The following is a 57671-nucleotide window of genomic DNA, read 5'->3' as shown; positions in this document are numbered from 1 at the left end:
ATGGCTACCTTAGCCTTAAAGCTTGCACTGAATTTCCTGCGTTCTTTTTTCATTCTCAACTGCTAATTTAAACATTTATGCAGTTGTCCAGTAGTTGGGTAGTATGATAAAAAGTTCCTGTTCCAATGTCCTAATCAATAAAACAGCAAAACTAATATTTTATCTCAAGCCCCCAACTTTTTTGCTTGATCCATTAAAATCACCAGAATTAACTGAAAGAATAAACAATCAACTTTTTAAAATTAAAAAGCCTACAAGAAAATAAGCGTAACGCCCGGTCTAAACCTTAAATCAAAAAAAATTATATAACTATTAAAAAACTAAATTATGATTAAAAAGTGAATACCAGGATAGGGTGTCCTGGTATCACATAAAAACAATATTACCAATTGTTGATTGTAGAGAATTCTTATTAACTTAAAAATCTGTCAATGCGTATTAGTTTTTTAAGTATCCTTAACAGAAATATAATCTGTTAATTTATAAGATGGATCATCAACTAAACATAAAATATGTCCAAATGGAATTTTAACACGAGCGATCATTACTTGCCCACCTAATATAAAAGGTTTTTGAATTATATTTGCGCCCATCGATATCAAACGATTAAAAATTGATGCGATATCATTTACACCAACATAAACCATATTTTTTCGCCTCTTTTCTAAAGAATTATTATGCTCTTTATATAACGCTATTTCATATCCACCCAATGAAAAATACGTATAAATTCTATCTTCATTAACTGGTTTAACATCAAAAGCATTTTCAAACCATGCAATAGCTTGCTTAAATTCTTTATCGCTATTAGTATTTATTGGCAGCTTAATCATATTTCAAAAGATTTATTATTCACTTTTCAATCGCAAACTCATTACCTCGTAATAAAATGGATTGAAGGATAAAATATAAATAATTACACACCTAACACTCGCCGCTGACTTTTCTATTAATAACTAAAAATATATTATTTAGTTACACCAATTCTTAACTACACATTATCATTACATGGGTTTATTTTATGGTTTCACGCACCATCAAAACCATAAAATAACTTTTTTTTATTCCCATTTATTTAAAAATTTCCTTTATTTTAGAGCTTAATCTTAGATCAACCAATCTACCAAATAATCATTCTTAAATATGGTGCTAAATTAAAATACATTTTTTAAAAAAGTGGTGACATATTATTTCTAATTATGGATTTTCACAACAAAACTTTCAAAGACTTTGAAAATATTACGGAGCTAGACATCAATGGTAGATCAGAAATTTTTTCTGATTACCTCTCACATGTTAGATATGATGATCAGCAAACCTATAGGGTAGTTGCCACAAGTGGATGCAATTCAAAAATTAAACTAAAAAGTGATTTTGGAGATGAGTTTATTAGCTATGTGTCCAATGACTATTTAGGCTTTACACAACATCCAGAAGTAAAACAAGCGGCCATCGAAGGAATATCTAAATATGGAACAGGCGCTGGAGCATCTCCATTAATAGGTGGATTCTTCGATTACCATCAGCTCCTTGAAGAAAAGATTGCTGCTTTTTTTGGGTACCCTAGCGATTCTTCAATTATATTCACTACAGGTTATACAGCAAATAGTGCTACACTCTTAGCATTGTTACAAAAAGAAGATGTAGCCATTTTAGATAGTGGAGTACATACCTCTGTGCATGAAGGATGTATACTCACAAACAAAAAAACGTTTCCCCATAATAATATCGATGCTTTAGAAAGAATTCTCAAACAATATCAGGATAAATTTAGATCTAAATTGGTTGTTGTTGATGGCATATATTCTCAAGATGGAGACACGGCTCCACTTAAAGAAATATTAACATTATGCCGAAAATATGGAGCATATCTTATGGTCGATGATGCCCATGGAATTGGTGTAACTGGAAAAACAGGAAGAGGTGTATTAGAGCGAGATAACATAATAAAAGATGTAGATTTTATAACAGGAACCTTTAGTAAGTCTTTTGGAAATATCGGCGGATTTGTAATCTGTAATGCAAAAAATGCGAAATTTATCAAGTTTCAATCCAAACAACAGATTTTTTCTGCTACTGCCGGGGCCTCCACTCTAGGTATTATTAAAGCTATTGACTTAATTGATGATGAGCCACAATGGCTTAGACAACTTCAAGACAACATCATATATTTTAATAATGGTCTTAAAAAAATCAATGTTGATTTGGGCGTTAGAGAATCAGCTATTTTTCCTATTAAAATTGGAGATGATGTTAAAACACTATATGTAAGTAAAGAGCTAATGAAAAGAGGAATTTATACAAATCCTATCTTATATCCAGCTGTATCCAGAGGAGATTCACGTATACGCATGAGTTTATCCGCAGTCCACACCAAAGATCAAATGGATTATACATTAGCGGCGTTAGCACAATTAGTTTAAAAAAAACATTATGCGAAAAATTGTCGACGGAGAGATTCGTAATAAAGAACGAACAATGGAAAAGCTAATTGAGGCTGTGGGAGAGATTATTATTACAGATGGATATTCGAAGTTAAGAATCAACAATATCGCTAGAAAAGCTATGGTAGATAAAAAACTTATCTACCGCTATTTCGGAGGTTTGGATGAACTCTTGGCGCAATACTTCCGTAAAAGAGATTTTTGGGCGCAACTAAGTGAAGGAACTTTTGATAACATTGATTTATCATTCAAAGACCATGGAAAACATTTAGCATCAGAATTTTTGATACACCTTTTTGACAATCTTTATAATCTAGAGGAAGCGAGAAAAATTTTAACATGGGAAATATCGGAACAAAGTGAACATTTAAAAAGGTTGAGTTTTGAAAGAGAGCTTTTAGGCAAAGAAATGTTTGCACAAACCGATGAATATTTTAAAGATAGCCCTATTAATCTTCGGGCATGTTACGCTATTCTTCTATCTGGTGTATACTATTTAACATTGCATGCAAAAACAACTGGTGGAGAATTTTGTGAAATTGATATTAATAGTAAAAAAGGACAAGAGGAAATTAAGAAAGCCCTTTTCGACATGATTGAATTAATATTTAGAAAACCTAATATTAAATCATAACTAATGATATTTTGCTGAACTTTCCAAGTAGTTTTGGCAAAATATCCTTATTGAAAATCTAAAGCACAACACAAAATGTTAGGCTTCGCAACTAATGTGAACTACCCATTTGCTAAAGACAAATGGGCTTCGGGCTTCACAGACTTGTGCTTTGTTGCCAAAGTCTTATTTGAGTTGTTGTTTGGTTTCTATTAAAACTGTCAAAATAACATAACTCTAAATCAGTGGATTAGTATAAAGTTGCCGTCCAAATCGTTCTTAGAATATGTTAATATGCCTCTTATAAGTATGATTTTAGGACTGAATTTTTGTCTTGATTAATAAATTCATATCTTTACCAAAGATCAAATGCCTTTTCAGTTAGGATTTGATGACAGAACCAATATACAAACGACATTAATTAATTTTATCACTAAAAAATTGACGGAGTAAGAAATTTAAACATGTAGAATTACGTAATAAGTAATTCCTATAAATGCTACTTTCTTAATTAATCATTTTCAAAAATGATGTTTTGTTAATATACAATGAACTTTTAATTAACCATGACTAGCTAATTTCGCCTTGAAATGAATCTAATTGCGTCTATACAAGAAGATAACGACCAAGCTTTTTCGCAGGTCTATGAGAATTTTCATCGAGAAATTTACGGCTTTATAGTTCAACGTACTAAATCCGAATTTATAGCAGAAGAAGTAACTCAGCTAACATTTATTAAGGTCTGGAAAAATAGAGCCAAATTAAATCCATCATTACCAATAAATGTGCAGCTATTTGGTATGGCCAGACAAGTTATGATTGATGAACTTCGCAAAGAAGCAAATCGATTTAAATACGAAGGTGAAGCAGCAGTGACACCGTTTACAGATAACTTAATAAAGGCGCTAGAAAGTAAAGATCTTATTTGCATTATAGAAAAAGATATAGCAAAAATGCCACCGGTGAGACGTCTAGTCTTCGAATTGAGTAGAAAACAAGGCTTAACGCACAAAGAAATTGCACAGTCATTGAATATATCCACCAAATCCGTTGAACAACATATTACCAAAGCTTTAGTACAACTCAAGCAGCATCTATATTCTATAATGTTATAGCTAAAATTTAATTATTCAGGCCTAATTATTATTGTCCACTATATGAAATGTGAATATAATAATATCAACATCTACAGCCAATCCATAACAAGCGCAAAACCAACCCCTTAGGCTTTACTTGTATAGAATCCGATAATTCTAATGTTAAAAAATTAATATCAAGCTAGGGTCAAGTCCTTGACAAACGTAATATGTTTATGAAGGACAAGAAAAAGATAACTAATAACGAATTAAAAAAATCGGTATGGCGTAATCGGGAAAAAATAGTTGACCATTTGCTTGGTAATGAGTCATGGGAGAACTATAAATCTGAAAATAATGCGCATATCCCATCGGATAAAATATACAAAGCTGTCAAGTCACAAATCGTAAAAGATACCATTGAAGAATTTGACAGACGAGATAAAAAATATAAAATATATAGCATTATCAAATACAGTGCAGCCGCGTGCCTTATTATTTGTTTTTCTTGGATATTCTATCAACATCAGTTAGACAAGCAAGCGGAAATAAATATTGAAACCCTTTCAAATACCAACCTACCAGTACCACAGCAAGATATTTGGTTAACTGAAGTCAATACAGACAAAAAAATAAAATGGATAACATTACCAGACTCATCAAAAGTCAAATTATATCCTTCATCTCAGGTTAGCTATCCACAAAATTTCACAGCGACTAATAGAGACATACACTTAATTGGCAAGGCTTATTTTAAAGTAACTGAAGATTCGAATAAACCATTTAGCGTATGGAGTGATCATACTAAGACTACCGCACTAGGTACGTCCTTCACAATTGATGCTTATAAAAAGAAACGTAATACTACAGTGACTTTACATAGCGGAAAAATCGTTATTAAGTCTGCTAATGTAGAATCAAAATTTGATGAAATATACCTAAGCAATAGAGGTGAAAAACTTATACTTAACAATGCAACTCAGCAGTTAAACCATATAATTCCTTCTCAATTAAACAAAAGTAAACCTATCGAAAAGGTACCGAATGAAGTCCAGGCTCCAATTGTAAAAATGGAGAAAATGCCTCTTCCTGAAGTTGTCAACTTATTAAGTAGTCTTTATAAAACAGAAATTATTATTGAAGATAAATCACTTGAACATATAACTTTTACCGGAACTGTAAATTCAAGTACAGAAAATCTAGAAGATGCATTGCAAATAATTTGTCTGATTAACAGCCTGGAATGGCGTAAAAGTGAAGATGGCATCTATTACATCGACAAAAATGAAAAATCACAAAAAGAAACCAAAAATTAAGGATCTAAACATGCTTAAAAACCAATTAAACACATTGCCAAAGATGGCACTGCTCATTATCACATTATTGGGCACCAAACCTCTTTATGCGCAACAGGAACAAGTTAAAGGAGCTACACAGGATGAAAATGGACAACTTCTCTCTGGGGTAAGTATTAAGGCACTACATACTATCACCGGTAATTCATTTAACACCAGTTCGTCAAATAGCGGATTATTTACATTCAAAAATTTACCTGAAGGCGGGCCTTATCAATTTATATTCAGTAGTGTAGGCTATCAAAACGATACGTTGTCTGGATATACTATTAGAAATGGGCAACAAATTGCGTTGAGTGTCAGGATGAAAACAAGCAATCAAAACATTGATGAAGTCTACATCGGATATGGGATGACTAGCAAAAAAGATCTTACAGGATCCATCACATCAATAAAATCCGAAGATCTAAACACTGGAGTATTTAGTAATGTGGGTCAACTCCTGCAAGGAAAAGTCCCTGGATTAGTAATCTCCAATAATAATAGCAATCCAAACGCGACCCCATCTGTGACCTTACGTGGCTCATCCAGCCTAAGATCTGGTGAGGCAACAGAGCCTTATTATGTAATTGACGGTGTACCTGGCGCGTCTTTGGCTCTGGTTTCTCCACAAGATATTGAGAGCATAGATGTTCTGCGTGATGCTTCCGCAACAGCAATATACGGTTCCAAAGCAGCAAATGGTGTTATAATTGTAACAACTAAAAAAGGTAAAACAGGCCAATCTGCTATAAATTATGATAGCTATTTTGCTGTTGATAAGATCGCTAAACGTTTAGAAATGATGAATGCGCAGCAATATAGATCTTATATAAACGACAACGGCTTCTCCATGGAACCTGTAGATGATACAGGAGCCGATACAGATTGGCAAAAAGAAGTTAGTCGAACAGGAATCTCGCATAATCATAATGTTTCGATTTTGGGAGGTAACGAGAAAACCAAATATAGCGCTAGCATCAACACATTCAATAATCAAGGAGTAATAAAAGGCACAGACCTTGGTCGCCAGATAGGACGTGGATACCTTCAATCAAAGGCCATGAACGATAAATTAGATCTTTCATTCAATGTAAATGTCAGCCTAACAAAGCAGAATAACGTACCGGCGCTGGGACAAGGATTAAGCGTATTTGACGCGATGTATTATTATCTTCCGTATTCGCCTCTTAAAAATGATGATGGAACTTGGTTTGAAAATACACCCAGATCACAATATGCCAACCCAGTCTCATTAATTGAAGAAAATATTATTTTATCAAAGACAAAGTTAATTCAAGGTCATGCCAAGTTAGGTTATCAAATTTTTGATGGTATGAAATACAATTTAGACCTGTCTTTGCAAAACAAACAATATAACTTCAATGAATACAACAGCTCGCTATCAATGATAGCTCGTAATATGAATGGTAGGGCTACTAGAGCAGCTGTTGAAGATCAGCGTAAAGTTCTTGAAACAAACTTAGCCTATGACAAAACATTTAGCATGCATAAAATTAGCGCATTATTAGGCTACTCGTGGGAAGAAGCAGATAACAATGATGGAATACAACTTTCTGTATCTGATTTCTATGGTGATGATCTTACCTATTATAATCCCGGAATGGCTAATGTAATTAATCGTAATGGATTTGGAGGCTATTACCTATCGACATTACGTATGATTTCTTTATACTCTAGACTGAATTACATATTTGACAACAAGTATATCTTGCAAGGGACTTTACGCCGAGATGGCTCATCAGCCTTTGGTCTAAACAATCGTTGGGGCACATTTCCTTCAATATCCGCAGCATGGAAAATTTCGGAAGAAGACTTTTTGAAAGACAGCAATGTTATTAATGAACTAAAACTAAGAACTGGCTATGGATCCAGTGGTAACTCCTTAGGCTTTGATGTGTTTACCGCAAGATCAGTATATGGCGCATCTGTAACAGATTTTGAAAACAGTTTGGGTCAAATAGTACGGACCCTCAAAGCATTAAGAGATTCCAATCCAAATCTAAAATGGGAACGAACAGATATGTTAAATATTGGGGTAGACTTCTCACTATTTAATAATCGCTTAAGCGGATCTCTCGAGTGGTATGATAAGAATACAAGTGATTTAATATATAGCTTTGCAGTATCTCCGGTAATATACCCTTCAGGATACCTCACAGCCAATATTGGAAAAATAAATAATACAGGTTTTGAATTTAGTCTTAATACGGTTCCTGCTAAAACAGAATTTTTCACGTGGAATTCCGGAATTAATCTATCCCAAAACAAAAATATAGTCAAATCAATTTCTAATGAAAGATTCTCTTCCCAATTTATTGAATTAGCCTATTTGGACGGCGCTGGACATTCGAATGCAAATCAACAACGTTTAATGGAAGGACATGCAATTGGTCAGTTTTATACTTGGGAGTGGGCAGGTTATAATGAGGATGGTGTATCTACATTTTATGTGAGAGATGAAGATATGGGCGAGCGAACAGGAGAAACAACCATTACTCCGGAACTTAAAGATAGGGCCTTTACAGGCACAGCACTCCCGAAATTCACGTTGGGCTGGAACAACTCTCTAGCATACAAGCAATGGAGTGCAACTATGCTATTCCAAGGTGTATTTGGAGGAAAGATTATGAATGGTACACGAGCTAGACACTCTAACGTCGTTGGAAACGCAGGAAATAAAAACGTCTTAGCTGAGGTAGTGGATACCCAAAAGCCTACAGATATTAACGCACATTATTTGTCAGACCGCTATCTAGAATCGGGTGATTATTTGCGCATCGCAACCCTTTCTGTTGGCTACACAATCAAAAATATTGGAAACCAAATTAAGAATATTCGTCTGGCAGCGACAGTAAATAATCCTTATGTATTTACGAAGTACAAAGGGTTAGATCCAGAAGTAAATTTAGGTGGCCTTGAACCAGGTATTGATAATAGACAAACCTACCCACGTACACGCACCTTTATGTTTGGAGCAAATTTTAATTTTTAATTTAATTGGACACTAAAAAATGAGACATATAATCAAACCATTCTTTTTCACAGCTTTATCTTTTTCATTATGGGGCTGTACAGACTTAGATGTTGATATCAAATCACAATTTACAGAATTTCCGGACAATGAACGCGCCGCAGAAGCAATATCCGCAGACGTGTATACAGCGTATCGCGGAGCAATGGGAAGAGATCATTGGATGGTACAAACCTTGTCAGCTGACGAAGCAGTAAGTGTTTCTATGGGTTCAGATTGGTATGACGGAGGGCAATATAGACAATTTCATGTCCACAACTGGAATGCAGATAATGGCATGTTAACCAATATGTGGAATTCAGCCATCGTTGGGATAGTAAATAGCAATAATGTATTAACCATTATTAATAATGATGAAGCGGATATTGCAGCCCCAATTCGTGCTATGCGTGCATTCTACCATTTTATTTTAATGGATAATTTTGGAGCTGCTCCTATACTAAAAGGTAGAGTCGAGGTTCAACCAGATAGATCTCCAAGACCTGAAGTATGCCGATTCATTGAGTCGGAATTACTGGAAATAAAAGATAAATTACCAACTACTGTAAACTCTAGTACATACGGAAAAGTAACCAAATACATGGCTGAGGCATTACTCGCTAAGCTGTATTTAAATTGGTCGGTGTATACTGCACAAAATGTAGAAGATTATACACCAAACGCATCGAACGAAAAGCTGCAAGAAGTAGTAAAAATGTGCGACAATATCATTGCCTCCAATCAATTTAACCTCACTAGTCATAAATTCTTAGAAAAATTTCGTCCCGATAATGGCCCTCAAATCAAAGATTTTATTTTTGTAATGCCCTACGATAAAGAAAGTCAACAAGGGATGACATTCTCACGCTTTTGGATACACCGTAGTGCCCAAAATCAATTTGCAAATCTACCACAAAGTGTGGGAGGAACTTTTCGTGTATTACCCACTTATTTAGATAAATTTAATTTAGCTGGAGACGAACGTAACGCGTCATATATTGGCGGAAAGCAATACTATTGGAGCAACTATCAAGAAGACAGAACTAGACCATTTTTAATTCGAACTTCCAAAAAGGGTATAGACCAAGATTACGTGGGCGCAGATGCCGACACACAGTTTGAATGGCAATTGGACATAACTAGAGACATTATTCTTCGTCCGGATGGAGCGGCTACGCTTAATGTTGGGAATGATCAAAAAGGTCGATCTATGGGATATAGATCTATTAAATTTTACATGGATGTAAATGTAACTTCTGCTCATCAACGTAATCAAAGTAATGACGTGCCAATTTTTAGATATGCAGACATTTTACTAATGAAAGCTGAAGCCATTTTACGTGGGGCATCTGCGACAAATGGCGAAACACCAATGAGCTTAGTCAATCAAATACGCGCATATGTTAAAGCCCCCCTGTTAACAGCCTCCCCTACATTACAAGATGTATTGGATGAACGCGCCAGAGAATTTGCAGATGAATCCTGGAGACGCAATGATCTTATTCGCTATGGAAAATTTGAGGATAAATGGGGCTTCAGGGATTTATATGCCGCAAGCTATACAGAAAAATTCAGACGAATATTTCCTGTTCCCACTACAGTTCTCAACCTAAACAATATTTGGAAACAAAATCCGGGATACGTCAATTAGAATATGAGGAGACGACAATTTTTAAAGAACACATTTGCTAGCGCAATAGGAACCAGTATTGCAAGTTCTTCGCTTGGAAAGATAGCATCACCAAATACCATCACAAATATTGATAGTGAGGATATCGATGGACGATCGAATTTAACGAACGAAGGCTTATTGAATTTTGTAGCAATAGGCGATTGGGGGCGCAATGGTGCTGACCATCAACTCCAGGTTGCAAAGCAAATGGGTAACTGGGTAACTAATAATCCAAATGATTTCATAATATCTACGGGAGATAATTTTTATCCCAGTGGAGTCATTAGTGAACATGATCCCTTATGGCATTATTCTTTCGAAAATATTTATACTGATTTTGCTTTGCAGTGGGACTGGTATCCTATCTTAGGAAATCATGATTACAAATCTGATCCGGATGCGCAGGTACGCTACACTAAAATTAGTAGGCGCTGGAAAATGCCAGCCCGCTACTATAGCAAAGTATTCAATCTCAAGGAAAAAGGGAAAGTTTTAATAGCATTTATTGACACTAATCCCTTAATACCTGAGTTTTATAAAAACAGTGAATACGGACCGCATGTTGCCGGTCAACAAGCAGAGAAGCAACTAGAATGGCTAGATAAGCTTCTGGCATCGCAAGACCAAGAAGTTAAGTGGAAAATTGTTGTTGGTCATCATCCGATTTATACGGTTGGTCCTCGAACTAATAATTATGACACACTAGCTGTAAGGAAAGTTTTAGAAGCTATCCTGCATAAGAATAAAGTAGATGCGTATTTATCTGGGCATGATCATTCCCTACAACATATTAAAGTTGAACAGATGCATTTTCATCAGTTTATTTCAGGATCAGGATCAGAGGTTACACCTGTTAAGTCAGACCTTAAAATAAGCAGATTTGCAGCAGCGGATTATGGATTCATGTATTTTTCTGTAGATGATAAATGTTTATCAGCTAAAATCATCAATCATGAAGGTAAAAAGCTATATGAAACCACTATTCACAAATAAAAGAAAGACTATCTTTATGTGAATTTTTGAATATTATAAATGGGTAGCATTGATTTGCTACCCATTTATAATTTATTAGTACCCCACTCCTGTCCTGCGCGGCTGTCTGATTGCAGGCCAAGATTGTGGCTTGCCATCTCTACCCAGGGGTAATACGCGTTGTTCCCTGTTTACCAATTCCGGCTCCTCAGATGCTTTATAAGTCATAATTGCTGTAAGTATTACATTCCATTTCAAATCATCAAATACAAGTTTATCATAGGTATCCAGATTGGTATGCCAAGTATTATTGAAATACCCCCAAGACAAAGAGCTTAACATAAATGCTGGTATACCGGCAGCTACGAAAGAAGCGTGATCGGAACCACCGCCACCTGGTGAACCAGGAAATTCTGTTTTAATATCTTTTGTAATTTCTTCTGGAACGGCACTCAACCATCTTCCAACATAATCGTAAGCATGTACAAAGCCCGAGCCGTTAATGCGCTCCACGCGCCCTGTACCATTATCCAAATTAAATACAGCCTGTGTTTTTTCTACAATTTCTGGATTATCCAACACAAAGGAGCGAGATCCATTCAATCCTTGCTCCTCAGATCCCCAGAGACCTATTAATATGGTACGTTTTGGATGAGGTAATATTTTCTTTAACACACGCGCTGCCTCCATCATCGCAATTGTACCTGTACCATTATCCGTAGCGCCTGATCCACCTTCCCAAGAGTCCAAATGCGCAGACAGAATAATATATTCATTTGGTTTTTCCGAACCCTTAATTTCTGCTAATGTATTAAAAGAAGGAACTGGACCTAACGACTTAGAAGCTGTATTGACTGCAATCTTTGGTTTAATACCATTGTTCGCCAAGCGGTTTAAAATGCCATAATCCTCCAGCGAAATATCTAGGGTTGGAACTTTTTTAGAGCGCGCTCCAAAAATTTTATTAGCACCATACTCTCTTGACCAGTTGCTTGTAAGTATGCCTATAGCACCCGCATTTTCTAAAATTCCGGGAATAGAATTTACATTATAACCAGTTGCTCTAATCTTATTTGCCCATGCGATACTTAAAGAATCACGATGTTTATTCATTTTGGCAATAGATTCCACCGTACCATACTTTTCCCAATCGTGATCCGGTCGACCTGTTGGCTGCGGCATAGAAATCATAACATATTTACCCTTAACATTGGGCAACCAATTCTGAAAACTGATTGAATCTTTGATCTCAGGCAGTGCGATCACCTCTCCTTCTATAGTTTTGCCTTTGGTACTCGGGCTCCATGCCAATTGCGTTCCAGCTAAGGTTTTAACTCGTGGATAAACCATATCAACGTGTGAAATACCACGCTCCCACCCTTCCCATTCACCGAATTGTTGATTTTTAGCAGAAATACCCCAGCTTTCAAACTTCTTCACTGCCCAATTATTCGCATTAGTCATACCAGAAGTACCTACCAAGCGCGGCCCTACCACATCGAGCAGTTCAAAAGCTAATCCCTCCAATTGGGAATTCTTATTTACCTCTTCTACTATTTTGGCAACAATAGGATCCAAATTTTGAGCAGATCGCTGTCCTCTTCCTTGAGCAAAAGCACTTTCATAGAATAAGACACTTAAAATGATTGCACTTGACCAAACGAAAGATCTGCCCTGACGAATGAATTTTTGTTTCATAGTTAGTTAAATTGTAGTTAGTTCATATGTATATTTCGAATTTAGGTAATTAAATTAAAAACCTAACGTAAAATCATAGGTACATTTTCAACTATTAAACCATAAAAATCACTTAGCAAGCCGTTAAATGCACGTACAAATAAGTTAAAAATAAAATTAGCTAACAAAAACAAAAAAAATATAGCATATAATCAAAAATAATTTAATTTAAAAATATGGTTTTTAAAACTAATTTATATTCCTAATTATCAAAACATTCTATTTGTTAGATAAAAAACATATATTTAACATGTGTTTTTCTAAAAACACACTTTAGCCAAACATTAACCACTTATTAAATGAGCAATTATGACAAAAACTGACCAATACATAAATGATGTTAGCGAATGTTTTAAAAATAATGATAAAATAATCTTCGATATTGCAAACAAAATACCTGCATCTTTAATGATTCATGATATTGAAAATAATGAAATAGTTAGATGTAGTTACATGAATAAATGGGGATGCGAATACCTAAAAACAACACCCCAAGAAATAAATGATTTGGGCACAGAATATTATAATCGATATTTTTTTATTGAAGAAATCCAAGATTATCTTAATGATATTACGAAATTTATCACTAAAGAAGATTTAGATAATCATTATAACTTTTTTCAACGGGTAAAAGCACATGGGGAAGAGGAACCTGCTTGGTTTTATACTGTATGTAAAATAACACAATCAGATCATCTTAATACCAATTCTAAAAAAAGTTAATTGTATTATCATCACCGATTATTGGATTTAACAGTTTAATAAATCGAGTTAATAAAACATTAAATCTCGAGGGGTATATCGGAAGTAACTTTAAAAGATTCTCTTTATTAACTGCTCGTGAAAAACAAATTATGATATTACTCGCAAAGGGATTATCCTCAAATGAAATTGCAGAGAAACTCTTCATTTCTAATTACACAGTTTCCACACATAGAAGGAATTTAATAAAAAAAATAAACTGCAAATCTAGAACTGAACTTATTAGATTTGCTATAGCTTTTGAATTGATTGAATAAAAAAAAGCTGCGAATTAATCTCAATATAGACTAAGAAGTAAACAAATACTCTTTTTACTTCTTAGTCATTTGCTTGCCATTATCTCCAAGCTTTATATTGATTGATTAACCCATTTGTCGAGCTATCGTGTGATTCGACTTCTTCAGTACCACGTAATTCTGGAAGGATCTTTGAAGCTAATTGCTTCCCTAATTCTACCCCCCATTGGTCGAAACTGTAAATATTCCAAATTATACCCTGAACAAAAATCTTGTGTTCGTAAATAGCAATTAAAGAACCTAACGATCTTGGCGAAATTTCTTTCAAAAGAATAGAGTTTGTCGGACGATTACCTTCAAACACTTTATAATTTTTAAGCTTTTCAATTTCGTCTTGCGATTTTCCTGCTTCAACAAATTCCGCGACGACTTCATCCTCTGTCTTACCATTCATTAATGCCTCTGTCTGAGCAAAGAAATTTGAAAGCAACATTTGGTGATGATTTCCAATTGGATTATGTGAGTTTGCAGGCGCTATAAAATCACAAGGAATTAATTTAGTACCTTGGTGAATCAATTGGTAGAATGCATGCTGTCCATTTGTACCAGGTTCGCCCCAAATAATTGGACCTGTCTGATAGTCAACACGATTTCCATTTCGATCAATGTACTTCCCATTACTTTCCATATCGCCTTGTTGGAAATAAGCTGAAAAGCGGTGTAGATACTGATCATAGGGCAAAATTGCATGACTTTCTGCTTCAAAGAAGTTGTTATACCATATACCTAATAAAGCTAAAATAACTGGAATATTTGCTTCAAACTCTGTCGTACGGAAATGTTCATCCGCTTCGTAAGCACCTTTTAATAATTCTTCAAAATTATCGTATCCAATGCCTAAAGCAATAGAAAGACCAATAGCTGACCATAAAGAATAACGACCGCCTACCCAATCCCAAAACTCAAACATATTTTTGGTATCAATTCCAAAAGCAGAAACACCTTTTTCGTTTGTACTCAAAGCCACGAAATGTTTTGCTACGTCCGCTTGCAAAGCCCCAGATTTCAAGAACCAATCTTTAGCAGATTCAGCATTTGCCATTGTTTCTTGCGTAGTAAAGGTCTTTGAAGCAATTAGAAATAATGTCGTTTCAGGATTTACATTTTTCAACGTTTCCGCGATGTGCGTACCGTCCACGTTGGAAACAAAATGAAGATTTAAACGCGTTTTATATGGCTTTAGAGCTTCCGTAACCATTACTGGTCCTAAATCCGAACCGCCAATTCCAATATTGACTACATCCGTGATTTCTTTTCCCGTGAAACCTTTCCACCCACCCGACAAAATCTGATTTACAAATTCTTTCATATGAGCCAATACTGCACGCACTCTAGGCATCACATCTTCCCCGTCAACAAACACAGGCTGATCAGATTGATTACGCAACGCGGTATGAAGCACTTGTCTACCTTCCGTTACATTGATTTTTTCACCATCAAACATCGCTTTAATGGCCGCGTCCAGTTTGCATTCTTTAGCCAATTGAATTAATAATGCTAAAGTTTGTTCGTTGATTCTGTTTTTGGAAAAATCCAATAAAATATCATTGAATAGGATAGAGAATTTTTCAAAACGAGCTGGATCTTCGGCAAATAAATCTTTTAGCGATTTTTCATTTAAGGTGATGTAGTGATCTACGAGGTATTTATAAGATGATGTTTGTGTAAAATCTATACTGGGAAACATGTTTAAGTTTTATATTTATTAATAATTAAACAAATATAATGTAAAATCGTTGAATTTCTAATTTACCAATTTACTTACTACCTTTGATTTATGACCAAAGAACAAATACAAGACTTGAGGGATCGCGTGACATCCCTGAGGAGGCATCTTTGACATCGATGCGAAAAAAGCAGAGATTGAAAAAGACACAGAAATAACGCTTCAATCCAATTTTTGGGATTCTCCCAAAGAAGCCGAAAAAGTACTACACGGCATTAAAAACTTAAAAATCTGGACAGAAAATTTTGATCAAGTATCGGCAGCTGTTGACGATGTCGCTATTATGTATGAATTCTTTCAATCGGGCGATGCAAGTGAAAAAGATGCTGAAGAGCAATATCAATTGGCACTGAATGAAGTTGAAGAATTGGAATTCAAAAATATGCTAAGCGCAGAAGAAGACCAACTAGATGCTATTTTACAAATAACGGCAGGTGCTGGAGGAACAGAATCGTGTGATTGGGCTGCAATGTTAATGCGTATGTATATCATGTGGGGTGAAAGACATGGATGCAAGATCACTGAACAAGATTACCAAGAAGGTGATGTCGCTGGAATTAAAACAGTCACATTACAGTTTTCAGGAAACTTTGCCTATGGCTATCTAAAAGGCGAAAATGGCGTACATCGTTTGGTTCGTATATCACCTTTTGACTCCAATGCAAAACGCCATACCTCATTCGCATCTGTCTATGTCTATCCATTAGTAGATGATAATATTGAGATCGATATTAAAGATTCGGAAATAGAATTTGATACTTTCCGTGCTGGGGGGGCAGGTGGTCAGAATGTGAATAAAGTGGAAACAGCTGTTCGCTTACACCATAAACCCTCAGGTATTATTATCAAAAATCAAGAGTCTCGTTCACAACTGCAGAATAAAGAAAATGCCTTACGCTTATTGAAATCACAATTATATGAAATCGAAATGCGCAAACGCCAAGAAGCTTCAGCAGCAATTGAAGGTTCCAAAAAGAAAATTGAATGGGGATCCCAAATCCGTAATTATGTGTTACATCCATACAAATTGATTAAAGATTTAAGAACAGGCACCGAAACTTCCAATACACAAGCTGTACTAGATGGTGATTTGGATGAATTTCTAAAAACTTACTTGATGGAGTTTGGAGGATAATAATTTTGTTTGCTTAGATGCGCAAATATTTTGTATTTAAGCAAACATTTTAATATTCTACAATTCTAAATAATCGTACCCTCAGCTTCCATCCTTTATTTTAAAATTGTTTTTTAAAATAATATTACCCTTTCAAAGCCGAGACATACAACTCAAAGATTTTCAATTCGGATAAATGTATCTCAAAGAATACCAACAGAAAATAATACCTCAGAAAAGGCAATACAAAATGTAAAGCTTGAGCAAAAAGTATCTAGTATGTGCAAAACGTAGAGATACATGCACTACCCTCCCACTAGCTTTTTTAACCTCTAGCAACTAGATAACCTAAGTAGTTGCAAATAATAAATAGCAATCTTAATTATAAAGCCAGCCTTAACAACTACTATTCCTAAAATTTAAACTCTACTGTATTATATTATCAGAATTGATTTTTAGTAAAAAAGCATTATTAGTGCATATTGTTAAACAAAAAATCAAAAAACGGCACAACAAACACTTGATTATATGCTTTTTAAAATAATCTGAAAATATGAAATTTAACTATAAGGATAATATAAAATACATTAAGTAAGGGTAATTTAGTGTACTAATTTGTTAAAAAACCATACAAAAACAAATTCTTAAAGGCCTAGTTTTGATATATTATGTTTAACATAAGAAAATTAAAACTAACAGATTATAAACTTTAACTTTCCAATATGATAAAATTACTTGTGTTTTGTTGTTTATCACTCGGAATATCATTACCGTTATTCGCTCAAAATTATATTCATATTTCTCCAAATGATTCAGAGCAAGAGATACTAAGAAAGGCTGCATCTGTCAAGCCCACTACGCGTCAATTGAATTGGCAGAAGTTAGAAATTACAGGATTCGTGCACTTCGGGATTAATACTTTCACGGGGAAAGAATGGGGCGATGGTACCGAAAGTCCTCACCTATTTAACCCGAAAAAATTAGATACTGATCAATGGGTTAGAATTGCCAAGGAGTCAGGGATAAAACTTTTAATTCTTACAGCAAAACATCATGATGGCTTTTGTTTATGGCCAACCAATACTACAAACTATTCAATTAAGAACGCACCTTATAAAAATGGACAAGGTGATATTCTAAAGGAATTAGCTGAATCTTGTAAGAAATACGATATGAAAATTGGTGTTTACTTATCCCCATGGGATAGAAATGCTAAATCGTATGGTACAGAGCAATATAATGAAGTGTTTCGTAATCAACTAAAAGAGGTATTAACTAATTACGGTAAGATTGATGAAGTGTGGTTTGACGGGGCAAATGGTGAAGGTCCTAACGGTAAGAAGCAAGAATACGATTGGACCTCATATTACAGTGTAATTCGTGAGCTACAACCTGAGGCTGTGATAGCAGTAATGGGGCCAGATGTACGTTGGGTGGGTACCGAAACAGGTTATGGTAGAGATACTGAATGGTCGGTTGTCCCAACAAATAATTTGGATCAAAATAAAATCGCCGAAGGTTCACAGCAACAAATGAATATTAAACCTGCAGGGGATATGCGAAAGAAGGATGTAGGTAGCCGTGAGATGATTAAAAAGGCCGAAGGATTAGTCTGGTACCCTGCTGAAACTGATGTATCTATTCGACCAGGGTGGTTCTATCATGAGAATCAAAATTCTAAAGTTAAATCACCTGAAAAATTGTTGGATATTTATTTCAACTCGGTAGGTAAAAACGGAGTGTTGCTTTTGAATATTCCACCTACTAAAGAAGGCTTATTTCACTCAATTGATGAGAATAATCTATTAAAATGGAAGACACTAAGGGATTCAATTTTTGAAACAAATTTAATACAAGCAAAAGGTGTAAAGTTGAAAGCGGATAAAAGCCGAATTCAAAAAAAGGATGATGAGGAAAAAATTTGGACTTCAAAACAAGAAAATCAACAGTTAGTATTCGAATACACTTCAGAAAAACCTTTTAAAACGAATATTATTCAATTGGGTGAATATATCAAATGGGGACAGCGTGTGGAAAAATTTGAGCTTCAAACTTTTAAAGACAAGCAATGGACCACAGTGGCATCAGGAACTACTGTCGGTTTTAAACGTATCGTTACTTTCCCTGAAGTCATTACGAATAAAGTTCGAGTTATTATAAAGCAATCACGCGTACAACCCTATATCGATAAAATCGGATTATACCACTATGAAGGGGTTGACCGACTAGAAGGTAACCAAGAAAAAAAATAATAGACATAAACCAAATTGCGTCAACACATCTGCTAATGACCATAAAAGCAGATGTGCTTCGTCTTATTTAATTAAAAATTTAAACCACTTTCTAGAAAGGAGGTATAGGAGTAATATGCGATAAAAAATCTATAAAAAGAAATTAAAATAACCTAAATACAATTTTTAAACTTATTAATTTAACCAATTAATTTATGATAAACCTTTTAAGAATATCTTACAATGCTTTAAAAAGGAGGAATACTTCAGTATTTACATTCCTTATGACTGCAGCAGTAACATCTAGTTTTGCAAATGCTCCAAACTTAGATAAAGGAGTTATTACATCAAATAACTTTAAAAAGACTGGGATGCATAACACGAAACTGCTTTTGAATAATAAACAAACAACTATCCGTGGAAAAATAATAGATAAAGACAATAATGCATTGGCTGGTGTAAATATATCAGTAGTTGGATCTAAAGAATCAACACTCTCAGCTGCTGATGGATCATTTACTATTAAAGGCAATATTGGAGTAGAATTAGTTTTTACATACGTAGGATTTAATAAAGTCCAATATAAAGTGGAATCTTTAGACAACAACATAATTACTCTAACACAGAATAGTGAAGAGTTGGAAGAGGCTGTAGTAGTTGGCTTTGGGACGCAAAAGAAATCAAGTGTTGTGAGTTCCATTACAAGTGTCAAAGGTTCAGATTTAAGATTTCCAACAAGAAATTTAACCAACAATCTAGCAGGGCAGCTACCTGGTTTAATTGCTATTCAACGATCTGGTGAACCAGGTTATGATAATTCTGAATTTTGGATTCGCGGTGTAAGTTCTTTTTCTGGCGGCACAAGTCCACTTGTATTGGTTGACGGTATACCTCGCGCCATGCAAGATATTGAACCAGATGAAATTGAGACTTTTACTCTTTTGAAGGATGCCGCAGCAACTGCTGTATATGGAGCTGAGGGAGCCAATGGGGTAATCATTATTACCTCCAAACGTGGTATGAGCCAAAAGACTCAGGTAAACTACCGAGGAGAATACAGTGTAATGAAACCGACACGACTACCTGAGTTTTTAAATTCAGCAGACTACATGATGCTTTACAATGAAGCTCTGAGAAATGAAGGTTCAGCAATAATGTTCTCTGAGGAATTAATAGAAAATTATCGCAAGGGGGAAGATTTGGATTTGTATCCGAATACTAACTGGCTAGATCTAATGCTAGATGATAAAACAAATAATATGCGACATACTTTAAATTTTAGAGGCGGCGGCGATATTGCTAAGTTTTTTGTATCAGGAGCGTATTTTACTGAAAGTGGGATTTTTAAACAAAATGAACTTGCGGAATACAATAATAATATCGGACTTAAACGTTATAATTTACGTTCTAACGTAGACTTACAAGTCACAAAGTCGACTTCATTGTTTGTTGATCTAAGTGGACAATACCTGACAACCAACTATCCAGGGGTTGGCACTGGTTTAATATTTCAACGAATGACTACGATTCCTTCCTACATTATTCCAGCAAGATACTCTGATGGGACCATTCCTGGCCATCCACGCCCGAGTAATAATCGAATCAACCCATACAATTTATTGATGGAATCAGGCTATGCGAAAGAATGGAGATCAAGTGTACAGTCTAATGTTGGAGTTAAGCAAAATTTAAACTTCATTACAGAAGGATTAACTGCGCAAGGCAATATTAGTTACGATGCCGTAATGAACTATTACATGACTCGTACCAAAACGCCTAAGCAGTTTTATGCAACTGGCAGAAATACAGATGGCTCTTTGATATATCGTGAGGTTGTTGCAGGTAATCCAGACTTTGGAGAACCAGTAGAAAACAACAGCGGAAATAAAAATATCTATTTAGAAATGTCCTTGAGGTATAACCGAAAATTTCTTGAGAAGCATGATGTGGGAGGAATGCTTTTAACGTACCAAAAGGAATCTCAATTGCACAGTGAAGCCTTAGCTTTTCGTAAGCAAGGGTACGTTGGTCGCGTCACTTATGGATACGATAATCGCTATGCAATAGAAGGCAACTTTGGCTTTACAGGATCAGAAACTTTTGCACAAGATTATCGCTTTGGATTTTTCCCAGCAGTAGGTGCATCATGGACTATTAGTAACGAACCATTTCTAGGTGACAATTTTAAATCGGTAGTAAATAATTTGCGTTTACGTGCCTCCTTAGGTCGCACAGGAAATGATAATACAGGTGGTGCTAGATTTTTATATAGGGGAACATTTGCTACTGGAGCAGCTGGTTATCCTTTCGGAATTGGTGGATCAGGAACGTTAAACGGATTGTCAGGACTTATAGAAGGCCGTTTTGAAGCACCTTATCTATCTTGGGAAATCGAGGACAAGAAAAATTTAGGTTTGGAAATTGGTTTATGGAATAATAAAATAGATCTACAAGTTGATTATTTTGATAACCATCGTTCAAATATCTTATTACAAAGACGTACCGTATCATCAGTAGCAGGTTTTCGTCAAAACCCTTGGCAAAATTTCGGAAAAGTTACCAATAAGGGTATAGATGGAAGTTTAAATATTAGACAAAAAATTGGTAATGAATTTATTTTGAGTGTACGCGGAAATGTTACCTATGCCAGAAATAAGATAATCGAATACGATGAGATTCCTCAATTATACCCTTGGATGAACGACACAGGCAATCGCTTAAGAAGTTGGAATTTATATATAGCTGACGGTTTGTATAAGCATGATGATTTTATTATCACAGATAATAACGGAACTAAAACATATGAGCTAAAAGATGATGTAGTAAGCTCTACGTTGAGTTCAAATATTCGTCCTGGAGATATAAAATATAAGGATCTAAATGGTGATGGTATAATTAATCAATACGATCAGACTAAGCGTGCTGCTAATCCGAATGTACCTGAATTAATTTATGGGTTTGGTTTATCTGGTGAGTACAAAAGCTTTTATGCAAATATATTTTTTCAGGGAGCTGGAAAAGTATCTACAGTTCTTGGCGCAGAAGTCCCTGCGGGATTCTTTCCTTTTCAGTGGGGTGTTGATGAATCGAATCTTCGTGTACAAGCTTTAGACCGTTGGACTGAAGAAAATCCTTCTGATGATGTTTTTTATCCACGCTTACACTCCGCAACATTCGCTAACAACTCTGTAGCAAGTACTTGGTGGCTAAGAGATGCATCTTTTATTCGATTAAAAAATGTTGAATTAGGTTATAGATTTAAAGAAACAGGATTATCAAAATATGGCTTAAAATCAGGTAGAATTTATTTGAATGGAAATAATATCCACGTGTGGGATAACATAAAAATGTGGGATCCTGAATTAGGAAATAAAAATGAAGGCCTTAATTATCCAATACCTTCTGCCTATACATTTGGAATTGAATTTAACTTCTAAAAAATAAATCATGAAAAATATACGTAACACATATAAAATGATGCTAGTATTAGCTTCATTGACCTTAACCAACTGTAATAAAGATTTCTTAAATGTTTCAGATGAATTGGCAGGCCAACTAACCATGACCGAAATTTTTGAGAATGCGGGATATACAAGAAATTGGCACCGTAATATTTTTACAGGCATTCCAAATAGTTCCGGATTGATTTTAGATGCTGGCGCCTTGACAAATCCATGGACAGGTTCCTCAGATGAATTAAAAATGGCGCAAGGCACTTTAAGAACACTGAACTCAAATGGGTTTAACTCCGGTAATGCACCATTTCATAGATGGGGCGGATTATATACATTAATAAGGCAAGCTAATCTATTTATAGAGAATGCAAAGGAGATCCCACAATCAGGAGATACTGATTTTATAGATGCTGCTGAATTAAGTAAAATGAAAGCACAAGCAAGATTTTTACGCGCTTATTATCATTACTTATTATTTGAGCAATACGGACCTGTACCAATTATGGAATCATCCATCGATCCCTCATCAAGTGAAATTGATTTCGAACGAAATTCAGTCGATGAAGTTGTAGAATATCTGTACAAAGAATTGACGGAAGTTTCCACAGACTTAGACGAAATAAACACAGATCAGAATTATCTTGCGTTGCCAACTAAAGGTGTTGCTTTAGCAGTAAGAGCAAAACTAATGATTTATGCAGCGAGTCCTTTATACAATGGCGGATATGAAGAGGCATTAGCTATAACAAATCCATCTGGCAAAAAACTATTCAGTCCTGCAGATCCTTCAAAATGGAATAAGGCAGAATTAGCTTTAAAAGAATTTATCACTTTTGCAGAATCAGGAAAATATGAATTATATAAAGCTTATACTAATGGACAATATGATCCAGATAAGTCATTATATGAATTATTTATGCAATATAATTCTGAAATAATATGGGCAAATCCGAATAATTCTTGGGGCGCGGTAAATGGCGAAGGCGTAGACAGAAGAGCCACCCCAAGATCGGAGAATGCAGGTTTTGCAAATATTGCTGTTACGCAAGAATTAGTCGATGATTTCTTTATGAATGACGGACTAGCAATAGAAGAATCTCCAAAATATTCAGAAAGTGGTTTTTCTGTTCAGGGAGATGATCTAACTGGACGTACAGAAATTGGCACGTACAAAATGTGGATAAATAGAGAGCCGCGATTTTATCAAACTGTATTTTATCATGGTCGTAAATGGCATTTGACAAATAGAGTAGTTAAATTTAACCGTGGTAATGGCAACGACAATACAGCAGCCGATCACCCTTGGTCAGGATATTTGTTATACAAGAGAATATCTAGAAATGTACATAACCAAGGCTCATTTCCAAAGAGTCAATATAGACCTTCAATTATTTTTAGGTTAGCAGAGTTTCATTTGTTATATGCTGAGGCAATGAATGAAGTTAATCCGTCCAATCCATTGGTTATTGATTATGTTGATAAAGTAAGAGAAAGAGCTGGTATACCAAAGTTAAGAGATATAAAACCTAACATTATTGGTAATCAAAATCTTCAGCGAGAAGCTATTCGTGCCGAAATGCGAGTAGAATTAGCTACAGAAGGTCAACGATACTTCGATGTAAGAAGATGGATGATCGCGGAGAACGAAGTAGGAAAAGGTGGCCAAGGTGGATTGTTCTATGGTATGAACATGGGAGCAACAAGTGAAACTGAATTCTTCAAAAGAACATCTTATGAAAATAGAGCTTTTGAACGTGAAATGTATCTTTACCCGATACCTTTGGCTGAAATTCAGAAAAGTAAAAAGTTAATTCAGAACCCAGGTTGGTAATATTCTATAATTTCTAAAATATTAAACGTAAGCAACTAATCTGATGCTTACGTTTTTTAGGTTGTTCATTTTTTATGCTCTGGTGTTTGAGGTTTGATAGCTTAACCCCAGATTACGCAATAGAAAAAATAGTCAATTTAGAGCTTTAGAATTCAAGTGCGTAGCAACAGGAAAAAACGAGGCATGAATTCTGAAGTATCGAATACTAATCAGGAGATTACACATCGGGTAGGAATGTTTTTTTTGCAAATGTTAGACAAAATTGGCTTTCGGCAGGAGATAGAATACTCTATTTATTAAGCCGTATCTCAATCCAATAATCCCTATAAAAAGGAAGTTTTTCTGGAGTAGGAATAATTACTAAATCAGACTTAATAAAAAACAGGCAACATCTCATTTATCAAATATGGAGGGGTATCTATCAATAAAGCTTCAAAATTTTTATCGTAGATATTATTACTAAAGGGAATAATGTTTACATCTGGAATTAGACCTTGTAATTGTATAATTGATCCCTGGGGATCTATATCGGTTAGTATAGTGTTCACATTTTTAGTAAATGAATACGCTAAGTTTAAAGCTTATGTACTTTTTCCTACTCCGCCTTATTGATGGGCTATTGTTATTATTTAGGATTGTTAAATTACAAAACAACACTATTGGCAACAAAGTATTTGAAGATTGGTTTAACTATATACCTCATGTACCAGAAGAAAAAGTTCATCCTTTTTACCTGATTAATTTATTAAATTGTACGTATTCAAAATAAAGTGGGTTCATTAAATTAATCCTTATTTTTGTAATCCATAATTCAATTTATCCTTTAAAGGTAAATCATACACACGCACATAATCTACTTCCATTTGAAATGGTAAATCTGCTTCATTCAGTTTACCTGGCCAACCTGCTCCCCCTGCTTGATTTAAGATGATATAAAAAGGTACATCATATGGCCACTGTTTGTTACCCGATTCTTGTTGTTTTGTAAAGGTGTATTTTAGGTCATTATTTAAATAAAATTGAATTTTGCTCGGTGTCCAAATCATGCTATAAACATTATAATCGTTAACATTGTAAACTGAAGATTTAGTTGCTGTACTAACTCCTGATTTGGCTGTATGAGCAGCATTATGCAAAGTTTGATGAATCACGGGTTCATTATTGACATGTTCCATAATGTCGATTTCGCCACAATCAGGCCATGTACCTTTTGCGTATTCTGGCTCAGGCATCATCCATATAGCTGGCCACGATCCTTTTCCTTGGGTAAATTTAGCCTTTACCTCCACTTTGCCATATTTAAGATTGAATTTAGTTGAAGATTGTATGCCTCCAGAATGATATGACATTGTATCTCCGGGAATCTTTCTATTATCCATACGTAAAACTAGATTACCATTCTTTTGATATACATAAGCTTCATCTTGGGTAATGAATTTATTCCACGCAACATGACCACGTTTAGCGTAACTCCATTTACTAGAATCAAAAGAACCACTTTTATCAAATTCATCTGACCATATCAATGTGAAACTTGATGAGTCTTTCACCTGATCCTTTGACTTCGATATTAAATTTATATTCCCACACGATTTTAGGGCGAAACTTGCCAAAACCAACAATGGAGATATTCTTAGTAAATTTTTCATACGTAGTTTTATTTAATCCTTCTAAGGAATTTAGTGTGAGAAAATAACTTAAATTTCCTTATTAAAAATTTGCTCCGCTTCATTGTCGTCAAATTCTCTGATTTGTTTCAATAACGTTTTTTTCATTTTCTTAACAATACCTTTGTATTTAGGATCATCATATAGGTTACTTAATTCATTTGGGTCGTTTTGTAAATCAAAAAGTTCCCAGGATTCTACACGTTTATAAAAACGAATTAATTTGTAGCGTCCTTCTTTGACTCCAAAATGTGGAGAAACTGCATGTTCTCCATTCTCAAAATAATGATAGAATATCTGCTTTCTATGTTTCTTTTTTGATGCCTTTAAAACTGGAACAAAAGATTTACCTTGCATATCGCTCGGCTTTTTAACACCAGCCAATTCTAATAATGTAGGTGCAACATCCGCATTAACAATACTTGCATCAGTATGAACTCCTTTTTTAATTAGTGCTGGATATTTCATAATAAAAGGTGTCCTAAACGATTCTTGATACATGAATCTTTTGTCAAACCATCCGTGTTCACCCATGTAAAAACCTTGGTCCGAAAGATAAATAACGATGGTATTTTGTTCTAAATGATTTGCCTTCAAGTAATCCAACACGCGTCCTATATTACGATCCATGGATTGCGCCGTATTCAAATAATCTATCATATATCTTCTAAACTTCCATTCAGCCAAAGCCTTACCTGATAATTTATCTGATTGCAATCTTTCGTAAATAGGCTGATAATATGCTGCGTATAACTTCCTCTGGTCTTCATTCATACGCTTGAAGTTACCGTCAGCCATCATCTTTTCCCACGTTTCGAACATTTTCAAGTCATAGCCCATACGCATATCTTTCTCAATTGACATTTCTTGAGCTGAAGCAGCTTTTCTAGATGAATAATCGTCATAAAAAGTTTCTGGCAAAGTAAATTCATCGTTATCATATGCGCCGAAATCCTTAGGATCCGGCATCCAGGTACGATGTGTAGCCTTATGACCTATGACAAGACAAAAAGGATTGTTGGTGTCAATAGAATCGAGCCAATTAATAGCTTTATCCGTTACAATATCAGATACATAACCTTCAACACGCTCTGTTCCTTTATTTGAAATGAAATCCGGATTGAAATAATGCCCTTGATCATTTAGAATGTCAAAATAATTGAAACCTTGCAGTTTATGACCTAAATGTATTTTACCAATCCATGCTGTTTTGTAGCCTACGCTCTGTAAATCTTTCACGAATAGATTCTGAGAAAAATCAAAATGAGAAGTTTCATTGTCCTTAAATCCATTTTTGTGACTATATTTTCCCGTAAGCAAGGTTGCTCTACTTGGACCACAAATGGAATTATTCACATAAGCATTATTAAACACAAAACCTTCTTGTGCTATACGATCAATATGCGGTGTACGACCAATTTTGGATCCATAAGCTCCAATGGTTTGGTAGGAATGGTCATCCGAAATGATAATAACAATATTTGGTTTGGAATGCTGTGCATGAGAAACAAAAATATTTCCAATAATAAATACAATGATAGTAAGCTTTCTAAGCATTTTGAATATACCTGATTAAATTTTCGAAAAAATAAATAATTGAAAGATACAAACATTATGTTGTACATATGATATCTTTTAAAAAAAAATCTAACTAATTATGCAGGATTGTGGAAATATTATGATTAAGCATAAAAAAGAGCGATATCTTTACAGAATCGCTCTTTTTTTAATTTTTACAACTTAATTTCTTCATTCTTCTGATTGTAGAAATGAAATTCTGTCAGAAAATATGCTGGAATAGATTTAACTTTAATCCATTTACCATACTTGAAGAACCATTTTAATCTGCGAGAGACAATACCAGACGTGATGTAGGCGCCCATATAAGGATGCACACACAATGTTACTCCCTTTTCGTTTTGTTCCTCGAGGATAAAACTCAAATTATTTTCTATATCGTCAAATAATACGACACTTGATCTTATTTCACCTGTACCATCACAAGCAGGACATTTTTCATTAGTCACCACGCTCATTTCTGGGCGCACACGCTGCCGTGTGATTTGTACCAAGCCAAATTTACTTGGTGGCAAAATAGTATGACGAGCTCTGTCCTCGTTCATACATTCTTTCAGGAATGTATACAGATCTTTACGATTCTGCGGCTTGTGCATATCAATGAAATCGATGACCACAATACCACCCATATCGCGTAAACGCAGTTGACGAGCAATCTCGCGCGCTGCTTCTTTGTTTACTAAGAGTGCATTATCTTCCTGATTTTCTTTACTTGCAATACGGTTACCACTATTTACGTCTATGACGTGCAAAGCCTCGGTATGTTCGATAACAAGGTAAGCACCCCCCTGCAAATTCACCGTCTTGCCGAAAGACGCCTTAATCTGTTTTTCAACGCCAAAATGTTCGAAAATAGGCTCTTTGTGTTTATACAATTTAACTATTTTCTCCAATTCTGGTGAGATCTCCTGTACATATGATTTTACTTCCTCATATATAGAAGAGTCATTGACATGAATGTGTGTAAACTCATCTGTCAAAATATCTCGTAGAATGGTAGAAGCTCTATCCATTTCCCCCAAAATCTTTTGTGGAGGTTCTACGTTTTTAAGGCGTTTGGTAAATAATTCCCATTTCGCGATCAAGTCTAAAAGGTCTTTTTGAAGTTCTTCTACTCCTTTACCTTCCGATACAGTACGAATAATAACACCAAAATTTGCTGGTTTAATACTCTCAACGATCTTTTTCAGACGTGTACGCTCGGCACTAGCTTTGATTTTTTTGGAAATGGAAACCGAACTTGAAAATGGCACTAACACAACAAATCGACCTGCAATAGACAGATCTGAACTCAATCGAGGACCTTTTGTTGAGATAGGCTCTTTAGCTATCTGCACCGGTATCATAATGTTACGACTTAGTACATCTGATATTTTGCCGGCCTTATCGATATCTTTTTCAAGTTTCAGACTATTCAGCAGATTCTCTTGATAACTGCCATTCTTTACTACTCGCGTAAGCTTAAGTAAGGATTGCACCTGAGGCCCCAAATCAAGGTAATGCAAGAAAGCATCTTTGTCGTAACCTACATCTACGAATGCTGCATTCAGTCCTGGCATAATCTTTTTGATACGGCCGAGATAGATATCTCCTACCGAAAAATGACTGCCAGCCTGTTCCTTATTCAGTTCGACAAGCTGCTTTTCCTGTAGTAAAGCAATAGTCACTCCATTCTCAGGAGTCGAATCGATAATTAATTCCTTTACCAACAGCTACTCAAATTTTGGGATATTGACGCCTCGCGCCTCAATATTAACTCCCGTTGTACATAAAAACTTGTTTAATGAAAAAATACAATCTATGATTATAACCGAGGTTTTTCATAGATTGTATATTGTCTCTTTGAGATTGAATAAATCTTATAAGACTACTAACAAGAACTATTTTTTCTTGTGTCTATTTTTTCTTAAACGTTTTTTACGCTTGTGAGTAGCCATTTTGTGTCTTTTTCTTTTTTTTCCGCTTGGCATAGCTTAATGTTTTTAAATAATGTTAAAAAATTCTGTTAATTATTATTTACTCAATGCTTCTATCTGACGATCAATGTATTGAGATAGGGTCGGATCAGCAGCCAGCTCTTTACTTTTGTTGAAAGCGGCTATAGCTTCTGATTTTTGACCAATTTTTTCGTAAGCTGTAGCTAAATAGAAATACGATTCAGCATCAGCTTTTATTTCTATGACAGTCTTAAAACGATCGATCGCACGATCAAACTGTCCTGACTGCATTGAAAACAAACCTAAAGTTTTGTTAGCATCTAAGTTTTTTGGTTCAGCTTGTACCACTTCACGCAATAAAGCAATACCCGCCATTGGATTGTTTGAGCCTGTCACTAAAGAAGCACCTAAGCCCGTTTTTGCAGACAAGCTATTTGGATCGATCTCAATAGCTTTCTCATACGATTCAATAGCCAATTTGTTCAATGCTGACGCTAATGCCGTGTCTTGTTGATTGGTATATCCCGTACGAAAAGCGTCTCCAGACTTCACCCAATACTCTAATGTCGGAGTTGCTTCCGCCATTTCTTTATAAATGAAACCTTGCGGAATTGGCTTAGCCAAATCTTCCCACTTATTAGCTAACGACTGCAACAAAGAAATTTTCTCTTCACCATCTGCTTTTTCAACTTCTTGCTCAATAGCCGAAATTTCTTGAGATAATGAAGCATTAATTCCTTGTTTTGCCAATTCTGAAACACTCTTCAAATTATACATTGAAGAAGATTCATCTGCAGCAGCAGTAGTATTTTGCTCTTGCTTATCTACCAAACCTTTAATAGGCTGCGCCAATAACGCACCTATCATCACTACAACGATCACGACAACAACTATTTGTTTGGTATTAAGCATACAGCGAATTTAAATTATTTTTTTACTTTATTACCATTTTTTACCTTTTCTACAAAAACTTTTGCAGGTTTAAAGCTAGGCACGAAGTGCTCCGGGATAATAATAGCTGTATTTTTTGAGATATTACGCGCAGTTTTTTCCGCTCTTTTTTTCACAACGAAACTTCCAAAACCTCTTACGTACACGTTTTCACCCTCAATCATCGCATTTTTAACAACTTTGAAGAACGCCTCAACCGTTTCTTGTACATCAACCTTCTCTAGACCAGTCTTGGTAGAGATTTCTGCAATAATTTCTGCTTTAGTCATATCTATATTCTGTAATAATTTATTTCTCCACTACCCCCATTTGGGGTTGCAAAATTATCGTTTTTATATGATGATTAAAAATATTTTAGCTTATTTATCTAACATATTTTTTTCATAATCAAACGATTAAGTATATAACTTATCCCTACCTCATTAAAAATAGTCCGCAAATCTACAATTATTTAGTTGATTTTCAAACTATTATTGCACATATGAATGTAAAACCTCCGATAACTTAAGGATGTCAGCTCGACAATGCAAAGCAGATATAACTATACGATTTAACAAGGGACTAGCCGGCAATGGATATGGAAAGCTAGAGATGAGTATATTATTTTTGTACAGATAGCGGTATAAATTAGAGTCAGTTGATGTAAAAACTGGAAAACCTTTCACTCTACTAAGCATCAGCTTTGTATTTTGAAGCGACTCGAAATACCTAATATTCTCATGCAAACGCTCATATGCCTCTTCATAAATAACTTGACTTTTTGTCAATGCGTAAATACTAGCAGGCGAACTTGGTGATGCCCCCATAAATATTGGTGATTTTTTAACACTAGCAATGATTTCTTTAGAACCAAGCACAAGACCTGCGTCAGTACCCAATCCTTTTGCAAGTGAATCAACCACTACAATTTGAATATTACCACAACCTGAAAGAGCACTAACATTTGCTGCAATATCATTTTTATTTACGACAGCTAATCCATGCGAATCATCTAGTATTAAAATAATATTCTTCGAGGAATCAATTAAAGAGAGGTATGCAAAATCATACAATTCGGGTCTAAGATTATCAATAGCATTTGCGATGATTACAAAGTCTGTGTCTGCTGAACTGCTAATCTCGTCCACAACTTTGACTAGCCATTCTTGGAAATATTCGGCTAAAGTTGATGGTTTATCCGCTATCCACAAAGCTGGATGTGAATCTGGAGCATAATAAACTTTACCACGTGAGGCGAGACTTTTGACTGTAGCCTGCGCAGCTAAATAACCGCTAGAAAACAAAGCTGCATCTTCATATCCGAATCTAGAGGCTAAATACTTCTCTGCCTCATCATATATTCCCAGCTGCACATTATTCGATCGAGAAGTGCCGTTGTTTAATCCATACTTCTTAATCCCTTCAAAAACCAAGTTTTGGTAATCTTCATTTACTAATAGCCCAAGATATGCTGTTCCGCCAAAAAATAAATATTCTTGCTTCTCGATATTAATTGTACGATTTGTTGGTTGATGCAGATTTCTAAATGAAGTCATTTATGGTTTGTATTAATTCGCAAATGTAATCATTAAGAAATGTTAAGACTAATACAAATGATAATTGAATGGGATGTTAATTCCAACAGAAAAACTGAATCCTTTTATAGGGGGAAGATTGCTTTTTTGCTTCAGTTCAAATCCATAACCCGCAGCAAATTCCAAAATATTAAAAATACCTAAGCCAATTTTTGGTGTTAATGTGTATGGCGTAACTTCTGCCTTTAGAAATGGCCAAACACCCTTGGCGCTTAAATAATAAGTAATCCCTAGTTCCGGAAGAAAGTGCGCCTTTTTATCTGCAAAAGTCAGATTTGCTCCTGCATCAAATCTTAAATAATTCGCGTAACCTATGTCAGTCAATCCCCATAAAGATGCCTTAAAAAAGCTTTTCTCTTGATGATGATATCCTATCGAAGGACCAATAATCCATTTTGAATTCTTCACTTGTTGTGCTTTAGAGTGCACAGAAAGAATTAAAAATAGTAGAATATATAATAATCTCATACTATGAACCTGGTTTATTCATTTTAAAGATAACAAAAACAGTCCTTTATAAAACATGCAACTAAAAATCAACTGCTTAGTATTTAGATTCTCATTTCAAAAAAATGTTACAAATGACATTTGCTTCTAATTAACTCAATTAAGTTTAAAACCAATTTAATAATTTTCACACTAAAAAATAACTTTTGAGTTGTTTTGTTAAAATTTGTTAAAATAGAACAAACGATTGCGTAGCTGTATTATAAAATAAGTTTGTAATATTAGTATAGTGTAATTAAAGCCAATGTTATTACATATAAATTATAAACTATTTTATGAAAAAACTTAAACCACGCAATTACCCATGGATTTCAATATCTAAAAATGTACCAATATGGGGTAGAGGAACCATTGTAGCTTTTCTTATTTGTCATTCATTTACAAATAGTGCTGGAACATTAGAATCTGCCTTCCACCTGGAAAAAAACTTTATTTTACAACAAAAGAAATTATTTACAGGAACAGTAAAGGATGTTAATGGCAACATTTTACAAGGTGTGAGTATCTCGCTAAAAGATCAAAAAAACGCTCTAACATCAACCGATATTAATGGGCGTTTTGTGGTCGAAATTCCAACAAACTCGACTTTAGTTTTCAGACTCGTGGGCTATGTACCACAAGAACTTCAAGTAGGAGCAGATGAAAATGATCTTTCAGTTACACTTTTTGAAGACACTGAAGGGATAGACGAGGTAGTTGTAGTAGGTTTTGGAACACAAAAAAAGGCGAGTAATGTAGGCTCGCAATCAACCATTAAGAGGGCTGAGTTAAAAGTACCTGTGGCAAACTTATCCACAGCGATTGCAGGCCGTCTCGCGGGCGTAGTAGCCACTCAGCGTAGTGGCGGACCAGGTAGTGGTGGTGCTAATTTATTTGTACGTGGTGTTGCAACATTTGCAAGTTCTCCACAATCACCCTTATTAATTGTAGATGGTGTACCCGATCGCGATATAAATAATATTGACCCCGAAGATATTGAAAGCTTTACAATCCTTAAAGATGCTACCGCAACAGCAGTATATGGTACTAGAGGAGCAAACGGGGTTATAATTATTAACACGCGAAAAGGAAAAGCAGGAAAACCTAGTATATCTGCAGAAGTACAGCAAGGTATTACAGGGTTTACCTATTTACCAGATTTTGTTGATGGCCCAACATTTATGGAACTTTTTAATGAAGGTTTAACAATGCGCGGAAAGAATGCATTTTATGATACCGAAAGAATTGAAAAGCATAGATCAGGCGAGGATCCAGATTTGTATCCAAATGTAGATTGGTACAAAGAACTATTCACAAATAATGCAACTAATAACAGAGCTAATGTGAATATAACTGGAGGTGCAGATGTAGCCAATTATTACCTTTCACTTGGCTATTACAACGAGACGGGACAGTTTAATACAGCTGATATCGAAACCTACAACTCCGAACTTAAAGAAAATCGTTTTAATTTTACGAGTAATTTGACTGTTAATGTAACCTCCAAAACTAAAATCGATTTTGGCTTAAACGGATTCTTGAAAAATTACAATGAACCTGCACGTGGAAGAGATGCCATTTTTAGTTTAGCAACACAAGCTTCACCCCATATAATTCCAGTCCAATATTCAGACGGATCATGGTCATTTGTGAGAGGTGCTACCGAAAACCCCTATAAAGCATTAACTCAATCTGGTATTAATAACAGATACGATAACGTGGTGAGATCAAATCTTAGAATTACTCAAAATTTAGATATGATTACAGAAGGTCTAAGTACTAGTGGTCTATTTGCTTTTGATGTGTTTGGTCAAACGGTATTGTCTAGAAGTAGAAATTTACCATCTTATTTTGCTGAAGGGCGAGACACAGAAGGTAATTTAATACTCACCAATACCCAGACAGGTTCGCCAGATTTAAGTTTCGGGCTTGGTAGATCTTCTACAAGAAGGTTATATACTGAAGCTTCATTAAATTACGGACGTGAATTTGGTATACATGATGTAGGTGGATTATTGCTATTTAATCAGTCAGATTTTTCGGACGCTGTATCTGCTGTTAGTTCTTATCAAGCTGCGATCCCTTACAGAAATCGTAATTTAGTGGGTAGAGCTACCTATGCTTATGATAGAAAGTATTTATTTGAAAGCAACTTTTCTTATTCTGGGTCTGACAACTTTACTCCAAATAACCGATTTGGATTATTTTCTTCTATTGGTTTAGGATGGGTTGTATCCAATGAAAGTTTCTTCGAATCCGCTAAAGACTATATACAACATCTAAAATTTAGATATTCTTATGGTAGCTCCGGTAATTCAAACACCAATGATAGATTCTTATACTTAACAAGATACACGCAATCTGGTGGAGGATATAATTTTGGTTTACCTGGATCTCAAAGAGGATATACGGGATATGCTGAATCCTTACTTCGTGGCGATGTAACCTGGGAGACATCGTACAGACATAATATTGGTATAGAATTCAATCTGTTCAATAATAATCTACAAGTCATCGCAGAATTATTTAAAGAAGATCGTCGCGGAATATTAATGCGCGGCTTAGATATACCATACGTTTCGGGCTACAATTCTGGTAATGTACCGTATAAAAATATTGGTGAGACTGCAAACAAAGGTATTGACTTGACGCTTGAGTATAACAAGCAAATGACCAATGGATTTTTCATGGCAAGAAGTACAATGAATTACAACTCCAACCGCGTGGTTAAAGATAATTTGCCACCATGGGCATTTCCTTACTTAGATCGTGAAGGACACCGTATTTCTCAACGATTTGGTTACATCGATCAGGGACTATTTAAAAGCGATGAAGAAATAGCGAATTCGGCAACACAAGCGGGCGATGTACGTGTAGGAGATATCCGGTATAAAGACTTAAACGGAGACGGAATAATTAACTCAAATGATCAAACGGCAATTGGGTATGGTGCAACACCTTTACTTACTTACGGTATTACATTAGGTGGTGGCTACAAAGGTTTTGACATCAGTCTATTCTTTCAAGGAGCAGGAATGGTAGACTTGAATTATTCAAGTGGATTTTCTGTTACACCATTCTCTCAAGGAGCGACATACGGTAATATGTATTCTACGCTATTAGACCGCTGGGATCCTAACAATCCGGATCAAAAAACTCTTTATCCACGTCTTTCAACCAACGAAACGGTAACAACAAACTACTATACTAGTTCTTGGTGGATAAATAGAGCAGACTACTTAAGACTTAAGCAGGCGGAATTTGGTTACAATTTTGAAAATAAATCATGGCTTTCTCGCATAGGGGTTACTAAGATGCGTCTATACACAAATGGAACTAACTTATTTACAATTTCAAATTGGGATTTTTGGGACCCAGAAATGGGAGACGGAAGAGGTACAGCTTATCCTATTACCAGAGTATACAATGTAGGTTTAAGACTAAATTTTAAATAAGAAATATCATGAAATTTAAATATAAGAAATTAAAAATAGCATTGTTATTAGGTATAGCAACGCTAACAATAAACAACAGTTGCAACGATAAATTTTTTGATGCACAGCCAGATAACTTGTTGAATATTGAAACAATATTTTCTAACCGTATACAGACTGAGAACTATTGGGGAGGATTATATTCACCTATTCCTGATATTTGGGATCAACCTTATACATTCTATTTTTCGGCTATAACAGATGAAATGGACATATCCAATTGGCAAGAATTTGCTCAGAATTCGGGAGCACTTTCTGCCGACAATGTCAACACATCTTACGTAAACTATTACAATAAAATCAGACAATGTCAGATTTTCATCGATAATGTCGATAAATGTGAGGAATTGCTATTGGCTGAAAATGGCGCTGCTCTTGTAAAACAGTACAAAGCAGAGGCGAGATTTTTACGTGCTTATTATTACTGGTTAGTCATGAAGATGCATGGGCCGGTTGTCATAGTACCATTTAACGTTGATGAGGCAGGACCAGATAATTATCAAATTCCAAGAAGTTCATGGGATGAAAGTGTAGCATTTGTACTGGGATTAATAGATGAAGCAATCGTTGATTTACCAGTAGACCACTACCAAACCAACACGAATACGCCGGACGGCACACAATTAGGTAGAATAAACAAAATGGTAGCTGAAGCGGTTAAATCGGAAATAACACTTTTTCACGCTAGTCCCTTATATAATGGAAATACTGATTTAGCGAATTGGAAAAACCTTGATGGAAAGCAATTAATAAATCCAACTTATGAAGTAAGCCGTTGGAGAGCTGCAGCGACACAAGCGAAAACAGCTATAGATCTAGCTGTTGCAAATGGAAAAGATCTGTTTGTAAAAAATGGAGCTGATGCTTTTGAAACAGGATTTCTTTCTACAAGAGATGTGTTTTGGGAAGGCTACCAAAAGGAAGGCATATGGATTAGACCTAATACGCAGCGAGAACAATGGGAACGACACGCAGCTCCTAGAGCTGTTGTAGGCACACCATATAATGGATTGGCCGCTGTACAAGAATTAGTTGATGATTTTCGAATGTCAAATGGCCAAGCGATTAATCAAAGTGCGACTTACAACGAAAATACGTATGTAAATACAACAACCAAATATTATGTATCAGGAACCAATACAATGTATACTGCTCGTGAGCCCAGATTTTATTCTTACATAACATTTAATGGCTCAATAATACCTGGGGTTGCTAAATCTGGAATGACACGTGTTGAGTATTATTCGACAGGGAATTCTGGTAAAAATGGTGCTCCACGTGACTGGCCAAAAACGGGCTATACGGCAAGGAAAAACTTACATCCTGGATATGGATTCAACCCATCGACTGTAACAAATAGAGTAGCGATGCTAATACGCTTGTCAGAACTATATCTTAATTATGCAGAAGCATTAAATGAAGCTGAACCAAATAACCCAGATGTATTAATCTATCTGAATAAAGTCCGCACAAGAGCAGGAATTCCCGCCCTAGCATCAGGTCTCTCCCAAGAACAGGTGCGCGAAAGTATCCGTTTAGAAAGACGAGTTGAATTATGTTTTGAAGGTAAACGCTACTTCGATGTGAGGAGATGGAAAGTTGCTGATAAAGAAGGATATTATCAAGGAGGTGCAATTACAGGAATGGATACTTCGAAAGGAACATCTTTAAGTGACCCAAGTTTTCACAAACGAGTTGTGGCTGTTGTAAGATCAGAATGGAATGACAAGAACTATTTTATGCCTTGGCATCAAATGGAGATCGACCGTAATAAAGCTCTAGTACAAATCCCAGGTTATTAATCTTTGTTAATTATGAAAAAAATAAATAAATCATTATTTGTATTAGGCTTAGGTATTGCTACATTATTTGCATGCAAAGAAGATAAACCTACCTATGAGCAGTTGAATGATACGCGCGAGCAAGCTTGGCTAAGTGTCCAAAAAGCAGCCAATGGCCAACAGGATTTAGTTTTGTTTCCTCAAGTACAGGAACGTAAAGATGTATTCAGAGTTAATTATGGTGGAGTAGGATATCCTTCAGAAGACATAAGTATTACATTTGCTCAGGATCAAAAAGCTCTAGATAGCGTGAATAGAATACGTCAAATTGGAGGCCTAGAGCCCTATATTCCTTTTCCTGCAGGTTCGTATACTCTAGATAAATCTAGTGTAAATATACAAGCTGGTACGACAGGTTCTGACTTTATCACTTTGACGTATAAACCAGAAAACTTCGATTTAACTAAAGAATATATGCTTGCATTGACTGCCACAAACAATAAAGATTACAAATTCAGGGCTGGAAGTAGTACGATTTTATATTATGCTGCAGTGGTAGAAAAACCGCAATCTAAAACAAAATGGACAGCAAAAGTATCTTCTATTCATACAGGAGAATCCATTGGAACACCAGGGGCTATCGTAGATGGCAACATTAACACATTTTGGCATACCCCGTACTCAGCTGGATCACCGAACTATCCGCATTGGGCTGAAATAGATTTTGGTGAAGAAATCTATGCCACAAAAATCGGCATTACCAAGCGACAAGCAAATTCCACAGGTTTTAAAACTTTTGATATTTTAGGAAGTAAAGATGGCACGACTTGGATCACATTAGCATCCAATCAAGTTATGGAACAATTTAACGACGGAATGCAAGTATTTGACATTACTCCACAGTATTTGAAAAAGATTAAGCTTGATCTTAAAAATTCATTTGGCGGTCAAAATTACACACACTTAGCAGAAGTGGACGTTATTGGTTATTAATAGGGTTAAAGAAAATACTAATATTTTTAAATTTTAATGGCAATAACGACTTTTTAAGGTATTGATTAATCAAAAAATGCCAGATCTAATATTAGGTCTGGCATTAATTCCCATTATTTAAGTTCTTTAAAAACGTTTAATTTTAAGCAACTATAATGCCAGTTATTTGTCCACAATTTCAATTGGAAGCATTATAGTTTCATATTCTTCAATAGGGTACTTAGCTTCAATTTGAGCTATTAACAATCGAGCCGCCCTCTCCCCCATTTCAATAGCCGGCTGTTTAACTGCAGTGATAGGTGGATTAAAAATATCAACAACTTTAGAGTTTGTAAATCCTACAATTTTATGTGAATGCGACAGCGAATTATTCATTCTATTTAAAGCCTGCAAATAACCAGTAGTGAGTCTATCACCAGAGATAAATATCCCATCGTAGTGATAATCTTTCAAATCTTCAATAGCATCTTCAATTTCTTTGCCGTCCGCACCACCATGCTGACAATATTTCACTGCTTGTTCTTCAAATGGGAAACCATTCGATTTAAGACCTTTTTTAAATCCTTCCAATCTTTCTCGGTTTGTGGAGAGATTTTGATTTCCGGTAATATGTGCAATCTTCCGACATCCTTTCTTTACTAAATACTCTACCGCATCTGACCCACCTTTGGTGTTATCTGCGATAACTTTGTGCGTATCAAAATTTTCGGGCACTCGGTCAAAAAAGACAATAGGGAATCCACTTTTCAGCAATTGTTGTAAGTAAGACGTTTCATCAGATTCTGCCGAAAGAGTCATCAAAAGACCGTCTACAGAACGCATAAATAAATGCTCTACGAGTAATTTTTCTTGTTTTGCAGATTCATGTGATTGGGTTATGACAACTTGGTAATTCTTTTCATAAGCGACAGATTCAATCCCTTCTATTACTTGAGAAAAAAAGTTATTAGAGATCTCACTAACTATGACGCCAATTGTATTGCTTTTCCTCTCCTTTAAACTTCTAGCGATTGGATTGACTTGAAAATTAACTTGCTGTGCATAAGCCAATACCTTTTTTTTCGTTTCTTCACTTATTTCGTAACTATCTCTGAGCGCTCTCGAAACGGTTGAAGTAGACAAATTGAGCGCTTTAGCAATATCCTTTAGGGTAAATTTTTCGAAAGACATAATCAGGTAATTTAGGTAAGTATACCCAAATTATTTCAAAAAGAAAAGAAGTATGGGCAAAGAATTGCCCATACCAAATAAATTATAACAACCTCAAATCGACATTTGAAGTAGTTACTACCCTATTTTGTGAAACGAAAATATTCTCGTGCGTTATTGTAACTAATGTCTTGCACTAGTTTTCCTACCCATTCTATATCATTTGGCAATTCTCCATTTTCTATATCTTGTCCGAAAATATCACATAATATTCTACGGAAATATTCGTGTCTTGGGAATGAAAGAAATGATCTTGAATCAGTTAACATACCGACCATACGACTCAATAAACCCATATTAGAAAGCGTATTGATTTGTTTTGTCATACCGTCCTTTTGATCCAAAAACCACCATGCTGAACCAAACTGTACCTTACCCGCAACAGTACCATCATTGAAGTTCCCAATCATCGTAGCCATCAATTCATTATCCGCCGGATTCAAATTGTATAAAATAGTCTTAGTCAACTTATCTTGATTATCTAAACGGTTTAAAAACTTAGATAATGCTCTAGCTTGACTAAAATCACCTATAGAATCATATCCTGTGTCAGGACCATTAGCGCGCAACATACGTGCGTTATTGTTGCGTAATGCCCCTAAATGATATTGCTGAACCCAACCTTTTTCGTGATCCCACTCCGCAAAATTTACCAGCATTGCAGATTTGAACTGCAGATTTTCTTGGTATGTAATATTCTGATTAGATCGAATTTTATTGAAAATCTCTGCTATTTGTGCTTCTGTATAATCTTCTGCATAAATTTGTTCAAGTCCATGATCCGATACAGAACAGCCATTTGCTGCAAAGAAATCATGTCTTTCTTTCAAAGCATTTAAGTAATCTTGCAATGACCCTATAGACTTATTCACGACAGCTTCGAGCTGATTGATATAAGCATTTAAAGCTTGTATATCATCTGAATTCATGGCTTTGTCTGGTCGAAATGCAGGAAGCATTTTAAAGGATTCATTTTCAAAGGCGAATTTTTGATGAAATTCCAGATTATCGATAGGATCATCTGTCGTGCAAACAACCTCCACACTCATCATCTTCAAAAGACCACGAACCGAGTATGCTGGTGTAGCTAATTTTTCAGATGTTTGCTCCCAAATTGCTTCTGCAGTAGTGGGATTCAACAAATCATTAATACCGAAGTAACGTTGTAATTCCAAATGCGTCCAATGATAAAGTGGATTTCGCATCGTGTAAGGAACAGTTTCCGCCCATTTCAAGAATTTATCTTTATCTGAAGCATCACCCGTAATGTATTTTTCATTTACACCGTTTGTGCGCATTGCACGCCATTTATAGTGATCTCCATGCAACCATACTTGGGTAATATTTTCAAATTGGGTATTGTTAGCAATCTGCTCAGGAATTAAATGATTGTGGTAATCAATAATCGGCATCGCTTTGGAATAGTTATGATACAAATCCTGCGCTGTAGCAGTTTGTAACAAAAAATTCTCATCTAAAAAGTTTCTCATATCAGTTTATAATTATAAGCTAACCCCTCTTTTCCAGGGGATAAAATCATCTTGATTTAATAATACAGATTTTGGAGTAACATCTCCACTTGCTGCTCTAATACAGTATTCCAAAATTTCCTCCCCCATTTCTTCAATAGTTTTCTCTCCTTCAATTACTGGTCCTGTATTAATATCAATGATATCGGACATTCTTCGAGTAAGTTCGTTGTTCGTTGCGACTTTAATAACTGGACAAATTGGATTACCAGTAGGTGTACCAAGACCCGTTGTAAACAGAATTAACGTAGCTCCAGAAGCTGCTTTACCTGTAGTCGCTTCTACATCATTTCCAGGAGTACATACCAGATTAAGACCATCTTTAGTGGCTTCTTCTGTATAATCCAATACATCTACCACAGGTGATGTACCGCCTTTCTTGGCAGCACCATTGCTCTTAATCGCATCCGTTATAAGTCCATCACGTATATTTCCTGGTGAAGGATTCATATGAAAACCTGAACCTACCCGCTCTGCGGAATCGCTATATGCTTGCATAAGCTTAATAAACTTCTGCGAAGCAGAGGGATCAATTGTACGATCTATTAAATTTTGTTCGGCTCCACATAGCTCAGGAAACTCGGCGAGTAATACTTTTCCACCTAAAGCAACCAATAAGTCTGACGCATAGCCTACTGCAGGGTTTGCTGAAATTCCGCTAAACCCATCACTACCGCCACATTTCACTCCTAAGGTTAACTTACTTAAAGGGACATCTTGACGTTCAAATTGATTAATTTTGGTTAATCCCTCAAAAGTTTTCTTTATCGCCTGCTTCACCATATCCTCCTCACTCACAGACTTCTGCTGCTCAAAAGTATATAGCGGTTTATTAAAATTAGGGTTTCTTAATTTAATTTCATCCAATAATTCCTGCAATTGTAGGTTCTGACATCCTAAGCTTAGAATCGTAATACCAGCAACATTTGGATGATTTGCATACGCTGCCAAAAGCTTTCCAAGAACCGCAGCATCTTGTCTAATGCCTCCGCAACCACCTTGATGATTCAAAAATTTTATACCATCAACATTTTTGAAAACACGATTTCTAGGATAAGTGTTCCTATTCAATGATTCAAAAGCTGAGCTATTAAGATCTTTTCCTTCTTTATACGCATTTAGCAATTCAGAAGCATATGATTTATATTTATCCGTAACTGAATAACCCAATACATCATATAAAGCCTCTTTTATGACATCGAGATTTCGATTTTCGCAAAATACCGTAGGGATAAATAGCCAATAATTCGCAGTTCCCACACGTCCATCTTCACGCAAATAGCCTTTGAAAGTACGATTTGCAAACTTAGATACATCTGGCTTGGTCCATTCACCTTGGGCATATGGCCTAAATTCATATGGCTCTACAGCGTGCTTTGTATTATCTGTTGACATTCGCACCCCCTGCTGTACAGGAAATTGCACTTTACCCACCAACACACCGTACATCAGCACCTCTTCTCCTTGTTGCATATCTTGCATAAAAAATTTATGCTTTGCGGGGATATCTTCTTTCAAAACATATGATATTCCGTCATATACCACTTGCTCACCTTCACTCAAATCCTTCAGTGCGACAAGCACATTATCCTGAGGATGTATACGTAATACTTTTGCTTTCATTTATACGATTTGCGCTATAGCTTTTAAGACACCTTGGTTAGCTATTTTTTCTAAACTCTTGTTTATTTGATTTACAAAATCAGGATACGCAGTCAAATCCTGACCCCATAATTCCTTATCTTGAATCAGTTCATCCGTTGATTTACCCTCACTTTCAGCGTGCATTTTTAGGAATGACGCAATACCAAAAGCCATATAATGCGGTGTAGTATCGTGCTTTGCATACCATTTAGCTAAAAGTGGAATGCATCGCATGGCGATTTTGGAACTGTAATTCATAGCAATAGCAGTCCACTGGTGATCCAAAAATGGATTGCTAAATCTATCTATCACACTATTAGAAAACTCATTCACTTCCTGCGCTGGAATCTCTTTACTTGTAATAGAAGGCCCGATTTCTACTTCCATGAGGTTCTTCACATAATTCTTAAATACATCGTCTTGCATCGCTTCTTTTACAGTTTGAAAACCTGCTAATAGCGCCGCAGCACAACTGAAAGTATGCGTGGCATTCAATAAACGCAATTTTATCTCCTTGTATTTGTTAATAGAAGGTACGATACGCACACTAGAGTCTACCTGTGCAAATGAAAGTTTTTCGATGACACGATCAGAGCTCGATTCTATCGCCCACAAGCTGAATGGCTCAGCCATAATCATCAAATCATCTTTATACCCCAAATTCTGTTCTACAACTTCTTGATCTTTTGAAGGTAATTTTCCCGGCACTATACGATCTACCAATGTATTACAGAAATCATTTGCTTCTAACAACCAATTTTTAAAAGCTTCGCTAAGTTGATTTTGTTCAGCTAAAGTCAATATAATTTCCTTCAATTTTTTGCCATTATCCGTAATCAGTTCTGTAGGTAAAATCACTAAGCCTTTAGATGCGTCCCCATCAAAAACTTCGTAACGATGGTAAAGAATACTCAATAATTTTCCCGGAAATGAAGATGGAGGATTATCAGAAACCTTATCCTCACTTAGCACAATCCCTACTTCTGTCGTATTACTAATAATTATTTCCAGCGCAGGACTTGCGGCAATTTTCAAAATCTCAGCCCAATCAGAAGAAGCTTCTATAACTCGAGAAATTGCATTGTTGACAGCGTATTCTTCAACAACATGACCTTCTTGTATACCTTTGTTACAAAGTGTGAATAAGCCATTTTGATTTACAAAATCATCAATAGATCCATTCGGTGTGGATTTAACAACAGCGATACGTCCTTTAAAAACTTGCTGTTTGTTTGCTTTATCGATATAATAATCAGGTAGTCCGCGCAACAATACACCCGTCCCAAATTGTAAAACCTTTTCAGGGTATTCAAATGAAACAGACGTTGGCAGTTCTAAATTTTCAGTAGATATGTCTTGAAGTATATCAGTAGACAAGATTTTCATTTAGTTATATTTCTTATTTTTTAGAATTAATTGACTTTAACCATTTAGGGTAATTGTTTTTCAACAAATTGACTGGCCATTCCCCATACCAAGAATATCCGTTTTTTCGTTCTTCGGATATTTCATCAAAATTATAATGTATGGAATCATCGCGGTCTCCAAATACGGGCTTGTTAGTACCAATTTCATAAAAACGACTCCAAACAATAGCCTCATCGTCAGGCACTAGTCTCCTCACTATTTTTCCTTTGGCGTCAGTAGAGGTTTCGAATCGAAAGCCTTGAATTTTTACGCTATTGAACCATTTGATTGCGCCTTCAATAGCTTTAACAATTTCTTCAGTCGGCTCTTCCTTCATCAAAAATCGAACAATACCTACAGACTCGCTTGCGGCCAAAGAAATAGGTTCAAACTTGCGTGCTTGTGCAGGCTGCAAATGTTCATCATATTGGGCTGCCCAAACCGTTAACTCATTCTCCACAAGTATTTGCGCCTTTAGAATACATTCGACACCTTTTTGTACGGCACGTTGGGCATTTTTACTAAGCTCATCAGGAACAAAATCATAGGCTTCTTCTCCCTTCGCTACATTGCGTAAAAGCTCAAGCACGTTAATCATTGCATTATCATTGAATGTGATTTGACTTCTATACCCCTCTGTGTCTGGGAAATATTGCGGAAATCCTCCATTGTCGTATTGCGCTGATAATAAATAATTAATACCCCGTATTACCGCTTCTTTATATTGCTTTTTGGAGGTCTTTTGAAATCCTTCCGCCAGTGCTTCAATTTCTCGCGTTGTTGCTTTATTATCTATAGTTGCTAATCGCCCCTGTTTTGGAACAATCTTTAGCAAATCGCTTGACAGTTTCTTCTTATAGTCAACTGCCGTACCATCTGTATAATGCTTGGACCATCCCCCATTTGGCAATTGATAAACCAACATATTATCCCAAATGCTATTCTCATTTGACGCTGTATTTTGCCCCATGCAAGAACAACATATTAGCAGGCAGGCCGATAGACTATATAAAAACTTTATCCGCATTATCTTGTTTGTTTAATCAGCCATCGCACCAATTCGTGTGCCGCTGAAAAGTTTTGAAAATCATTTGGCAGCTTTCTACCGTCAACATATTCATTGTAAAGCCAAGGATCTCCAACAGCAAATACAGTTCCTTTACCGTATTTAGCTATTGCCATAAGGGTGTCGCTACCATCAGTTACAAGCGCTTTCGCTGGTTTTGAAGCTTGTATTGTAGAAATTTCTTTCAAATAAAGCTTAGATGTAGTTTTAAAAATTTCATTAGGACTTAGCATCACTGCACCCTGTTCAAAATTGCGACCTTGTACTTTGTTTCGACTATCCACATTAAACTTAATCCCGAATTTCGTACTCAGAAGATTGATCTTATCCAAATCACAGTTTCCTTGATCATTCAACAATAAAACAAGAACTCCTCCTTTTTTTACCCATTCAGCAACTTGATTTGCTTGCTGAGTATTCATGTAATTCGGACTCGGAGCATCCTTTTCATTGTCTGGATCTACTATAATGTATACGTCTGAATTTTTAAGGTTTGCTGTACTCGGCGCTTCTCTCAAAGTACACAGTGTAGCACCGTAGGTTTCAAACACATTACCTAAAATATAAAACCCGTTGAAGTCCTGTCCATCCCATAAATAATGGTAAGGCTGCTTTAACCCTGGAACGAATTCTTTGTATTCATTATTATAAAAATTGTCTAATGTTATGCGTGGAGATTTACCTATTGCTGTACGCTTTTTTAACTTTTCGTATTCAATATCTGCCAGCATAAACGGCCCTACACCTTTGGGATCGTTGCTAATGACCGGCTCACTCATGTAATATTCAAAACTACCATCTCTGTAGTTTTTGCTTCCCCCTAATCCTGAAACTGCAACGACTTTGTTTAAACTAATATGCGTTGATGATACTTCCTCAACAAATTCTTTTAACAAACCTGCATGTGCTTTTTCAATATTCTTTAAGTATTTTTTATCTAAATAACCTTTACGCAAGCCTTTTGTCATGGCATACGTAAACATACTTGAGGCAGAACCTTCGTGGTAGTTTCCTTCTCTGTGAGCTAGGTCGACTATATCATACCAAACACCTGTTTTTGGATCTTGATATTTTGCTACAGCTTCAATTGTTCTTTGAAGAATCGCTACAAGCTTTGGATGTCCAGAATGTGATACCGGAAAATAGTCTAATACATCCACTAAAGCAAAAGCAAACCAGCCCATACCTCTACCCCAAAAATGCGGTGATACACCTGTTTTCGGATTAGACCAACGTTCTTTGCGCGATTCATCCCAGCCATGGTACAAAAGCCCTGTTTTCTGGTCTTTTGCATTCTTTTCCATCCACACAAATTGATTGACGATATCATCAAACAAATCTGGCTTATCCATCAAGTCTGCGTATTCGGTTAAAAACGGTTGCGCCATATATAAACCGTCTAGCCACATTTGATTTGGATATACCTTTTTATGCCAAAAGCCACCTTCATTCGTACGTGGATGAGATTGCATCTGTGCAAAAAGACGATTACAAGCATTTAAATATTTTTTATCTCCTGTAGCCTTGAATAGTGTGAGTAATATTTTACCGTTTTTGATGTGATCAATATTATACTCTTCAGCAGAATAATTCAGGATATTCCCTTCATTATCTACATACTTATCCATCCATTCTTTTACAAATGAAAAGTAAGTGCTATTCGCTGTAGTACGCCAAACCTCAATTACACCTTCTAAAGGAACACCCCAATCATAGGTCCATTTCAGACCTTTGTTCGTTGTAAACTTAGATTCTATCACAACCTTATCCATAGCCGTATTAGCCATGCGTTCGTAATATGGTTTTTGGGCGAACCCAAGGAAACCAACAAATAAAAGTCCAACAGCTACTATTAGTTTTTTCATATCAGATTACATAGAAAGTGCTTTGGAGATCGCACCACGATCAAATGCACTTTTTGTTTTTACTTCTTTAAAATTCGTTCCTGTTGCACGGATATTTTTGGATTCACTCCCCGATACACGCATCAGCAATTCAACGGCATTCATGGGTGTCAACTTATCAAATGTTATACCCTCACTATCCACTACATGAACCAGAGGATTAGTACTTTTAGCATTTACACGCACGTTCTTTAAAGAAATATTGGTCGATGCTATAATCTCAATTCCTTTGTTAGCTTGGATATTTATGTTTTCTAATAAGACATTTTTTACGTGCATTTCTGGTAGTCCGCGGAAGAAAATTCCTTTATCTGCTCCGTTTACATGTACATTTTTAATTGTGAAATTTTTAAATTGAGGTGTCTCTTCAGTCACGGGAAGTTTCACCACTTTTATAGGTTCTTTCTCATCACCCAGAAGTGGTATTGGATCCACAGCCTCATAGTACATATCAAATAAAATGGCTTCCCCTGGGATACCAACCATATTGATATTCTTGATGAAAATATTTTCAACTACACCTCCACGGCCCCTTTTGGTTTTGAAACGAAGACCAATGTCCGTACCAATAAAAGAACAATCCTCTACCCAAATGTTGCGGGCTCCACCGCTCATTTCGCTACCAATCACAAAGCCGCCATGCGCATGATAGACCACGGAACGACGGATAACCACATTCTCTGTAGGCATTGCGCGATCACGCCCTGCTTTGTCTCTTCCAGACTTGATACAGATCCCATCATCACCTACGTCGAAAGTACAATCTTCTACCAAAACATTTTTGCACGACTCTATATCCACACCATCCCCATTCTGAGCATACCATGGATTCCGAACCAATACCTCACGCAATATTACATCCTCACACATCAGAGGATGTAAGTTCCAAGCAGCGGAGTTTTGAATAGTCACACCTTCGATTAATACTCGCTTACACTGCGTGAAAACTAATAAATTTGGTCTTAAAAAGTCTTTTACATCTAAAAAATCTTCTTTGGTAACCCCAGGTTTAATTGTTCCACTTCTATTTTCCAAGGCACCTTTTAATGAGCCTTCAGAAGGATACCATATCTTAGCTTTCTCATCTACGACACCCCCTGAAGCAAGTAATTTCTTCCACTGAGAATCCGTCATTTTATTTCGCTTCACCATACGCCATACGCCACCGTTTCCATCGATAATACCTTTTCCTGTAATGGCAATATTTTCTAGATTTTTACCCGAAATAGGATTTTGATTACGCCACGCGGGTTGTCCCTCCCAATTAGATTCGACTAATTTGTAATCGTCGAATTTATCTGAAAACAAAAGAATTGCTTCTCTGGAAACATGCAAGTTTACATTGCTTTTCATTTCAATAGGACCAGTAAGCCATAGCCCTGCAGGCACTAATACCACACCTCCACCACGCTGACTTATGGCCGTAATAGCTTTATTGATAGCCTGAGAATTCAAAAACTGTCCATCGCCTTTAGCACCAAAACTGGAAATATTTACCGTGTCAGCACGAAAAGATGTTGTCTTAATTATTGGCTGTTGGGGTTCATGGATTTGGGCTTTTGCCGAAAAACCAGCTAATAAACAAATTGTCGTGCTCAATATAGCGCCGGATCCTTTTAATAAATTCTTAAGTATCATCATAAATTTTAGTATTGGTTATCGCGAACAACAATTTTACGTTCTTAAAACCTTAATTAAAAGAACATTCTATGCAAACGTTGTCAATCTGCTACTATTTCAAATAGCTACTTAACGCTATTTTTTGTGTTTTTAATTCCCTTGCTACTAGCTCCGCAATTCGCTTTGCCCCAACTTCATTGAGGTGCGTGTTATCCGTCACGCCTTTTGGATAATTCACATGCCCTTTTTCCAAATGAAGAAACAATTTTTTTGAAGACTCCTCCCCGAGTTCAGAAAGCAATTCATTGCTCACCTTGCGCATATCAATGCAAGGAACCTTCATTTTTTGTCCCAGCACACAGGCAATATTTCCATACTCGCCGTGTGTATCTTGTAATTTGCCATCATCAAATTTGCGTCTAGCAATTGGAGTAAGTAATATGGGAAAAGCATTTTTTGCTTTGACTAATTCAACATATTCTCGAAGATTCGCTTCAAATTGTTCTGGTGTCACACCTACATTAGGCTTATCAACTTTTTCATCATTATGACCAAATTGGATAAACACATAATCACCAGCTTTTACATTCTCATACACTTCTTTCCATAAACCTTCATTTTTGAATGATTTAGTACTTCGGCCGTTTTTAGCATGATTTTTTACTATAACTTCTTCCTTAAAATAAGAAGCAAAAGGCATTCCCCATCCTGTTTCAGGATACTTGTTCTGTGACTTAATTGCCATAGTCGAGTCTCCTATCATCCACACGGTTATTACACGTTTTTCAGTAAATCCAATAAATACAAATAAAAAAACGAGATTAACACTAACGTAAATAATGCTTTTCATTAACAGTAAATTTTAAAAACTAATTTAACATCAATAAGCTAGTATTCAATGAAATAAATGCGAAATCGTTATCGATAACGATTGCATAAAATTGTATTGATACGCTATCAGATATTTAGTAATCTTGTCATAACCAATGACAAACAATTCTATGCAAATCATAAAAAATCTTACCCTATTATTCATTTTAGCGCTTGGCACTACCATTGCATTACGTGCACAGACATTAGACAATAAGTTTGAAATAGGTGTAAGCACTGACGGAACAGAAGACTTTACAACGATCCAAGATGCTATAGATCATGTACGCGATTTTGCAGAGTTCCCTGTTGTCATTCAGATTCATCCTGGCACTTACTTTGAAAAAGTTACTATTCCAAATAACAAAAGAAATATCATTCTACGTGGGTTCAATAAAGAAAATACCATCATTAGCCATGATGATTATTCGGGAAAGAAACTTCCTACGAAGGACATAGACGGCCGAGGAGCGCATACGACTTACACGACTTATACGCTTAGAGTTGCTGGAGATGATTGTGTAGTAGAAAATCTTACTATAGAAAATACAGCCGGAAGAGTTGGTCAAGCCGTTGCTTTGCATACCGAAGGCGATCGCATAAAAGTATTGAATTGCAACATATTTGGTAATCAAGATTCATTTTATTTATCCAAAGCTGGTGTACGTGTCTTTGTACACAACACACATATCAAAGGTACCACAGATTTTATCTTTGGAGCTACAACTGCATTTTTCCAGGATTGCATTATCGAAAGTTTATCCAATTCATATATCACCGCAGCTTCGACAACTGAGCATGAAGCGTATGGATTTGTGTTCTATAAGTGTAAACTTGTTGCAGCAGATGCGAATGTAAATAAAGTTTACCTCGGTAGACCTTGGCGCCCATTTGCCAAAACTATTTTCTTGTACTGCGAACTTGGAAGTCATATTACGCCCCAAGGCTGGGATCCTTGGGCAGGAGACAAAAACTTTCCGGATAAACAAAAAACCGCCTATTATGCAGAATATAAAAATTCAGGAGCGGGCGCAAGCGATATATCTCAACGCGTAGCCTGGTCGCGTCAATTATCCGATACCGAAGCTGCTAGATACAGTTTGGACAAAATTTTTAAAGGTTGGAACCCGCTAGAGAAATAATCTATTATGCGTTTTCTATCATTACTAATTGTTCTTTTTGTACAAATAAATTATCCTCAAAATTTATTGGGACAAATGGTCTACTTCCCAAAAGATACTTCTTTCAGTGTCCTGTCCACTTTTCAGAAAGAAAAGAAAAAATTCCCAAACATTCAGATAGCCCAAGTCAAGAGCGATAATGTGAAGATTTCGACAAATATTACCTACAAAAATGTAGAGCACAGAGATTTGAAAGTGGATATTTTTGAGCCTAGAATTCTCCATAAAAATGTTGGAATAGTTTTAATACATGGCGGTGGATGGCGATCTGGAGACAAAACGCATATGCATCAACTTTCCTTAGCCCTTGCAGAAAAAGGTTATACGTGCGTTGCAGTAGAGTATAGGTTATCATTAGAAGCTAAATATCCAGCTGCTGTAGAGGATATTCAAGATGCAATTTGTTGGATGAAGCAAAATGCTCAAAAATTAAACATAGATCCCAATAATATCATTTGTCTAGGCACTTCTTCCGGTGGTCAGTTAGCTGCTCTTGTTGGCGCACTTAACAAATTAATTGAGAAAGAAAAAATAAAAAGAGTACATGATCCATCTGTAAAAGCTGTAGTAAACATTGATGGTTTATTATCTTTCACGCATCCTGATGCAAAAGAGGGGTCTTTGGCATCAGAGTGGCTTGGGGGTGATATCAAAAAAGCATCAGACAACTGGAAAGAAGCATCAGCATTAACACATTTGTCCAAAAACTCTTCACCTATGCTATTCATTACGAGTAGTTATAAGAGGTTTAGTGCAGGTAAAAATGAAGTAAAAACCAAATATAAAGAATGGAACATCCATGTGGAGGAGTTACATTTTGAACAGTCTCCGCATACATTTTGGTATTTTCATCCCTGGTTTATCCCAACCGTGAATAAGGTTGACTCATATATCTCTATCCTTACAAATTCTGAGAGTTTAAAAATTTAACCCCTGATTAGCCCGCGAGAAGAGTTGTATTTTTTAAAATATTACACTACTAACCAACCAAAATTAGTATACTTCAATTAAAAGTTTCTATTTGATAAAATTAAGTTCTAAAGCCCGTTTATAGCAGATTAACATCCGCTCCCGAGCCTCGCTATGGGCAATAATTTCTTTTGGATATTCATTGGTTCCAAATTTCGGAACCCATTGTTTTACATATTGTAAATTCTTATCAAATTTTTCCATTTGAAGTTTAGGGTTGAATACTCTAAAATAGGGGGCAGCGTCACAGCCTGAACCAGCAACCCATTGCCAATTACCATTATTTGCAGAAAGGTCATAGTCATTAAGTTTTTTAGCAAAATATGCCTCACCCCAACGCCAGTCTATTAAAAGATGTTTACAAAGAAAACTAGCTGTAATCATCCTAATCCTATTATGCATATAGCCAGTAGCATTTAGCTGTTTCATACCCGCATCTACAATTGGATATCCCGTTTCGCCCATGCACCAACGCTCAAATTCCTCTTCATTATTCCTCCATTGAATATAATCGTAATTATGTTTAAAACATTCTTTTACGACCTTTGGAAAATGATATATAATCATCATAAAAAACTCTCTCCAAATTAATTCATTTAACCAAATATGATTATGACTTAATGCATAACCAACGCACTCACGGATGCTGATAGTTCCAAAACGCAAGGCAATACCGAGCTGTGTAGTATGCTGCATGTAAGGAAAGTCTCGATATTTATCGTAGTTCTCTATAATTTTTTGATCAAGATAAGGCTTTTGAAAAATAATATCAGTTTTAGTAAATCCAATTTCATTTAAAGACGGAATAGCTTTATTATCTAGCTTTAGAAAATTAGAATAATTTGGCTTATATACTCTATAATGCTCTGATTTTAGGGTTTCCTTCCATTTCTTAGAATAGGGGGTATAAATAGTATAAGGAGATTGATCAGATTTTAAAATATCTTTTTTGTCAAATATGACTTGATCTTTACAAGCTGTAAACTCAATGTTTTGTGCTTTAAAGTATAAATAAATTTGAACATCACGCTGTATAGCTAAAGGCTCATAATCCCTGTTAATAAAAACTGATTTAATGCTATACTTTTCATTTAATTCCTTAAATAGGTGCAACGGTGAGCCAATATAAGTATTTAAAGTAGTTTTAAACTCCCTTAATTTTAAGTTAATAGCATCAAGTGATTGATGTATATAATCAATTCTCCTATCATTTTTGTCATCTAACTTTTTTAAAATATCTGTATCAAAAATAAATATTGGCAGAACGGGATATTTGCTGTTAAGAGCATAATATAACCCAACATTATCCTCAAGACGTAAATCTCTTCGAAACCAGAATATAGATATTTCTTTCTTTACTTCCATGGATTTCACATATTTAAGTAAACATGTTCATTTTAAAATTCAGTTTAATTAGTCTTTGTAAGACTGCTATAGACAAATAAAAATTTAGAAATGGATTAAATGTTAATCACAAAACTCACAAATTAAACCAAAGCAACACAGGTATAAAACTACACTTTTGCGTCAACATTTAGTATTTATTTCTACCATAATTGTTCCAAAAAATGTTTTTATGAACATTTTTTATATAAATGGCCCATAAATTTTTTGAGTATTTAATCCCATACAAGAAATAACTATGATTTGAAATGTCTCAAATTCTCCGTAAATTCCGATAAAATCGTTAAAAGATTTTAGAACCAGGGTATAATAGTAGGCTATAATCCTGCAATAAATCAAATTTTAATACATAATAAATATTGCCAATGCATCAGGTACTATTAATTGATGATAATCAAATAATGAATTTTATCCATCAACAAATTATTTCTTCCGAATATCCTGAAGCTTCCATCTTAAATTTTGAGAATGGAAAATCTGCGCTTGCTCACATTTATAACAATCCAGCATTTTCTTTTACGGTCTTTCTCGACATAAATATGCCAATAATGGATGGTTGGGAATTTTTAAATGCCCTCACAAAGAATGAGAAAGGCTACAACTTAAAAATTTTTTTACTGAGTTCCTCTATAGATGTTCAAGATAAAATAAAAGCAAAGGAGTTTAGTCTAGTTGAGTCATATTTAGTTAAGCCCCTCACCAAGCAGATTATTAAAAATTTAAATATAAATCCATGAAAAGATTCATATGCACCAATCAAAAGCGCAATTAAACAATTGACAATCAAGCTACATAACACTTAAAAAGTATGACTAACAGCTCTTTCCAACTGTCTAATAACAACTTTGATTTCTTGAGTTTTATACCTGTCCCAGTAGTGGTTTATCAAAAAGAATCACTACAATTTCTTGCTATAAATAAGGAAGCTATACAACTCTATGGCTATAGTGAAGATGAATTTTTAAACATGAAATTGAACGATATTTGGCAGACTGTAGGTGATACAGAGACCGAAATAATATGCAGTAATTTTGACTATAACAAAGGAATTAAAAATGAAGTTGTTTATAGACATAAAAATGCGAATGGCAACACTTTATATGTTCAAATTAAATGTAATAGCATTCCTTACCGAGGAATTGACGCTGAAATAATTACTATAACTGATCTTACGACAAGATATGAAAAACAGCAGAAAATTTTAGCCCAAAAAGATTATTTAAAAGCCATAGGAAATATAAGTCAAATTTGGTTAAAGTCAACTGACTGGATGCAGTCGCTATATCGCTGCTTCGAAATTATTGGTGAAATAATAGAAGTGGATCGTATTTACTTCTTCGAAAATAACTTAAAAAATGAAACTACCTCCCAAAAACTTGAATGGAATAGGACTAATATTGAACCAGAAATTGACAATCCATTGTTACAAGATGCAAAACTATCTGATTACCCTCTTATCATAAACTCTTTAAAAGAAAAAAAACACTTTGAGGCTATAGTCAATGAGTTACCCCCCTCATGGTCAAAAAGTGTATTAGAGGCACAAAACATAAAATCGGCCCTTACACTCCCCATATTTGTCGATGAGGAATTTTATGGGTTTATAGGCTTTGATGATTGTAAAAAATATAAACGATTTTCAGAAGATGAATTTCAATTATTGTATGCACTGACTTCAAATCTTGCACAAGTACTTAAATCCCATAAAGCATATCAAGAATTATCATTTAGCGAAGGTAAATACAAATCTTTAATTGAAAATGGAAATGATCTTGTGGCTATTTTGGATAAAAATGGAAATTATAAATATGTTGCTCCTTCATCAAAAACAGTATTAGGAATCGATGCAACAGAATTTATAGGGAAAAGTGCTTTCGATTTTGTTTATGAAGAAGATTTGCCTAGAGTGAAACACTTACTATCCAAAATTCAAAATAAAAAATATATCTCTATTGAACCATATCGTTTTCCTGATGCCCAGGGAAACCTTAGATGGGTACGTACTGAGCTTTCCAATCACCTAAACACACCCTTAATTGAAGGAATTGTTGCGAACACACATGATGTTACTGACGAAATAAAACAGACAATAATTAACAATCTGGTTACAGAAATTAGTTTAGCAATAGCTAAACCAAATTCTTTAGTAACCTGCCTTCATGAAGCATTAAAAAAGTTAGTTAAAGTTTCAAAAATATGTATGAGTGAAATATGGCTGATAGCCCCTGATAATAGCCAATTGAATCTTATTACAAAAGCTTATCAAAAAAGTGACAAAGAGGCCTTTCATTTTCAGTCTTTACATACTACCAACTTTAGATTTAATGAAGGGTTACCAGGAAGAGTATGGAAGGAGAAAAATAAAGTTGTATGGGAAAATCTTCCTAAACATAAAAAATTTCTTCGAACAAAAGCTGCAAAAATAACAAAACTTTCATCCGGCATAGGATTTCCTATTATCTATGCCGATCAATTTCTTGGCTGCATCATATGCTTTTCAAAAGATTCTTCTGAAAAACTTACGGAACAAATTTGTATTTTAAGTAGTGTAATCCAGAAATTAGGCATAGTAATAAAACAAAAATTAACAGAAGAGGAATACCGAAACTTTTTTAATATTTCCCCAGACCCTAGATGTGTTGTCGGTTTCGATGGCTATATAAAAAAATGTAATAAAGCGTTTATTTCTCTAATTGGTTTTTCTAAGAAACATTTATATACTACACCCATTTCTAATTTTATACACCCAGATGATAAAGATAAAGTTGCCCAAAGTATTAATTCTTTAATACAAGGACAATCATCAGAACCTTTTAAGGGAAGACTTATCGCCTCTAATGGTGAAGTTAAATGGTTGTTATGTTCTGCCACAGCATTAACTGAATCTAAGACTATAATTGCTGTTGGTAAAGATATTACAGAACAAACCCTTGCAGAAAAAAAATTAAAAACAGCTTACGAGCAATTAAAAACAGCACAAAAAATTGCTAAACTAGGTTACTGGTACCGAGAAATTAATTCGGACGTTTCGGTATGGAGCGAGGAAACATATGCCATTTATGAATATCAACCCGAGACATTCACACCCACTAAAGAGAACTTATTACAAACATTCAAGCCTGCCGACAGGTATTTAATTTCAGATGACCCCGCAATACACCTTACTGACACAAAAGTACAAAGTTTTGAACACGAAATAATTACATCGTCAGGCAAAAGTAAATGGGTTCGTCAAGAAGTACAACTAATAACTGATGAAAAAGGTACTCCTGTCAGAATCGAAGGAACAATACAAGACATCACTGAGAGAAAAGAATATGAAAAGCAACTGCATTTAAGTAATGAAGTGTTTATACTAGCAATGAAAGCAAGTAATGAATTGATTTGGAACGTTGATTTAACGACTAATCAGCTCATAAGAAGAAAGAATCATAATCAAACATTTGATTATAATTTAAGCGAAACATTCTCGATAGAAAATTCATGGTTCACCGCCATAGATCCTAGTGACCGATTAAGAGTCTGGGCATCTCTTGAATCCGCTCTTAAAAATAAAACTCAAGAAACATGGCGTGAAGAATATAAAATTATATTAACTGATGGGTCAGTATCATATGTGGTAGACAGATGCAATATATTAAGAGATCAAGATGGAAATGCGGTAAGATTGGTAGGAGCAGCTTTAGATGTATCCGTATCGCGCGGAAATATGGAGCGAATTAAGAAGCAAAATGAAGCCCTTCGAGAAATTGCTTGGACACAGTCACATATAATACGTAGCCCCCTTACCAGAATAATGGGTCTAGTATATCTCTCCAAAGAACTAGGAGGAGGGGGACTAACTATAGAGGAAATTATGGAATTAATTATGGATGCAGTAAATGAATTAGATGAGGTAATACAACAAATTACCTATAAAACAAATTTAATTAATGAAGAAAACATCATAGTAAACGTTGATTCTTGGGAGTGAACTACCCATCTGCTAAAGACAAATGGGCTTCGGGCTTCACAGACTTGTGCTTTGTTGCCAAAGTCTTATTTGAGTCTCCGCCCGTGTAATCGCCAGTTCCTGACGATATTATTTTTAATCCTTCTTTCAGAATGTTT

Annotated in this window: 40 protein-coding genes; 20 read left to right on the top strand and 20 right to left on the bottom strand. The window is 35.4% G+C overall.

Annotation, left to right across the window (positions count from 1 at the left end; all coding sequences use genetic code 11):
- Positions 1-446: 446 nt before the first annotated feature.
- Positions 447-833, bottom strand: coding sequence for a VOC family protein (locus FLS47_RS05960; protein WP_149913468.1), 387 nt, complete (start codon positions 831-833; stop codon positions 447-449).
- A gap of 366 nt (positions 834-1199) precedes the next feature.
- Between FLS47_RS05960 and FLS47_RS05955 the strand changes: the two genes are divergently transcribed.
- The 7 genes from FLS47_RS05955 to FLS47_RS05925 all read left to right on the top strand — a co-directional run bounded on the left by FLS47_RS05955 (position 1200) and on the right by FLS47_RS05925 (position 11166).
- Positions 1200-2423 carry an aminotransferase class I/II-fold pyridoxal phosphate-dependent enzyme gene (locus FLS47_RS05955; RefSeq protein ID WP_149913467.1) on the top strand — a complete coding sequence of 408 codons (1224 nt, stop codon included), beginning with the start codon at positions 1200-1202 and terminating at the stop codon, positions 2421-2423.
- A gap of 55 nt (positions 2424-2478) precedes the next feature.
- The gene (locus tag FLS47_RS05950) at positions 2479-3078 is read left to right on the top strand and encodes a TetR/AcrR family transcriptional regulator (protein ID WP_188347372.1); all 600 of its coding nucleotides are present in this window, start codon (positions 2479-2481) and stop codon (positions 3076-3078) included.
- A gap of 569 nt (positions 3079-3647) precedes the next feature.
- On the top strand, positions 3648-4172 hold the full coding sequence (locus tag FLS47_RS05945; RefSeq protein WP_149913465.1) for an RNA polymerase sigma factor: 525 nt from the start codon (positions 3648-3650) through the stop codon (positions 4170-4172).
- A 197-nt stretch (positions 4173-4369) separates the two neighbouring features.
- Complete coding sequence (locus tag FLS47_RS05940) at positions 4370-5449, top strand: FecR family protein (RefSeq protein ID WP_188347371.1); 1080 nt, start codon at positions 4370-4372, stop codon at positions 5447-5449.
- A complete protein-coding gene (locus FLS47_RS05935; RefSeq protein ID WP_223225149.1) occupies positions 5418-8483 on the top strand; it encodes a SusC/RagA family TonB-linked outer membrane protein in 3066 nt (1021 codons plus the stop codon). The genes FLS47_RS05940 and FLS47_RS05935 overlap by 32 nt, the downstream gene beginning before the upstream one ends.
- A gap of 19 nt (positions 8484-8502) precedes the next feature.
- Positions 8503-10152, top strand: a complete 1650-nt coding sequence (locus FLS47_RS05930) for a RagB/SusD family nutrient uptake outer membrane protein (RefSeq protein ID WP_149913463.1) — start codon at positions 8503-8505, stop codon at positions 10150-10152.
- 3 nt (positions 10153-10155) lie between these two features.
- The gene (locus FLS47_RS05925; protein ID WP_149913462.1) at positions 10156-11166 is read left to right on the top strand and encodes a metallophosphoesterase; all 1011 of its coding nucleotides are present in this window, start codon (positions 10156-10158) and stop codon (positions 11164-11166) included.
- Positions 11167-11241: 75 nt separating this feature from the next.
- Here FLS47_RS05925 and FLS47_RS05920 read toward each other — a convergent pair whose 3' ends face one another.
- Positions 11242-12843: a M20/M25/M40 family metallo-hydrolase gene (locus FLS47_RS05920; protein ID WP_149913461.1), complete on the bottom strand. Its 1602-nt coding sequence runs from the start codon at positions 12841-12843 to the stop codon at positions 11242-11244.
- A 348-nt stretch (positions 12844-13191) separates the two neighbouring features.
- Here FLS47_RS05920 and FLS47_RS05915 point away from each other — a divergent pair, with 348 nt between their 5' ends.
- On the top strand, positions 13192-13605 hold the full coding sequence (locus tag FLS47_RS05915; protein WP_149913460.1) for a hypothetical protein: 414 nt from the start codon (positions 13192-13194) through the stop codon (positions 13603-13605).
- Positions 13605-13901 (top strand): response regulator transcription factor, encoded by a 297-nt coding sequence (locus FLS47_RS18960; protein ID WP_394349516.1) that lies wholly within the window; start codon positions 13605-13607, stop codon positions 13899-13901. Before FLS47_RS05915 ends, FLS47_RS18960 begins: the two co-directional genes overlap by 1 nt.
- A gap of 79 nt (positions 13902-13980) precedes the next feature.
- Here the strand turns inward: FLS47_RS18960 and pgi are convergent, their stop codons facing one another.
- Entirely contained in the window at positions 13981-15627 is a 1647-nt protein-coding gene (pgi, locus tag FLS47_RS05905) for a glucose-6-phosphate isomerase (protein WP_149913458.1), read from the bottom strand.
- Positions 15628-15717: 90 nt separating this feature from the next.
- Here pgi and prfB point away from each other — a divergent pair.
- From prfB to FLS47_RS05885, 4 genes are all read left to right on the top strand, one after another.
- Positions 15718-16801 (top strand): peptide chain release factor 2 gene (gene prfB, locus FLS47_RS05900; RefSeq protein ID WP_149913457.1). Its coding sequence is split into 2 segments (ribosomal slippage): positions 15718-15777 and positions 15779-16801, totalling 1083 coding nucleotides; the frame shifts between segments, so codons are not numbered across the junction.
- Positions 16802-17502: 701 nt separating this feature from the next.
- Positions 17503-19032, top strand: coding sequence for an alpha-L-fucosidase (locus tag FLS47_RS05895; RefSeq protein ID WP_149913456.1), 1530 nt, complete (start codon positions 17503-17505; stop codon positions 19030-19032).
- A 194-nt stretch (positions 19033-19226) separates the two neighbouring features.
- Positions 19227-22448: a SusC/RagA family TonB-linked outer membrane protein gene (locus tag FLS47_RS05890; RefSeq protein ID WP_223225148.1), complete on the top strand. Its 3222-nt coding sequence runs from the start codon at positions 19227-19229 to the stop codon at positions 22446-22448.
- 10 nt (positions 22449-22458) lie between these two features.
- The gene (locus FLS47_RS05885) at positions 22459-24297 is read left to right on the top strand and encodes a RagB/SusD family nutrient uptake outer membrane protein (RefSeq protein WP_149913455.1); all 1839 of its coding nucleotides are present in this window, start codon (positions 22459-22461) and stop codon (positions 24295-24297) included.
- 371 nt (positions 24298-24668) lie between these two features.
- Here FLS47_RS05885 and FLS47_RS18245 read toward each other — a convergent pair whose 3' ends face one another.
- The 8 genes from FLS47_RS18245 to FLS47_RS05850 form a co-directional block, all read right to left on the bottom strand.
- Positions 24669-24845, bottom strand: coding sequence for a hypothetical protein (locus FLS47_RS18245; RefSeq protein ID WP_188347370.1), 177 nt, complete (start codon positions 24843-24845; stop codon positions 24669-24671).
- Between the two features lie 243 nt (positions 24846-25088).
- A complete protein-coding gene (locus FLS47_RS05880; protein WP_149913454.1) occupies positions 25089-25946 on the bottom strand; it encodes a glycoside hydrolase family 16 protein in 858 nt (285 codons plus the stop codon).
- 48 nt (positions 25947-25994) lie between these two features.
- Positions 25995-27521, bottom strand: coding sequence for a sulfatase family protein (locus tag FLS47_RS05875; protein WP_149913453.1), 1527 nt, complete (start codon positions 27519-27521; stop codon positions 25995-25997).
- Positions 27522-27697: 176 nt separating this feature from the next.
- Positions 27698-29251: an Rne/Rng family ribonuclease gene (locus FLS47_RS05870; RefSeq protein WP_149913452.1), complete on the bottom strand. Its 1554-nt coding sequence runs from the start codon at positions 29249-29251 to the stop codon at positions 27698-27700.
- Positions 29252-29554: 303 nt separating this feature from the next.
- On the bottom strand, positions 29555-30391 hold the full coding sequence (locus tag FLS47_RS05865) for a tetratricopeptide repeat protein (protein WP_149913451.1): 837 nt from the start codon (positions 30389-30391) through the stop codon (positions 29555-29557).
- A 14-nt stretch (positions 30392-30405) separates the two neighbouring features.
- Complete coding sequence (locus FLS47_RS05860) at positions 30406-30699, bottom strand: HU family DNA-binding protein (protein ID WP_132777778.1); 294 nt, start codon at positions 30697-30699, stop codon at positions 30406-30408.
- 201 nt (positions 30700-30900) lie between these two features.
- Complete coding sequence (locus FLS47_RS05855) at positions 30901-31965, bottom strand: aminotransferase class I/II-fold pyridoxal phosphate-dependent enzyme (RefSeq protein WP_149913450.1); 1065 nt, start codon at positions 31963-31965, stop codon at positions 30901-30903.
- 48 nt (positions 31966-32013) lie between these two features.
- Positions 32014-32472, bottom strand: a complete 459-nt coding sequence (locus FLS47_RS05850; RefSeq protein WP_149913449.1) for a hypothetical protein — start codon at positions 32470-32472, stop codon at positions 32014-32016.
- A 314-nt stretch (positions 32473-32786) separates the two neighbouring features.
- Here FLS47_RS05850 and FLS47_RS05845 point away from each other — a divergent pair, with 314 nt between their 5' ends.
- The 3 genes from FLS47_RS05845 to FLS47_RS05835 are packed head-to-tail and all read left to right on the top strand — an operon-like array spanning position 32787 to position 38758.
- Complete coding sequence (locus FLS47_RS05845; protein WP_149913448.1) at positions 32787-35945, top strand: SusC/RagA family TonB-linked outer membrane protein; 3159 nt, start codon at positions 32787-32789, stop codon at positions 35943-35945.
- An 8-nt stretch (positions 35946-35953) separates the two neighbouring features.
- Positions 35954-37786 carry a RagB/SusD family nutrient uptake outer membrane protein gene (locus FLS47_RS05840; protein WP_149913447.1) on the top strand — a complete coding sequence of 611 codons (1833 nt, stop codon included), beginning with the start codon at positions 35954-35956 and terminating at the stop codon, positions 37784-37786.
- Between the two features lie 12 nt (positions 37787-37798).
- Positions 37799-38758 (top strand): discoidin domain-containing protein, encoded by a 960-nt coding sequence (locus tag FLS47_RS05835; protein WP_149913446.1) that lies wholly within the window; start codon positions 37799-37801, stop codon positions 38756-38758.
- 162 nt (positions 38759-38920) lie between these two features.
- Here the strand turns inward: FLS47_RS05835 and FLS47_RS05830 are convergent, their stop codons facing one another.
- From FLS47_RS05830 to FLS47_RS05795, 8 genes are all read right to left on the bottom strand, one after another.
- The gene (locus tag FLS47_RS05830; RefSeq protein WP_149913445.1) at positions 38921-39928 is read right to left on the bottom strand and encodes a LacI family DNA-binding transcriptional regulator; all 1008 of its coding nucleotides are present in this window, start codon (positions 39926-39928) and stop codon (positions 38921-38923) included.
- A 122-nt stretch (positions 39929-40050) separates the two neighbouring features.
- Positions 40051-41457, bottom strand: a complete 1407-nt coding sequence (gene uxaC, locus FLS47_RS05825; RefSeq protein ID WP_149913444.1) for a glucuronate isomerase — start codon at positions 41455-41457, stop codon at positions 40051-40053.
- Positions 41458-41469: 12 nt separating this feature from the next.
- Positions 41470-43119 (bottom strand): UxaA family hydrolase, encoded by a 1650-nt coding sequence (locus FLS47_RS05820; RefSeq protein WP_149913443.1) that lies wholly within the window; start codon positions 43117-43119, stop codon positions 41470-41472.
- Positions 43120-44526, bottom strand: coding sequence for a tagaturonate reductase (locus tag FLS47_RS05815; RefSeq protein ID WP_149913442.1), 1407 nt, complete (start codon positions 44524-44526; stop codon positions 43120-43122).
- A 13-nt stretch (positions 44527-44539) separates the two neighbouring features.
- Complete coding sequence (gene pelA / locus FLS47_RS05810; RefSeq protein ID WP_188347369.1) at positions 44540-45517, bottom strand: pectate lyase; 978 nt, start codon at positions 45515-45517, stop codon at positions 44540-44542.
- A gap of 56 nt (positions 45518-45573) precedes the next feature.
- Positions 45574-47478, bottom strand: coding sequence for a glycoside hydrolase family 88/105 protein (locus tag FLS47_RS05805; protein ID WP_149913440.1), 1905 nt, complete (start codon positions 47476-47478; stop codon positions 45574-45576).
- 6 nt (positions 47479-47484) lie between these two features.
- Entirely contained in the window at positions 47485-49158 is a 1674-nt protein-coding gene (locus FLS47_RS05800; protein ID WP_149913439.1) for a glycoside hydrolase family 28 protein, read from the bottom strand.
- 91 nt (positions 49159-49249) lie between these two features.
- A complete protein-coding gene (locus FLS47_RS05795) occupies positions 49250-49987 on the bottom strand; it encodes a rhamnogalacturonan acetylesterase (RefSeq protein ID WP_149913438.1) in 738 nt (245 codons plus the stop codon).
- Positions 49988-50138: 151 nt separating this feature from the next.
- Here FLS47_RS05795 and FLS47_RS05790 point away from each other — a divergent pair, with 151 nt between their 5' ends.
- Together FLS47_RS05790 and FLS47_RS05785 are read left to right on the top strand one after the other, a co-directional pair.
- Positions 50139-51149 carry a pectinesterase family protein gene (locus FLS47_RS05790; RefSeq protein WP_149913437.1) on the top strand — a complete coding sequence of 337 codons (1011 nt, stop codon included), beginning with the start codon at positions 50139-50141 and terminating at the stop codon, positions 51147-51149.
- A 6-nt stretch (positions 51150-51155) separates the two neighbouring features.
- Positions 51156-52118: an alpha/beta hydrolase gene (locus FLS47_RS05785; protein ID WP_149913436.1), complete on the top strand. Its 963-nt coding sequence runs from the start codon at positions 51156-51158 to the stop codon at positions 52116-52118.
- An 87-nt stretch (positions 52119-52205) separates the two neighbouring features.
- On the opposite strand, the gene FLS47_RS05780 is transcribed toward FLS47_RS05785, so the two are convergent.
- Entirely contained in the window at positions 52206-53522 is a 1317-nt protein-coding gene (locus FLS47_RS05780; protein WP_149913435.1) for a cryptochrome/photolyase family protein, read from the bottom strand.
- A 404-nt stretch (positions 53523-53926) separates the two neighbouring features.
- Between FLS47_RS05780 and FLS47_RS05775 the strand changes: the two genes are divergently transcribed.
- A complete protein-coding gene (locus FLS47_RS05775; RefSeq protein WP_149913434.1) occupies positions 53927-54298 on the top strand; it encodes a response regulator in 372 nt (123 codons plus the stop codon).
- A gap of 71 nt (positions 54299-54369) precedes the next feature.
- Complete coding sequence (locus FLS47_RS05770) at positions 54370-57534, top strand: PAS domain S-box protein (protein WP_149913433.1); 3165 nt, start codon at positions 54370-54372, stop codon at positions 57532-57534.
- The last annotated feature ends 137 nt before the right edge of the window (positions 57535-57671 follow it).

It is taken from the genome of Sphingobacterium cavernae, from assembly GCF_008520265.1.
Lineage (GTDB): Bacteria > Bacteroidota > Bacteroidia > Sphingobacteriales > Sphingobacteriaceae > Sphingobacterium > Sphingobacterium cavernae.
This window is presented reverse-complemented; position numbering and strand designations above follow the sequence as displayed.

Coding starts and splice junctions, on each gene's coding strand:
- FLS47_RS05925 (WP_149913462.1), top strand. CDS start 10,156: ATGAGGAGACGACAATTTTTAAAGAACACATTTGCTAGCGCAATAGGA.
- FLS47_RS05770 (WP_149913433.1), top strand. CDS start 54,370: ATGACTAACAGCTCTTTCCAACTGTCTAATAACAACTTTGATTTCTTG.
- FLS47_RS05820 (WP_149913443.1), bottom strand. CDS start 43,119: ATGAAAGCAAAAGTATTACGTATACATCCTCAGGATAATGTGCTTGTC.
- FLS47_RS05860 (WP_132777778.1), bottom strand. CDS start 30,699: ATGACTAAAGCAGAAATTATTGCAGAAATCTCTACCAAGACTGGTCTA.
- FLS47_RS05830 (WP_149913445.1), bottom strand. CDS start 39,928: ATGTCTTTCGAAAAATTTACCCTAAAGGATATTGCTAAAGCGCTCAAT.
- FLS47_RS05930 (WP_149913463.1), top strand. CDS start 8,503: ATGAGACATATAATCAAACCATTCTTTTTCACAGCTTTATCTTTTTCA.
- FLS47_RS05790 (WP_149913437.1), top strand. CDS start 50,139: ATGCAAATCATAAAAAATCTTACCCTATTATTCATTTTAGCGCTTGGC.
- FLS47_RS05880 (WP_149913454.1), bottom strand. CDS start 25,946: ATGAAAAATTTACTAAGAATATCTCCATTGTTGGTTTTGGCAAGTTTC.
- FLS47_RS05805 (WP_149913440.1), bottom strand. CDS start 47,478: ATGAAAAAACTAATAGTAGCTGTTGGACTTTTATTTGTTGGTTTCCTT.
- FLS47_RS05875 (WP_149913453.1), bottom strand. CDS start 27,521: ATGCTTAGAAAGCTTACTATCATTGTATTTATTATTGGAAATATTTTT.
- FLS47_RS05795 (WP_149913438.1), bottom strand. CDS start 49,987: ATGAAAAGCATTATTTACGTTAGTGTTAATCTCGTTTTTTTATTTGTA.
- FLS47_RS05955 (WP_149913467.1), top strand. CDS start 1,200: ATGGATTTTCACAACAAAACTTTCAAAGACTTTGAAAATATTACGGAG.
- FLS47_RS05950 (WP_188347372.1), top strand. CDS start 2,479: ATGGAAAAGCTAATTGAGGCTGTGGGAGAGATTATTATTACAGATGGA.
- FLS47_RS05945 (WP_149913465.1), top strand. CDS start 3,648: ATGAATCTAATTGCGTCTATACAAGAAGATAACGACCAAGCTTTTTCG.
- FLS47_RS05835 (WP_149913446.1), top strand. CDS start 37,799: ATGAAAAAAATAAATAAATCATTATTTGTATTAGGCTTAGGTATTGCT.
- FLS47_RS05865 (WP_149913451.1), bottom strand. CDS start 30,391: ATGCTTAATACCAAACAAATAGTTGTTGTCGTGATCGTTGTAGTGATG.
- pelA (WP_188347369.1), bottom strand. CDS start 45,517: ATGGGGCAAAATACAGCGTCAAATGAGAATAGCATTTGGGATAATATG.
- FLS47_RS05840 (WP_149913447.1), top strand. CDS start 35,954: ATGAAATTTAAATATAAGAAATTAAAAATAGCATTGTTATTAGGTATA.
- FLS47_RS05920 (WP_149913461.1), bottom strand. CDS start 12,843: ATGAAACAAAAATTCATTCGTCAGGGCAGATCTTTCGTTTGGTCAAGT.
- FLS47_RS05915 (WP_149913460.1), top strand. CDS start 13,192: ATGACAAAAACTGACCAATACATAAATGATGTTAGCGAATGTTTTAAA.
- FLS47_RS05895 (WP_149913456.1), top strand. CDS start 17,503: ATGATAAAATTACTTGTGTTTTGTTGTTTATCACTCGGAATATCATTA.
- FLS47_RS05780 (WP_149913435.1), bottom strand. CDS start 53,522: ATGGAAGTAAAGAAAGAAATATCTATATTCTGGTTTCGAAGAGATTTA.
- FLS47_RS05855 (WP_149913450.1), bottom strand. CDS start 31,965: ATGACTTCATTTAGAAATCTGCATCAACCAACAAATCGTACAATTAAT.
- pgi (WP_149913458.1), bottom strand. CDS start 15,627: ATGTTTCCCAGTATAGATTTTACACAAACATCATCTTATAAATACCTC.
- FLS47_RS05785 (WP_149913436.1), top strand. CDS start 51,156: ATGCGTTTTCTATCATTACTAATTGTTCTTTTTGTACAAATAAATTAT.
- FLS47_RS05850 (WP_149913449.1), bottom strand. CDS start 32,472: ATGAGATTATTATATATTCTACTATTTTTAATTCTTTCTGTGCACTCT.
- FLS47_RS05960 (WP_149913468.1), bottom strand. CDS start 833: ATGATTAAGCTGCCAATAAATACTAATAGCGATAAAGAATTTAAGCAA.
- uxaC (WP_149913444.1), bottom strand. CDS start 41,457: ATGAGAAACTTTTTAGATGAGAATTTTTTGTTACAAACTGCTACAGCG.
- FLS47_RS05800 (WP_149913439.1), bottom strand. CDS start 49,158: ATGATGATACTTAAGAATTTATTAAAAGGATCCGGCGCTATATTGAGC.
- FLS47_RS05775 (WP_149913434.1), top strand. CDS start 53,927: ATGCATCAGGTACTATTAATTGATGATAATCAAATAATGAATTTTATC.
- FLS47_RS05935 (WP_223225149.1), top strand. CDS start 5,418: ATGAAAAATCACAAAAAGAAACCAAAAATTAAGGATCTAAACATGCTT.
- FLS47_RS05815 (WP_149913442.1), bottom strand. CDS start 44,526: ATGAAAATCTTGTCTACTGATATACTTCAAGACATATCTACTGAAAAT.
- FLS47_RS05890 (WP_223225148.1), top strand. CDS start 19,227: ATGATAAACCTTTTAAGAATATCTTACAATGCTTTAAAAAGGAGGAAT.
- FLS47_RS05940 (WP_188347371.1), top strand. CDS start 4,370: ATGAAGGACAAGAAAAAGATAACTAATAACGAATTAAAAAAATCGGTA.
- FLS47_RS05885 (WP_149913455.1), top strand. CDS start 22,459: ATGAAAAATATACGTAACACATATAAAATGATGCTAGTATTAGCTTCA.
- FLS47_RS05845 (WP_149913448.1), top strand. CDS start 32,787: ATGAAAAAACTTAAACCACGCAATTACCCATGGATTTCAATATCTAAA.